The sequence below is a fragment of the Aurantimonas sp. DM33-3 genome (genome assembly GCF_014334315.1).
GTDB classification, from domain to species: domain Bacteria; phylum Pseudomonadota; class Alphaproteobacteria; order Rhizobiales; family Rhizobiaceae; genus Aurantimonas; species Aurantimonas coralicida.
In genome coordinates this window covers 170117-226381 of record NZ_JACSGS010000005.1, presented here as the reverse complement: position 1 = coordinate 226381, position 56265 = coordinate 170117, and the positions used below count along the sequence as shown (strand labels likewise).

54 protein-coding genes and 1 pseudogene (2 of these 55 only partly in view) are annotated in these 56265 nt (G+C 67.7%); 30 read left to right on the top strand and 25 right to left on the bottom strand.

Features of this window, described 5'->3' with window-relative positions; genetic code table 11:
* The 8 genes from H9Q09_RS09535 to H9Q09_RS09500 all read right to left on the bottom strand — a co-directional run.
* On the bottom strand, positions 1 to 282 hold the start of the coding sequence (locus H9Q09_RS09535) for an ABC transporter permease (RefSeq protein ID WP_210315295.1). Its footprint begins 624 nt before the window's first position; 282 of the gene's 906 nt are visible here — the first part of the coding sequence; its start codon is at positions 280 to 282; its stop codon lies off the left edge, out of view.
* A gap of 65 nt (positions 283 to 347) precedes the next feature.
* Entirely contained in the window at positions 348 to 1298 is a 951-nt protein-coding gene (locus tag H9Q09_RS09530; RefSeq protein ID WP_187390831.1) for an ABC transporter permease, read from the bottom strand.
* A gap of 9 nt (positions 1299 to 1307) precedes the next feature.
* Positions 1308 to 2129, bottom strand: coding sequence for an ABC transporter ATP-binding protein (locus tag H9Q09_RS09525; protein ID WP_187390830.1), 822 nt, complete (start codon positions 2127 to 2129; stop codon positions 1308 to 1310).
* Between the two features lie 4 nt (positions 2130 to 2133).
* On the bottom strand, positions 2134 to 3585 hold the full coding sequence (gene hydA, locus H9Q09_RS09520; RefSeq protein WP_187390829.1) for a dihydropyrimidinase: 1452 nt from the start codon (positions 3583 to 3585) through the stop codon (positions 2134 to 2136).
* Positions 3582 to 3980, bottom strand: a complete 399-nt coding sequence (locus H9Q09_RS09515; RefSeq protein ID WP_348646293.1) for a type II toxin-antitoxin system PemK/MazF family toxin — start codon at positions 3978 to 3980, stop codon at positions 3582 to 3584. The genes hydA and H9Q09_RS09515 overlap by 4 nt, the downstream gene beginning before the upstream one ends.
* On the bottom strand, positions 3959 to 4177 hold the full coding sequence (locus tag H9Q09_RS09510) for an antitoxin MazE-like protein (RefSeq protein ID WP_187390828.1): 219 nt from the start codon (positions 4175 to 4177) through the stop codon (positions 3959 to 3961). Before H9Q09_RS09510 ends, H9Q09_RS09515 begins: the two co-directional genes overlap by 22 nt.
* 35 nt (positions 4178 to 4212) lie before the next feature.
* Positions 4213 to 5460 carry a Zn-dependent hydrolase gene (locus H9Q09_RS09505; RefSeq protein ID WP_187390827.1) on the bottom strand — a complete coding sequence of 416 codons (1248 nt, stop codon included), beginning with the start codon at positions 5458 to 5460 and terminating at the stop codon, positions 4213 to 4215.
* Positions 5461 to 5491: 31 nt separating this feature from the next.
* A complete protein-coding gene (locus H9Q09_RS09500) occupies positions 5492 to 6820 on the bottom strand; it encodes an aspartate aminotransferase family protein (protein ID WP_024350291.1) in 1329 nt (442 codons plus the stop codon).
* Positions 6821 to 6997: 177 nt separating this feature from the next.
* Between H9Q09_RS09500 and H9Q09_RS09495 the strand changes: the two genes are divergently transcribed.
* Positions 6998 to 7660, top strand: coding sequence for a TetR family transcriptional regulator C-terminal domain-containing protein (locus tag H9Q09_RS09495; protein WP_024350290.1), 663 nt, complete (start codon positions 6998 to 7000; stop codon positions 7658 to 7660).
* 39 nt (positions 7661 to 7699) lie between these two features.
* Here the strand turns inward: H9Q09_RS09495 and H9Q09_RS09490 are convergent, their stop codons facing one another.
* The 4 genes from H9Q09_RS09490 to H9Q09_RS09475 form a co-directional block, all read right to left on the bottom strand.
* Positions 7700 to 10144: an EAL domain-containing protein gene (locus H9Q09_RS09490; protein ID WP_246716078.1), complete on the bottom strand. Its 2445-nt coding sequence runs from the start codon at positions 10142 to 10144 to the stop codon at positions 7700 to 7702.
* Between the two features lie 141 nt (positions 10145 to 10285).
* Positions 10286 to 11947 carry an FAD-binding dehydrogenase gene (locus tag H9Q09_RS09485; protein ID WP_024350288.1) on the bottom strand — a complete coding sequence of 554 codons (1662 nt, stop codon included), beginning with the start codon at positions 11945 to 11947 and terminating at the stop codon, positions 10286 to 10288.
* Between the two features lie 93 nt (positions 11948 to 12040).
* A complete protein-coding gene (preA, locus tag H9Q09_RS09480; protein ID WP_024350287.1) occupies positions 12041 to 13384 on the bottom strand; it encodes an NAD-dependent dihydropyrimidine dehydrogenase subunit PreA in 1344 nt (447 codons plus the stop codon).
* 12 nt (positions 13385 to 13396) lie between these two features.
* Positions 13397 to 14824, bottom strand: a complete 1428-nt coding sequence (locus tag H9Q09_RS09475) for an NAD(P)-dependent oxidoreductase (protein WP_024350286.1) — start codon at positions 14822 to 14824, stop codon at positions 13397 to 13399.
* On the opposite strand from H9Q09_RS09475, the gene H9Q09_RS09470 reads away from it, so the two are divergent.
* On the top strand, positions 14823 to 15002 hold the full coding sequence (locus H9Q09_RS09470; RefSeq protein ID WP_187390825.1) for a hypothetical protein: 180 nt from the start codon (positions 14823 to 14825) through the stop codon (positions 15000 to 15002). The genes H9Q09_RS09475 and H9Q09_RS09470 overlap by 2 nt on opposite strands.
* Positions 15003 to 15099: 97 nt before the next feature.
* Here the strand turns inward: H9Q09_RS09470 and H9Q09_RS09465 are convergent, their stop codons facing one another.
* Positions 15100 to 16254, bottom strand: coding sequence for an alpha/beta hydrolase (locus tag H9Q09_RS09465; protein WP_246716077.1), 1155 nt, complete (start codon positions 16252 to 16254; stop codon positions 15100 to 15102).
* A 589-nt stretch (positions 16255 to 16843) separates the two neighbouring features.
* Between H9Q09_RS09465 and H9Q09_RS09460 the strand changes: the two are divergent.
* From H9Q09_RS09460 to H9Q09_RS09390, 15 genes and pseudogenes are all read left to right on the top strand, one after another.
* A pseudogene (locus H9Q09_RS09460) lies at positions 16844 to 17197 on the top strand (cell wall hydrolase); the annotation flags it as partial.
* A 282-nt stretch (positions 17198 to 17479) separates the two neighbouring features.
* A complete protein-coding gene (locus H9Q09_RS09455; protein WP_187390824.1) occupies positions 17480 to 18286 on the top strand; it encodes a TIM barrel protein in 807 nt (268 codons plus the stop codon).
* A gap of 148 nt (positions 18287 to 18434) precedes the next feature.
* Positions 18435 to 20252 carry an IlvD/Edd family dehydratase gene (locus H9Q09_RS09450; protein WP_024350281.1) on the top strand — a complete coding sequence of 606 codons (1818 nt, stop codon included), beginning with the start codon at positions 18435 to 18437 and terminating at the stop codon, positions 20250 to 20252.
* A 91-nt stretch (positions 20253 to 20343) separates the two neighbouring features.
* Positions 20344 to 21096 carry an SDR family oxidoreductase gene (locus tag H9Q09_RS09445; RefSeq protein WP_009210382.1) on the top strand — a complete coding sequence of 251 codons (753 nt, stop codon included), beginning with the start codon at positions 20344 to 20346 and terminating at the stop codon, positions 21094 to 21096.
* A 49-nt stretch (positions 21097 to 21145) separates the two neighbouring features.
* Complete coding sequence (gene denD, locus H9Q09_RS09440) at positions 21146 to 22132, top strand: D-erythronate dehydrogenase (RefSeq protein WP_187390823.1); 987 nt, start codon at positions 21146 to 21148, stop codon at positions 22130 to 22132.
* A gap of 39 nt (positions 22133 to 22171) precedes the next feature.
* Positions 22172 to 23077 (top strand): NAD(P)-dependent oxidoreductase, encoded by a 906-nt coding sequence (locus tag H9Q09_RS09435; RefSeq protein WP_187390822.1) that lies wholly within the window; start codon positions 22172 to 22174, stop codon positions 23075 to 23077.
* A gap of 123 nt (positions 23078 to 23200) precedes the next feature.
* On the top strand, positions 23201 to 23869 hold the full coding sequence (locus H9Q09_RS09430; protein WP_009210385.1) for a GntR family transcriptional regulator: 669 nt from the start codon (positions 23201 to 23203) through the stop codon (positions 23867 to 23869).
* Positions 23870 to 24106: 237 nt separating this feature from the next.
* The gene (locus tag H9Q09_RS09425; protein ID WP_187390821.1) at positions 24107 to 24727 is read left to right on the top strand and encodes a 50S ribosomal protein L21; all 621 of its coding nucleotides are present in this window, start codon (positions 24107 to 24109) and stop codon (positions 24725 to 24727) included.
* A gap of 48 nt (positions 24728 to 24775) precedes the next feature.
* The gene (gene rpmA, locus H9Q09_RS09420; protein WP_024350276.1) at positions 24776 to 25045 is read left to right on the top strand and encodes a 50S ribosomal protein L27; all 270 of its coding nucleotides are present in this window, start codon (positions 24776 to 24778) and stop codon (positions 25043 to 25045) included.
* A 128-nt stretch (positions 25046 to 25173) separates the two neighbouring features.
* Positions 25174 to 25740 carry a GNAT family N-acetyltransferase gene (locus tag H9Q09_RS09415; RefSeq protein ID WP_187390820.1) on the top strand — a complete coding sequence of 189 codons (567 nt, stop codon included), beginning with the start codon at positions 25174 to 25176 and terminating at the stop codon, positions 25738 to 25740.
* The gene (locus tag H9Q09_RS09410) at positions 25737 to 26330 is read left to right on the top strand and encodes a DUF3833 family protein (RefSeq protein ID WP_187390819.1); all 594 of its coding nucleotides are present in this window, start codon (positions 25737 to 25739) and stop codon (positions 26328 to 26330) included. The genes H9Q09_RS09415 and H9Q09_RS09410 overlap by 4 nt, the downstream gene beginning before the upstream one ends.
* Before the next feature lie 27 nt (positions 26331 to 26357).
* Complete coding sequence (obgE, locus tag H9Q09_RS09405; RefSeq protein ID WP_348646292.1) at positions 26358 to 27548, top strand: GTPase ObgE; 1191 nt, start codon at positions 26358 to 26360, stop codon at positions 27546 to 27548.
* Positions 27548 to 28702, top strand: coding sequence for a glutamate 5-kinase (gene proB, locus H9Q09_RS09400; protein ID WP_187390817.1), 1155 nt, complete (start codon positions 27548 to 27550; stop codon positions 28700 to 28702). The genes obgE and proB overlap by 1 nt, the downstream gene beginning before the upstream one ends.
* 75 nt (positions 28703 to 28777) lie before the next feature.
* Positions 28778 to 30058, top strand: a complete 1281-nt coding sequence (locus H9Q09_RS09395) for a glutamate-5-semialdehyde dehydrogenase (protein ID WP_187390816.1) — start codon at positions 28778 to 28780, stop codon at positions 30056 to 30058.
* 56 nt (positions 30059 to 30114) lie between these two features.
* Positions 30115 to 30702 carry a nicotinate-nucleotide adenylyltransferase gene (locus H9Q09_RS09390; protein ID WP_187390877.1) on the top strand — a complete coding sequence of 196 codons (588 nt, stop codon included), beginning with the start codon at positions 30115 to 30117 and terminating at the stop codon, positions 30700 to 30702.
* Positions 30703 to 30722: 20 nt separating this feature from the next.
* Here H9Q09_RS09390 and H9Q09_RS09385 read toward each other — a convergent pair whose 3' ends face one another.
* Positions 30723 to 32150: an MATE family efflux transporter gene (locus tag H9Q09_RS09385; protein WP_187390815.1), complete on the bottom strand. Its 1428-nt coding sequence runs from the start codon at positions 32148 to 32150 to the stop codon at positions 30723 to 30725.
* 211 nt (positions 32151 to 32361) lie between these two features.
* Here H9Q09_RS09385 and H9Q09_RS09380 point away from each other — a divergent pair, with 211 nt between their 5' ends.
* The 6 genes from H9Q09_RS09380 (at position 32362) to H9Q09_RS09355 (ending at position 38455) form a co-directional block, all read left to right on the top strand.
* Positions 32362 to 33219 (top strand): DMT family transporter, encoded by an 858-nt coding sequence (locus tag H9Q09_RS09380; RefSeq protein ID WP_187390814.1) that lies wholly within the window; start codon positions 32362 to 32364, stop codon positions 33217 to 33219.
* A gap of 106 nt (positions 33220 to 33325) precedes the next feature.
* Positions 33326 to 34027, top strand: a complete 702-nt coding sequence (locus H9Q09_RS09375) for a GntR family transcriptional regulator (RefSeq protein WP_187390813.1) — start codon at positions 33326 to 33328, stop codon at positions 34025 to 34027.
* A gap of 177 nt (positions 34028 to 34204) precedes the next feature.
* Positions 34205 to 35395: a CaiB/BaiF CoA-transferase family protein gene (locus H9Q09_RS09370; RefSeq protein WP_187390812.1), complete on the top strand. Its 1191-nt coding sequence runs from the start codon at positions 34205 to 34207 to the stop codon at positions 35393 to 35395.
* A 179-nt stretch (positions 35396 to 35574) separates the two neighbouring features.
* Positions 35575 to 36873 carry a TRAP transporter large permease subunit gene (locus H9Q09_RS09365; RefSeq protein ID WP_187390811.1) on the top strand — a complete coding sequence of 433 codons (1299 nt, stop codon included), beginning with the start codon at positions 35575 to 35577 and terminating at the stop codon, positions 36871 to 36873.
* A gap of 23 nt (positions 36874 to 36896) precedes the next feature.
* Entirely contained in the window at positions 36897 to 37937 is a 1041-nt protein-coding gene (gene dctP, locus H9Q09_RS09360) for a TRAP transporter substrate-binding protein DctP (protein ID WP_187390810.1), read from the top strand.
* An 8-nt stretch (positions 37938 to 37945) separates the two neighbouring features.
* Positions 37946 to 38455 carry a TRAP transporter small permease gene (locus tag H9Q09_RS09355; protein ID WP_228239694.1) on the top strand — a complete coding sequence of 170 codons (510 nt, stop codon included), beginning with the start codon at positions 37946 to 37948 and terminating at the stop codon, positions 38453 to 38455.
* A gap of 43 nt (positions 38456 to 38498) precedes the next feature.
* Here H9Q09_RS09355 and H9Q09_RS09350 read toward each other — a convergent pair whose 3' ends face one another.
* From H9Q09_RS09350 to H9Q09_RS09325, 6 genes are all read right to left on the bottom strand, one after another.
* Positions 38499 to 39605, bottom strand: coding sequence for a DSD1 family PLP-dependent enzyme (locus H9Q09_RS09350; protein WP_187390809.1), 1107 nt, complete (start codon positions 39603 to 39605; stop codon positions 38499 to 38501).
* A 70-nt stretch (positions 39606 to 39675) separates the two neighbouring features.
* Positions 39676 to 40731 (bottom strand): L-idonate 5-dehydrogenase, encoded by a 1056-nt coding sequence (locus H9Q09_RS09345; RefSeq protein ID WP_187390808.1) that lies wholly within the window; start codon positions 40729 to 40731, stop codon positions 39676 to 39678.
* 22 nt (positions 40732 to 40753) lie between these two features.
* Complete coding sequence (locus H9Q09_RS09340; RefSeq protein WP_024350260.1) at positions 40754 to 41524, bottom strand: SDR family oxidoreductase; 771 nt, start codon at positions 41522 to 41524, stop codon at positions 40754 to 40756.
* 13 nt (positions 41525 to 41537) lie between these two features.
* Complete coding sequence (locus tag H9Q09_RS09335) at positions 41538 to 42737, bottom strand: mandelate racemase/muconate lactonizing enzyme family protein (protein ID WP_187390807.1); 1200 nt, start codon at positions 42735 to 42737, stop codon at positions 41538 to 41540.
* A 100-nt stretch (positions 42738 to 42837) separates the two neighbouring features.
* Positions 42838 to 43260, bottom strand: coding sequence for a DUF126 domain-containing protein (locus H9Q09_RS09330; protein ID WP_187390806.1), 423 nt, complete (start codon positions 43258 to 43260; stop codon positions 42838 to 42840).
* On the bottom strand, positions 43257 to 44513 hold the full coding sequence (locus H9Q09_RS09325) for an aconitase X (protein WP_187390805.1): 1257 nt from the start codon (positions 44511 to 44513) through the stop codon (positions 43257 to 43259). The genes H9Q09_RS09330 and H9Q09_RS09325 overlap by 4 nt, the downstream gene beginning before the upstream one ends.
* Positions 44514 to 44687: 174 nt before the next feature.
* On the opposite strand from H9Q09_RS09325, the gene H9Q09_RS09320 reads away from it, so the two are divergent.
* Positions 44688 to 44951 carry a DUF2312 domain-containing protein gene (locus tag H9Q09_RS09320; protein ID WP_024350256.1) on the top strand — a complete coding sequence of 88 codons (264 nt, stop codon included), beginning with the start codon at positions 44688 to 44690 and terminating at the stop codon, positions 44949 to 44951.
* Positions 44952 to 45038: 87 nt separating this feature from the next.
* On the opposite strand, the gene H9Q09_RS09315 is transcribed toward H9Q09_RS09320, so the two are convergent.
* On the bottom strand, positions 45039 to 45437 hold the full coding sequence (locus H9Q09_RS09315) for a cupin domain-containing protein (RefSeq protein ID WP_187390804.1): 399 nt from the start codon (positions 45435 to 45437) through the stop codon (positions 45039 to 45041).
* A 257-nt stretch (positions 45438 to 45694) separates the two neighbouring features.
* On the opposite strand from H9Q09_RS09315, the gene H9Q09_RS09310 reads away from it, so the two are divergent.
* Both H9Q09_RS09310 and H9Q09_RS09305 read left to right on the top strand, forming a co-directional pair.
* A complete protein-coding gene (locus H9Q09_RS09310) occupies positions 45695 to 47536 on the top strand; it encodes a VWA domain-containing protein (protein ID WP_024350254.1) in 1842 nt (613 codons plus the stop codon).
* Between the two features lie 151 nt (positions 47537 to 47687).
* Positions 47688 to 48245 carry a hypothetical protein gene (locus H9Q09_RS09305; protein ID WP_024350253.1) on the top strand — a complete coding sequence of 186 codons (558 nt, stop codon included), beginning with the start codon at positions 47688 to 47690 and terminating at the stop codon, positions 48243 to 48245.
* An 18-nt stretch (positions 48246 to 48263) separates the two neighbouring features.
* Here the strand turns inward: H9Q09_RS09305 and mobB are convergent, their stop codons facing one another.
* Complete coding sequence (gene mobB, locus H9Q09_RS09300; RefSeq protein WP_029702986.1) at positions 48264 to 48812, bottom strand: molybdopterin-guanine dinucleotide biosynthesis protein B; 549 nt, start codon at positions 48810 to 48812, stop codon at positions 48264 to 48266.
* A gap of 140 nt (positions 48813 to 48952) precedes the next feature.
* On the opposite strand from mobB, the gene H9Q09_RS09295 reads away from it, so the two are divergent.
* The gene (locus H9Q09_RS09295) at positions 48953 to 49843 is read left to right on the top strand and encodes a helix-turn-helix transcriptional regulator (protein WP_187390803.1); all 891 of its coding nucleotides are present in this window, start codon (positions 48953 to 48955) and stop codon (positions 49841 to 49843) included.
* Between the two features lie 26 nt (positions 49844 to 49869).
* Here H9Q09_RS09295 and H9Q09_RS09290 read toward each other — a convergent pair whose 3' ends face one another.
* The 3 genes from H9Q09_RS09290 to H9Q09_RS09280 are packed head-to-tail and all read right to left on the bottom strand — an operon-like array spanning position 49870 to position 52238.
* A complete protein-coding gene (locus H9Q09_RS09290; protein ID WP_024350250.1) occupies positions 49870 to 50712 on the bottom strand; it encodes a substrate-binding domain-containing protein in 843 nt (280 codons plus the stop codon).
* A gap of 28 nt (positions 50713 to 50740) precedes the next feature.
* Positions 50741 to 51538, bottom strand: a complete 798-nt coding sequence (locus H9Q09_RS09285; protein WP_210315285.1) for an ATP-binding cassette domain-containing protein — start codon at positions 51536 to 51538, stop codon at positions 50741 to 50743.
* Positions 51531 to 52238 (bottom strand): ABC transporter permease, encoded by a 708-nt coding sequence (locus H9Q09_RS09280; protein ID WP_187390802.1) that lies wholly within the window; start codon positions 52236 to 52238, stop codon positions 51531 to 51533. Before H9Q09_RS09280 ends, H9Q09_RS09285 begins: the two co-directional genes overlap by 8 nt.
* A gap of 269 nt (positions 52239 to 52507) precedes the next feature.
* Here H9Q09_RS09280 and H9Q09_RS09275 point away from each other — a divergent pair, with 269 nt between their 5' ends.
* From H9Q09_RS09275 to H9Q09_RS09265, 3 genes are all read left to right on the top strand, one after another.
* The gene (locus H9Q09_RS09275) at positions 52508 to 53113 is read left to right on the top strand and encodes a molecular chaperone TorD family protein (protein WP_029702982.1); all 606 of its coding nucleotides are present in this window, start codon (positions 52508 to 52510) and stop codon (positions 53111 to 53113) included.
* Positions 53114 to 53192: 79 nt separating this feature from the next.
* Positions 53193 to 53402, top strand: a complete 210-nt coding sequence (locus tag H9Q09_RS09270; protein ID WP_024350246.1) for a twin-arginine translocation signal domain-containing protein — start codon at positions 53193 to 53195, stop codon at positions 53400 to 53402.
* A gap of 99 nt (positions 53403 to 53501) precedes the next feature.
* A protein-coding gene (locus H9Q09_RS09265) for a formate dehydrogenase subunit alpha (protein ID WP_244495409.1) crosses the window boundary here: on the top strand, positions 53502 to 56265 show its 5' portion. Its footprint extends 185 nt past the window's final position; only the first 2764 of its 2949 coding nucleotides appear in the window; the start codon lies at positions 53502 to 53504; the stop codon falls past the right edge of the window.

The window sequence follows — 56265 nt, the reverse complement described above, 5'->3', positions numbered from 1 at the left end:
CGAGTTGGCGATCCTGACACCGATGTCGGACGGGGCCGGCAGGAGCACGATCGGCACCTGCAGCGCCCGCACCACGAACTCCCAGAGGAACAGCAGCGAGACGCCGAAGACGACCGGGATGAGTACCTGGAGCGCGACGTGCCCCGCCCGCCCCCGCGGCTCGATCGCGGCGAGACTGACGGTCAGCCGCCAGGAGGCGGCCCAGAAGGCGAGGATCGCCAGGATCAGAAGCGGGCCACGCTGGTTCACGCCGAGCAGCGTCAGGGCGGCGATCGCCGCCATTGCCGCAAGGCCGCCGGTCAGGGCGATCGCGCCGGGACCGGGGCCGGCGCCGTTCCGCGCGGCGCTCATGGCCGGGCCCCCATGCGCTTGAGCGACGCCTTTTCGCCGAGCCCGATCAGCCAGACGAGGACGCCCGCCATGATCGCAGCGGCGACGAGCGCCGACCAGATCTGGATGGTCTGGCCATAATAGGAGCCGGCCAGAAGCCGCGCGCCGAGACCGGCGACCGCGCCGGTCGGCAGTTCGCCGACAATGGCCCCGACGAGAGCCGCTGCCACGGCCACCTTCATGGAGGTGAACAGGAACGGCATGGACGCCGGCCAGCGCAGCTTGACCAGCGTCTGGCGGCGGGTCGCCGAATAGGTGTGCATCAGATCGATCAGCATCGCGTCGGGCGAGCGCAGCCCCTTCACCATGCCGACCGCGACCGGGAAGAAGGACAGGTAGGTTGAAATGATCGCCTTGGGCAGAAGGCCGGTCACGCCGACCGAATTGAGGACGACGATCACCATCGGCGCGATGGCGAGGATCGGGATGGTCTGCGAGGCGATGATCCAGGGCATCAGGCTCTTGTCGAGCGTGCGCGAATTGAGGATGCCGACGGCCAGGAGCACGCCCAGCGCGGTGCCGATGAGGAAGCCGAGCAGCGTCGAGGAGAGCGTCACCCAGGCGTGGTAGAGCAGCGAACGCGGCGAGGACGGTTTCACCCCCACCGTCGAGTTCCAGATTTCCACGACGATCTGGTGCGGCGCCGGCAACACCGGCCGCTCCGCCGACCAGGTGGCGGCGACCGTGTCGAGGGCGCCATAGGCCTCGCCGGCGCGCTCCAGCTTCACCGTCTCGGTCGCCCAGTTCATCCCGATGGCGGCGAGATACCAGATGGCGAGGATCGCCAGGACGACGGTGAGAACCGGCACGGTCCGCCCGTCGCGCATGCGCCGGCCCAGCCGCCGCAGCGGACCAGCATAGCCGATGGCCGCGCCCGGCTCGGCGATGGGGGTCGACGGCGGCGTCATCGGCACCGCTCAGTCATAGCCGTGCCCTGCCCGCAGTCCCTCGCGCACCTGGTGGGCGATGGCGAGGAATTCCGGCGTGTCGCGGATGTCGAGGGGACGGTCCGGCCCGAGATCGCAGTCGATGATCTCGTGAATGCGACCCGGCCGCGGGCTCATCACCACGATCCGTGTCGACAGGAACACTGCCTCGGGGATCGAGTGCGTCACGAAGACGACAGTCTTCCGGGTCTTGGCCCAAAGCTTCAGCAGTTCCTCGTTGAGATGGTCGCGGACGATCTCGTCGAGCGCGCCGAAGGGTTCGTCCATCAGGAGGAGGTCCGGGTCGAAGCACAGGGCGCGGGCGATCGAGGCCCGCTGCTGCATGCCGCCGGACAATTGCCAGGGATATTTGCGGCCGAAGCCGGCAAGGCCGACCAGTTCGAGATTGGCGTCGATCCGGCGTTTCCGCTCGGCCCGGTCGAAGCCCATGATTTCCAGCGGCAGTGCGACGTTCTTCTCGATGGTGCGCCAGGGATAGAGCGCCGCGGCCTGGAAGACATAGCCATAGGCCCGCGCCTGGCGCGCCTGGTCGGGCGTCATGCCGTTGACCGAGATCGATCCGCCGGTCGGCTGCTCCAGGTCGGCGATGACCCTGAGCAGCGTGGTCTTGCCGCAGCCGGACGGCCCGATGAAGGAGACGAACTCGCCGCTGTTCACGGTGAGGTCGATGCCCTTCAGCGCATGGACCGGCGTGTCGGCGGTCTCGAAGACGAGGTCGAGATTGCGGGCTTCGATGACCGGCGCGGCGGCCGCGGCAGACGGCTCGGTCGATCGGGACGTGGTCTGGCTCAAACTGTCAGACCCCGCTCGCCGGAATGCCGGTGCGCTCGATCTTGCGCGGCGCGGTGAGTTCCTTCCAGGTCGACAGCGCCTTGGCGGCGGGCGCGCTGGCCGGACGCTCGACGAAGCGGCCATTGCCCTTTTCGGCCCGCACGTCGCCCTCCTTGAAGGCGAGGCGGCCGCGCGAGAGCGTCATCACCGGCAGGCCGGTCAGTTCGATGCCCTCGAAGACGTTGTATTCGATCACCGATTTCTGGGTCTTGGCCGAGATGGTCTTGGTGGCGGCCGGGTCGAAGATCACCAGATCGGCGTCGGCCCCGACGAGAATCGCGCCCTTCTTCGGATAGATGTTGAGGATCTTGGCGATGTTGGTGGACGTGACGGCGACGAACTCGTTCATCGTTAGCCGGCCGGTGCCGACGCCCTTTGTCCACAGGACCGCCAGCCGGTCTTCGAGGCCCCCGGTGCCGTTGGGGATCTTGGTGAAGTCGCCGAGCCCCATGCGCTTCTGCTCGTCGGTGAAGGCGCAATGGTCGGTGGCGACGACCTGCAAGGAGCCGGCCGCGAGGCCCGCCCAAAGCGAATCCTGGTTCTTCTTGTCGCGGAAGGGCGGCGACATCACCCGGCGGGCGGCGTGCTGCCAGTCGGGATGGAAATACTCGCTCTCGTCCAGCACCAGATGCTGGATCAGCGGCTCGCCATAGACCCGCATGCCCTTCTGGCGGGCCCGGCGGATCGCTTCATGGGCCTGTTCGCAGGAGGTGTGGACCACGTAGAGCGGGACGCCCGCCTGATCGGCGATCATGATGGCGCGGTTGACCGCCTCGCCCTCGACCTCGGGCGGGCGCGAATAGGCGTGGCCCTCCGGCCCGTTATTGCCCTCGGCGAGCAATTTCTGCTGCAGGAAGGCGACGACGTCGCCGTTCTCGGCATGGACCAGCGGCATGGCGCCGAGCTCGGCGCAGCGGGTGAAGGACGCGAACATCTCGTCGTCATTCACCATCAGCGCGCCCTTGTAGGCCATGAAGTGCTTGAAGGTGTTAATGCCGGCCTCGACCACCTTGGGCATCTCGTCGAAATATTTCTGGCCCCACCAGGTCACGCCCATGTGGAAGGAATAGTCGGTGCGGGCCGGACCGGCCTTCTGGAACCAGGTCTGCAGCGCGTCCAGCGGCCCCTGGTCGGGGGCAGGCAGGCAGAAATCGACGGTCATGGTGGTGCCGCCGGCCAGCGCCGCCGCCGAGCCGGAATCGAAATCGTCCGCCGAATGGGTGCCCATGAAGGGCATTTCCATATGGGTGTGGGGGTCGATGCCGCCGGGCATGACATAGGTGCCGGAGGCGTCGATCACCTCGTCGCCCGACAGGTCGGGACCGATCGCCGCGATGGTGTCGCCATCGATCAGGATGTCGGCCTTGTAGGTGAGATCGGCGGTTACGATCGTGCCGCCCTTGATGACGATGGTCATGGTGACTCCTGGCTGGACGATGGAAGATTGGAAGGCGCCGCGCCGACGACGCCTGCCAGTTGCAGGAAGATCATCAGGGCCCGGTCGACCTCAAGCATGCGGTCCGGGTCGACACTGCCGATCGGCGCATAGACCTTTTCGCGCGGATAGGTCTGGAGCTTGTCGACCATCAGCTGCGAACGCTCCCGCAATCCGTTCGACGGCGCCGGCTCTACGGGAATGCGGATAGAGATGTCCTTGCCAAGATCGGTGGTGAAGGGAACGACCGTGACGCTGCCAAGATGCTCGGCGAAATGGTCGGCGTGCACGACAACGGCCGGCCTGGCCTTGCCGTAGTCTCCGTTCCCCGAGACGAGCACGACATCCCCTCTCCTCATTGAGGAAGATCGTCCCACAGATCGGCGACCTCGTCCGACAGGCGATCGATCTCTCCCGACCGGCGATCCGCCGCATTGATCGCCCGGCAGTCCTTGTCCAACTGCGCCTGAAAGGCCGGATCGTTCCAGTTCGGCACCCACATTTCGACAGGCTGAAATCCGCGAGCCAGAAGATCGGCCCGTTCCGCTTCGGTCAGTTCCTTCGGCCTGCCCATGACGACCTCCTGGCGTTGCGCGATCCCGGTCCAGCCTACTCCACGATGCCCGCAGTCTCCACGACCGCGCGCATCAGGACGTTGGCGCCGGCCGTCGCCCATTCCTTGGAAATCTCTTCCGCCTCGTTGTGGGACAGGCCGTCGACACAGGGGCACATGACCATGGCGGTCGGCGCAACGCGGTTGATCCAGCAGGCGTCGTGGCCGGCCCCCGAGACGATGTTACGGTGGGAATAGCCGAGCGCCTCGGCGGCGTCGCGGATGGCCGTCACGCAGGTTTCGTCGAAGGTCACCGGATCGAAATGGCCGACCTCGTCGACGGACACGTCGATGTCGAGCGCGTCGGCGATCAGGTCGATGCCGTCCTCGATGCGCTCGCGCATCGTGTCGAGGGTGTCCTTGGACGGCGAGCGGATGTCGACGGTGAAGACGCAGCGGCCGGGAATGATGTTGCGGGAGTTCGGATGGACGTCGATCTGGCCGATCGTGCCGACGGCGTTCGGCTGGTAATCCATCGCCACCTCATGGACGAGCTCGATGACCCGCGCCATGCCGAGGCCGGCATTGCGCCGCTTGTACATCGGCGTCGAGCCGGTGTGGCTCTCCTTGCCGGTCAGGGTGACCTCCAGCCAGTAGAGCCCCTGTCCGTGGGTGACGACGCCAATGTCGATCCCCTCGTCCTCCAGAATCGGCCCCTGCTCGATGTGCAACTCGAAGAACGCCTTCATCTTGCGGCTGCCGACCGGCTCGTCGCCCTGCCACCCGATCCGCTCGAGTTCGGCGCCGAAGCTCTTGCCGACGGCGTCCTTGCGGTCCTTGGCCCAGCTCTCTTCCAGAACGCCGGCGAAGACACCCGAGGCCAGCATGGCCGGGGCAAAGCGGGTGCCCTCCTCGTTCGTCCAGTTGGTGACGACGATCGGATGCCGAGTGCGGATATTGAGGTCGTTGAGGGTGCGCACCAGTTCGAGGCCGGCCAGCACGCCGAGGACGCCGTCGTACTTGCCGCCGGTCGGCTGGGTATCGAGATGACTGCCGACATAGACCGGCAGCGCCTCGGGATCGGTGCCTTCGCGGCGGGCGAACATGTTGCCCATCGTGTCGAGGCCCATGGTCAGTCCGGCCGCCTCGCACCATGCCTTGAAGAGCGACCGCCCCTCGGCGTCCTCGTCGGTCAGGGTCTGGCGGTTGTTTCCGCCGGCGATGCCCGGGCCGATCTTCGCCATCTCCATCAGCGAATCCCAGAGGCGGTCGCCGTCGATCTGGAGATTGGTGGCTGGGCTCATGGGGTCACTCTCTCGATCTGTTGCGGTGCCGTCAGGCGAGGGTCTTCAGAATGCCGCGCAGCGTCTCGACGATCTCGCCGATCTGGTCCTCGGAGATCATCAGCGGCGGCGACAGGGCGATGATATCGCCGGTCGTGCGGATCAGCAGCCCCTTTTCGTAGGCTTCCAGGAAGGCCGAGAAGGCCCGCTTGGTCGGCTCCCCGGCGATCGGCTCCAGCTCGATGGCGCCGATCAGGCCGATGGTGCGGATGTCGATCACATGGGGCTCGCCCTTCAGCGAATGGATCGCCTCGGCCCAGACCGGCTCCAGCGCCTTCGCCCGCTCGAACAGCCCGTCTTCCTTGTAGGTCTCCAGCGTTGCGAGACCCGCCGCCGCGGCGATCGGGTTGCCGGAATAGGTATAGCCGTGAGCGAACTCGATCAGATGCTCGGCGCCGCCCATGAAGGCGTCGTAGATCTCGTCCTTCACATAGACTGCGCCCATCGGGATGACGCCGTTGGTCAGGCCCTTGGCGGTGACCATGATGTCCGGTGTCACGCCGAAATAATCGGCGGCGAAGGCCGTGCCCATGCGCCCGTAGCCGGTGATCACCTCGTCGAAGATGAGCAGGATACCGTGCTGGTCGCAGATCTCGCGCAGCCGCTTCAGATAGCCCTTCGGCGGCGGCAGGACGCCGGTCGAACCGGCCACCGGCTCGACGATCACCGCCGCGATGGTGGAGGGATCGTGCAGGGTGGCGATGCGCAGGAGGTCGTCGGCCAGTTCGGCGCCATGCTCGGTCTCGCCGCTGGAATAGCCGTTGCGGACCGGATCGTGGGTGTGGCGCATGTGGTCGACGCCGGTCAGGAGCGTGCCGAACATCTTGCGGTTGCCGACAATGCCGCCGACCGAGATGCCGCCGAAATTGACCCCGTGATAGCCGCGCTCACGCCCGATCAGGCGGAAGCGGGCTCCATCGCCCTTCGCCCGGTGATAGGCGAGCGCGATCTTCAGCGCGGTCTCGACCGACTCGGAGCCGGAATTGGTGAAGAACACGTGGTCGAGGCCGGACGGCGCGATCGCGGCAAGGCGCGAGGCCAGTTCGAAGGCCTTCGGATGTCCCATCTGGAAGGCCGGCGCGTAGTCGAGCTCGGCCGCCTGCTTCTGGATCGCCTCGACGATCCGCGGCCGGCAATGGCCGGCATTGACGCACCACAGGCCGGCGGTGCCATCCAGTACCTGGCGCCCGTCGGACGTGGTGTAGTGCATGTCCTTGGCCGCGACGAACATGCGCGGCGTCTGCTTGAACTGCCGGTTCGCGGTGAACGGCATCCAGAAGGCTTCGAGATTGTTGGGCGCGATCGGTGCGTTCTCGTTCATCGGCTGCCGCCTCAATGGGACGGTTCCGAAGCCCGGATCGTCCGAAATCTTGACTAATTGGTCAAAAGCGAGGCTAGAAGGTCGTCAGGAATCGGTCAAGCGTCCTGCTGAAGATCTGCGCAGAATATCGCAGTGCAAAATAGGCGGGCAGACTCCGGTTTGGAGAGGGCGGAACGCGTGGACCAGACAGTCGAGCATTCCGGCACAGAGTTGCCGCATGGCGACCGCCAGCCGACCCGCATCCAGGCGATCAACCGCGAGATCATCCTGGACGCCGCGCTCGAAGTGTTTTCGGTCAACGGCTTCCGGGGATCGACCGTCGACCAGATCGCCGTGCGGGCGAAGATGTCGAAGCCGAATCTCCTCTATTATTTCCGCCGCAAGCAGGACATCTACCGGGCGGTGCTGGAGCACACGCTGGACGACTGGCTGGCGCCGCTGGAAGCGATGAACGCCGACGGCGACCCGATCGAGGAGCTGCGCCGCTACATCACCGCCAAGCTCGCCATGTCGGAAGACAATCCGGCCGCCTCGCGCCTGTTCGCCAACGAGGTCCTGGCCGGGGCCCCGGTGGTCGGCGACTTTCTCGCCACCCGGCTCAAGCAGCTCGTCGACGTGAAGGCGCGGGTCATTCGGGACTGGGTCGATCGTGGCCAGCTCGCACCGGTCGATCCGTACCATCTGATCTTCATGATCTGGGCGACGACCCAGCACTATGCCGATTTCGACGTGCAGATCCGCGCGATCGTCGGCCGTCAGGTCGATGCGCCCGGCTTCCGCGAGCAGACCGCGCAGGCCGTGCTGTCGGTCGTCCTCAACGGCATCCGGCCACGGGATTGACGTTCACTCGCGGTCGGACGGATTGCGCTCGCCCACCGCTCAGGCGGCGGTGGCCGCGGTGCTGCGCGGCTCGATCGCGTCCTGGGTCAGCGCCTCGAATTCATGCGGCCAGCGGTCGGCGATCTCGACCAGCATCTTCGGCAGGTCCGAAGCCGGGCGCGGCCGCGAGAAATAATAGCCCTGCATCTCGCGGCATCCCTCGGCGTAGAGAATGCGCATCTGCTCCGGCGTCTCGATACCCTCGGCGATGACCCGCATGTCGAGGGCGTTGGACAGGCCGATGACCGAACGCACGATGGCGATGTTCTCCGGCCGCGACATGTCGCGCACGAAGGACTGGTCGATCTTGATCTTGTCGAAGGGGAAGCGGTTCAGATAGCCGAGCGAGGAATAGCCGGTGCCGAAATCGTCCATCGAGATGGTCAGGCCCATCCGGCGGAATTCCGTCAGGATCGAGAGCACCTTGTCGCCCTCGTCGAGGAACAGGGATTCGGTGACCTCGATCTGCAGTCGCGACGGCTGCAGCCCGGACTTGGCCAGAACGCGCCGCACATCGGCGACGAGGGTCGGGCTCTTGAACTGCACCGCCGAGAGGTTGACCGAGATGGCGAGATCGCTGACCCAGCTCGACGCCTGCTCGCAGGCGGTTTCCAGCGCCCACAGGCCGATCTGGGTAATCAGCCCGGTTTCCTCGGCCAGCGGGATGAAGGTGGAGGGGCTGACGCGGCCGCGTTCCGGGTGGTTCCAGCGCAGCAGGGCCTCGAAGCCGCTGATCGCGCGGCGCCCGGTATCGACGAAGGGCTGGTAGAACAGCTCGAACTGGCCCTCTTCGATCGCCTTCTGCAGGTCGATCTCCAGTTCGCGGCGCTGCTGCAGCTTCTGGCGCATGCTCGGCTGGAACATGCGGTAGCTGCTGCCGGCCGACTGCTTGGCCTGGTAGAGCGCGAGGTCGCAATTTTGCAGCGCGATCGCGGCGTCGAGATCCACGGGCCGCTTGCCGCCTGCAACATAAAGGGCGCCGACGCTGCCGGCGGCGCTGATGTTGCGCCCCTCGACCTCGAAGGGCTCGTCGAAGCTGGCGACCATCGAACGAGCGAGATCCTCGGCATCGGCGGCGGAGCGGCCGCCGAGGAGGATGACGGCGAATTCGTTGCCGCCGAGGCGCGCAACCGTCGCCTTCGTGCCGGCCTTCTCGATCAGCCGCGCACCGCACTGGCGCAGGATGGCGTCGCCGACGGGATGGCCATAGGTGTCGTTGATGGTCTTGAAGCCGCGAATGTCGATGACCGCGATGGTCAGCGCCTTGCGGCCCTTGCCGAGCGCCTCGTCGAGGATTTCGGCGAAGACGCCGCGATTGGGCAGTTCGGTCAGGGCGTCGTGGCCGGAGAGATGCTGCAGGCGCCGGGCGATGGCCTCGCGCTCGGTGATGTCCTCGAAGGTGATCAGAAGGCCGTCGCCGGACATGCCGCGACGCTTCACTTCCATGATCTGACCCTCGCCGACTTCCTGGACATGCGACGCCGTGTCGTTCGGGGCGACACGGCCGGTCAGCCGCGCATCGGTGAAGAAGTCGCGGGCGTTGGTGCCCGCCGGATGATCGCCGAAGAGTTCGGTGAAGGTCTCGTTGCACAGGATCATGCGCTTCTGGCCGTCCAGCATGCAGAGCGCCTGGGTCATGTTGTTCAGGGCCGCGGTCAGCTGGTCCTGCTGCGTGTTGAGCCGGCCGGCCATCAGGTCGACCTTGTCGAGCATCATCGTCTCGAGCTTCTCGCAATGCTCCTGCATCTGGCGAAGGGCATTCAGAACATCGCGCACCTCGCTCGGGCCGCGGGCCTCGATCATGTCGCACTCGATGCCGCTGGCCAGGTTGCGGGCAAGGCCCGACACCCGCCGCAGCGAGGCGCCGACGGAGCGCGACAGGAAGACGGCAAAGCCCGCCATGCCGATGAGGATCGCAGCCAGGCCGGCGAAATTGCGCAACCGCGCGCTTTCGATGGCGCCGACCGCCTCGGCCTTGGTCTGCACCAGGTCGGCGTTCATCGCCGTGACCGCGCGGTCGAGAACCAGCGCGGTGCTGGCGATCTCGCGGGCCGCCATGCGGGCCGACATGTTGCCGCCGGAGGCTTCCAGCCGGCTCAACGGATACAGGAGCTCGGACAGGATGGCCTGAACCTCGGCGGAGCCGGACTGGGCGAGGGCTGTCTGCACGTCGGCCTTGATCGAGGAGATGGTGCGCATCGCCGGTTCCAGCCGGACCTGCGCGTCGCTGCCGCTGGCTGTCTCCTGGGCGCCGAGGCTCTCGGCCAATGCGACCGTCTTGCCCTTGGCGACCTGAAGCCGCCCCAGCGGATCGATCCCGCCGTCGTAGAAATTCTGCGCGAAACCGAGGGAGACGGACTGGGAATGATAGGAAAAGGCCGCGAACAGGAGCGCCAGCACCGCGAAGATCGAACTGCCGATAATGAGACGCAAATGGATCGACATACAGCTCATTTCCCAATCGGCTGCCATTTCAGGCAACCGCATTCTCGACGCGCACGCAGCAGTTCTGACAGAAGAATGCTTCGGCTAGGTTACTTCACGGTTACGTGACGACGGGTCGCGCGAATTATTTTCGCCGGTTTTTCAACCTGTGGCTTTGGCTGCATACCGGCCGGCGCGGCGTCCGGAGAACAGGCAGCCGCCAAGAAAGCCGCCTTCGAGCGCATTGTATCCGTGGTAGCCGCCGCCGCCGAAGCCGGCGATCTCGCCAGCGGCATACAATCCCGGGATGGGCCGATCGTCCGCCGCGAGCACCCGGCCGTCCAGATCCGCATGAAGACCGCCGAGAGTCTTGCGCGTCAGGACGTTCAGGCGGACAGCGATCAGCGGTCCATGGGCGGGATCGAGGATCGCATGGGGCCTGGCGGTCCGGATCAGCCGGTCGCCCAGATACCGGCGGGCGCCGCGCAGCGCGATGATCTGCGCATCCTTGGAGAAGGGGTTGGCGATCTCGCGATCGCGCGCGACGATCTGCGCTTCCAGATGCGCCCGGTCGAGCCTCGGCTCGCCGGCAATCGCGTTCATGCCGTCGACCAGTTCGCCCAATGTGTCGGCAACGACGAAATCCTCGCCATGCCGCTTGAACGCCTCGACCGGTGGCGGTGCATTGCGGCCGCGCCGGTTGCGCAGCACGGCGCGCCAGTCCTTGCCGGTCATGTCCGGGTTCTGTTCGGACCCGGACAGCGCGAATTCCTTCTTGATGATCGACTGGGTCAGCACGAACCAGGAATGGCAATGGCCGGTCGACAGGATCCGCTTGAGGGTCGCCAGCGTGTCGAAACCCGGCAGTGCCGGCGGCTCCATGCGATTGCCGAGCGCATCGAACCACAGGGACGACGGGCCGGGCAGGATGCGGATGCCGTGCATCGGCCAGATCGGGTCGTGATTGGTGACACCCTCGGTATAGTGCCACATGCGGTCGCGGTTGATGACGCGGCCGCCGGCCGCCTCGGCGATCTCCAGCATGCGACCGTCGACATGGGCTGGAACGCCCGAGATCATCTTCTGCGGCGCCGGTCCGAGCCGCGCGACCGGCCAGTTGCACCGTACCATCTCGTGATTGCCGCCGACCCCGCCGGCCGTCAGCAGGATCGCGCCGGCCTCGATCTCGAAATCGCCGATCACCGCGCGGGACGAGGTTTCTCCGCGGGCCGTCGTGGCCGGGGCGAGGATTTCGCCCGCAACGCCCGTCGCCGTGCCATCGACGATCCGCAATTCGCTGACCCGGTGGCGGCCTTTCAGGATGATGCGCCCGGCCGCCATGTGCGCGCGCACGCGCCGCTCGAAGGGCGCGAGCACACCGGGACCGGTACCCCAGGTGATGTGAAAGCGCGGCACGGAATTGCCATGGCCGGTGGCCAGGCTGCCGCCGCGCTCGGCCCAGCCGACGACCGGAAACCAGCGCAGGCCCATCGCATGCAGCCAGGACCGCATCTCGCCGGCGGCGAAGTCCACATAGGCCTCGGCGACGATGCGCGGCCAGTGATCCTCCTCGCGGTCGAAGCCGGCCGAGCCCAGCCAATCCTGCAGCGCCAGTTCGCGGCTGTCGCGAATGCCCAGGCGGCGCTGTTCGGGGGTGTCCACCATGAACAGGCCACCGAGCGACCAGAAGGCCTGCCCGCCGAGATGATCGGCGCTCTCCTGATCAACGATGACGACGCGGCGTCCGGCGTCGGCCAGTTCGCTCGCCGCCACCAGTCCGGCCAGGCCAGCGCCCACGACGACCGCATCGGTGCGTTCGCTCAAATCGGTCCCCTCCCCCCGATGCTTGTCCCGATGCCGCCCTCCGTCAGCCAGGAGATGCCTACGGCCGTCGCCTCCGCGCGACGCCGTGTCGCGTCACTCGGCGGCGTCGGGCAGCACCACCGGCTCGGCGGCGTGCTGCTGGCGCTCCTTCGCCATCGGATTGTTCGGATGGCTCGTCCAGTTGCCGTAGGTGTCGGGGATCGGCCGCTTGGTGCGCGGATCGAAGCCGGTGATCCGCTCCATGGTGATGCAGTCCTCGACCGGGCAGACGTCGACGCACAGATTGCAGCCGACGCATTCCTCGTCGATCACCTCGAACTTGCGGATGCCGTCGACCATGCTGGTGATCGCCTGATGCGAGGTGTCCTCGCAGGCGATGTGGCAGCGCCCGCAGGAGATGCACTTGTCCTGGTCGATCCGCGCCTTGGTGACGTAGTTGAGGTTGAGATACTGCCAGTCGGTGACGTTGGGTGCGGCGCGGCCGCGGAAATCCTCGATCGAGGCATAGCCCTTCTCGTCCATCCAGTCGGACAGGCCGGAGCTCATCTCCTTCACCACCTTGAAGCCGTAGGTCATCGCCGCCGTGCAGACCTGCACGGTGCCGCAGCCAAGCGCGATGAACTCCGCCGCGTCGCGCCAGGTGGTGATGCCGCCAATGCCCGACATGGGCATTCCGGCCGTCTCGGGATCGCGGGCGATCTCCGCCACCATGTTGAGCGCGATCGGCTTGACCGCCGGGCCGCAATAGCCGCCATGGCTGCCCTTGCCGTCGATGGACGGGGTCGGGGCGAAATTGTCGAGGTCGATGGAGACGATCGACGAGATGGTGTTGATCAGCGACACCGCGTCGGCGCCGCCCTTCCTGGCCGCCCGGGCCGGAAAGCGGATGTCGGTGATGTTCGGGGTCAGCTTGACGATGACCGGCAGCTTCGAGTGCTGCTTGCACCAGCGCGCGACCATCTCGATATATTCGGGCACCTGACCGACCGCCGCGCCCATGCCGCGCTCGCTCATGCCGTGCGGGCAGCCGAAATTCAGTTCCACACCGTCGGCGCCGGTCTCCTCGACGAGGGCGAGGATCTTCTGCCAGGGCGCCTCCTCGCAGGGCACCATCAGCGACACGATCATCGCCCGATCGGGCCAGTTGCGCTTGACCCGCGCGATTTCCTCGAGGTTCGTATCGAGCGCCCTGTCGGTGATCAGCTCGATATTGTTCAGACCCAGCAGCCGCCGGTCCGGGCCATAGATCGCGCCGTAGCGCGGGCCGTTGACATTGACCACCGGCGGGTCCTCGCCGAGGGTCTTCCAGACGACCCCGCCCCAGCCCTGCTCGAAGGCGCGCTGGACATTGTATTCCTTGTCGGTCGGCGGCGCCGAGGCGAGCCAGAACGGATTCGGCGAGGAGATGCCGAGAAAGTTCGTCGCGAGATTGGCCATGGCTCGTTCTCCCTAGATCCGACCGGGGGTCAGTGCTTCGACCGCATCGGACATGACACCAGCGATCCGGGCGCCGAGCCCCTTCTCCGCCGCCAGCTCCGCATGGATGCTTTCGGCTGCGACCTTGCCGTCCTCGACGGCCACGACGGTGAGGTCCTCGCCCTCGAAAATGCAGTCGCCGCCGGCCCACACGCCCTTGAGCGACGTGCGTCGCTCGGCATCGACGCGGATGCGCCCGCGCTCCAGCGCGATGCCGTCGCTCTCGTCGTCGAGGCCATCGGGCAGGAAGCTCTGGCCGATCGCCTTGAAGATCTGGTCGGCCTCGATGGTCACCGTCTCGCCGGTGCCCGTCAGCCGGCCGTTCTCGATGGTCGTGCGCTCCAGTTCGATGCCGCGGACATGGCCCCCCTCGGCGAGAATGCGCTTTGGCTGCAGATGGCAGCGGATCTGCACGCCGCGGGTCTGGGCGATCTCCTGCTCGTAGGCCGAGGCGTTCATGGCGTCCTGGCCCCGGCGATAGGCAATGGTCACCTCCTCCGCGCCGAGCGCCTTGGCCTGCACGGCCGCGTCGACGGCGGTCATGCCGCCGCCGATGACGACGACGCGGCGGCCGACCGGCAGGTTGGTGAGATCGGTGGTCTGGCGGAGATCCGCGATCCAAGCGACGGCGTCGGCCGAACCGCTGCTCGTCTCGCCCTCGGCGCCGAGGGCGTTGACGCCGGCCAGACCGAGCCCGAGGAAGACCGCGTCGTAGTCGCGGCGCAGATCGGCGAGATGGATGTCGCGACCGAGCGCCTTGCCGGTCTCCAGCGTGATGCCGCCGATGGAGAGGATGAAGTCCACTTCGCGCTGGGCGAACTGTTCCGTCGCCTTGTAGGCGGCGATGCCATATTCGTTGAGGCCGCCGGGCTTGGGCCGTGCGTCATAGAGCGTGACGTCGTGACCGTGCAGGGCGAGCCGATGGGCGCAGGAGAGGCCGGCGGGCCCGGCGCCGACCACGGCGATCGTCTTGCCGGTCGGCTCGGCGCGGGTGAAGGGATGCTCCCCCGCCTCCATCAGATGGTCGGTCGCATAGCGCTGCAGGAGGCCGATCTTCACCGGCTTGCCCTCGCCCACTTCGCGGACACAGACCTCCTCGCACAAGGTCTCGGTCGGGCAGACCCGGGCGCACATACCGCCGAGTATGTTCGACGAGAGGATGGTCTTCGCCGCGCCGGTCGGGTTGCCGGCCTGGATCTCGCGGATGAACAGCGGGATGTCGATCGACGTCGGACAGGCCGTCATGCACGGCGCGTCGTAGCAGAAATAGCAACGATCGGCCTCGACCAGCGCCTCGTGCTGCTCGAGCGGCGGATGGATGTCAGAGAAATTGCCCGCCAGCTTGTCGGAAGCGAGGCGCCCTGCGCCGATATCGGGCCGGAACGGTCGGGTTTCGTTCATGCGTCGCATCCCCCTCGAAACCTTCCAGGGAGCCGGCGACGGCGATCTTCCGGCCTTCGACGGCTCGTGGAAGATTAGAATGATGCCAGTTTTTCAAAAGGTCAAATTTTTTATCGTCTGGTCAAAAATTGACCCGATTGCCTCTCGGGCAACAGCGATTATTGCCGCCCCTGCCTAGGCGATGACCGCGATCCGATGCGCGCACCGAACGACACGCCGGTCCCACCGCGTGTCAGCGCTGCGCCTGGAAAGCCGAAGAGGATTGTGGCCAGGCCCTACTGGCCGGTGGCCGTCTGCAGCGTGCCGCCGAGATTGCGGCCCATATTGCCGACCTGCCGGCCGAACTCTTCGCGGCCGCGCTGGCTGATGAGCGCACCGGGGGCGGTGACCACCGCACCGGCCGCCGAGCCGACGGTCTGGGCCGTGCCGAGGGCCGCCGCGCCCAGGGTCTCGCCAAGAGAGATGCCCTCTTCGCCGATCGCCTGCCCGGCGATCAGCCGCTGGCCGATGAGCCGCACGATCTGCGGGCTCTCGGCGAATTTCGAATGATTGAGGGCCGAGCCCGACTGCAGCGCGGACAGGTCGATCACGTCGACGCCCTTGGCCTCGATGCCGCTGCGATACGGTTCCTGCGACACGTCGATGGCACCGAGGCGCTGGACGCCGCCGGCCAGCCGCCGCGACACCTGCAGGGCGCGGTCGTCGGTCGAGGCGAAGATGGTCAGCTGCGTGCGCTCGGTGTCGATCTCGTCGAGCTGGTGGGAGAAGACATCGACGTCGAGATCGGGCGAGGCGAGGATCACGTTGCGGACCTTGGCCGGCAGCTTGCCGCGGCGGATCGACAGCTGCCGCAGCGCCTCCATGGTCAGCCAGCTTCCCATCGAATGGGCCATCACCGTGACATTGCGCACGCGCGGATCGTCGGCGGCCTTCTCGATGATCTCTTCCAGCGCGTTGCGCGAGAAATTGGCGCTCTCGCGGTCGTAGAGATAGTCGAAGACGCTGCCGTGGGACGGCCAGGAAAACAGGATCGGCGCCGCCGAGGCCGCCGTGTCATGGGCGATCTGGGCGAAGCGGAAGACCGATTCCTCATAGGTCGTGTTGAAGCCGTGGACGAAGATCAGGACGTCGCCCTGCTTGGTGCCGGCCACCCGGTGGAACCAGCGCTGCGCCGCCGCATCGTCCATCGGCGCCAGCTTCAGCACCGCGAATTCGGTCTGCGGATTGGCCGCGGTGGCGGTGGGATAGGTCAGTTCGCCTGCATTGCGATTGGCGGAGGGCGGGACCGAGACGACGATGTTGTCCACCGACAGGGTGCTGCCGCGATTGCCTGTATAGACGACGCCGGCGACCGGCGACGGCGCGCGCGTGGTGGCGACCAGCATGTCGACCGTGCTGGCGCCGGCGACGGTTCCGGCGATCGGCACCATCGTGCCCAGGGGCCGGCCCGCGCAGCCCGCCAATGCGATGAGCAGGCAGACAAGGAACGACAGGCCGGGGCGAGGAAGGCTGCAGGTCAGGATCGAAGCCTCCGATGGGCGCGGAACGGGACAGGCCGGCGGGCAATCCGCCTCGCTTAACATCACGGCGGCACGGCGGCCGACGGCCGGCATCGAAAAGCCGACGTTGCGTTGCCAGTGAACCGCGCCTTCGGCATAGCCGCTCCGGAGGCGAATCTCCAGTCCGTGTGGGACGTCCGGCATGCCCCCGCACCGCCGCTCGCGGAGCCGGCAAGTCCGCTGCAACCAGCACCGCCCCGTCAAACCCGCCGGAATTTCAGATAATTTTAACGATGCCGGCCGATGGGCCGCCGTGCGTCGCGCCATCTGAACGCGCGATTAAGAAATTTCGGCGATTTGTCGGGTTTGGGCGCAGGCGATGCTGGCTGTGCCCCGACACCCTGCCGAGGCTTGCCGCATGGCATTTCGACCCACCATCACGCGCACCCGGGCGACACTGGCGCTTCTTGCCCTGGTCACGGTGCTGGGCGCCTGCGCCGGCGGGCCGCGCCTGCGTCCGATGACGGCGCATGAATGCATGACGCGGGTGATGTATTTCGAATCCAACCGCAGCAGCGAAGAGGGCATGATCGCGGTCGGCACCGTGGTGATGAACCGTCTGGAGAGCGGCCGCTACCCCAAGACCGTCTGCGGCGTCGTCGGCCAGAAGAACCAGTTCGCGCCGGGCGTCCTCACGCGCTCGATGGAAAAGGGCAAGGATCTCGCGTCGCGGACCGCCACCAAGGTGCTGAACGGCGCCCGCCACCGCAATGTCGAGAAGGCGATGTTCTTCCACACCGCCGGCATGACCTTCCCCTACACCAACATGCATTACCTCGTCGAAGCGGGCGGCAACGTCTTCTACGAGAAACGCAAGAATGCCCGCCGGCTGAGCGACCCGCCGTTCCGCAATCCCGAGCCCTACGATCCCAGGCGCCCCGCTGCCCAGCCGTCCGCCATGGCAACCATGGCCGCGTCCCGGTCGGCGGGTTCCACCAGCGCCGCGCTGGAGCCGATCAGCATCGACGATCTGATCCGCGCCGACCGCTACTGATCGCCGCCTCGCTCGCCTTACCATGGCGCGCCTTTTCCGCGACGGCCCCTTTGCGTACGGATCGCGCATGGGCCATAGCGGGGCCTTGCGTATCCACAGGGGATGCGCAGCGCCTTCTGGAGATCAGCCGTGCCGACGATCCGCTTTTCCGCCAATCTCGGATTCCTGTGGCAGGAGCTTGCCCTGCCCGACGCCATCCGGCGCGCCAGAGACGCCGGCTTCGACGCGGTCGAGTGCCACTTCCCCTATGCGGTCGATCCGGCTGCCGTGAAGGCCGCCCTCGACGAGACCGGCCTGAAGATGCTCGGCCTCAATACCAGCCGCGGCGACCGCGAGGGTGATTTCGGCCTCGCCGCCCTGCCCGACCGCGTCGAGGAAGCCCGCGCCGCCATCGACCAGGCCGTCGATTATGCCAGGGCGATCGGCGCCGGCGCGGTGCACGTGATGGCCGGCAAGTCGCACGGTGTGGACGGCGCGCAGGCGACGTTCGAGGCCAATCTCGCCTATGCCTGCGAGGCCGCCGGCGACATGACGATCCTCATCGAGCCGATCAACCAGCGCGATGCGCCGGGCTATTTCCTGTCCTATCAGGCGCAGGCCGCCGAGATCATCGCGCGGGTCGGCAAGCCCAATCTGAAGATCATGTTCGACTGCTATCACGCGCAGATCATGGAGGGTGACCTCCTCAAGCGCTTCGAGCAGCATCTGCCGGTGATCGGCCATCTGCAGATCGCCGCCGTTCCCTCGCGCGGCGAGCCGGACGAGGGCGAAATCGCCTATGACCGCCTGCTGCCGGCCATGGCCGACCTCGGCTGGGACGGCCATGTCGGCGCGGAATACCGCCCGCGCACGACAACCGACGCCGGTCTCGGCTGGATGACCGCCTACAAGTCGCCGGCGCGCAGCTGACACCAAGAACCCAAATCACCCGGCTGCCGATTCATTCACCGCGTGACACCGCGTCACGGGTTGGAACCGGCGCCGGGTTAATGTATACATTGCGTCAGAGGCTGCCCGCGCTGCGGATGCAACCAGAGATCGACGTTCCGGAGACCCCATGACCAACGACATCAAAGCCGGCCCGCTGCGCTCGCGCGCGTGGTTCGACAATCCTTCCAATCCGGACATGACCGCGCTGTATCTCGAGCGCTATCTGAATTTCGGCCTCAGCCAGGAAGAGCTGCAGTCGGGCAAGCCGATCATCGGCATCGCCCAGACCGGCTCCGATCTCAGCCCCTGCAACCGCCATCATCTCGAACTCGCCAAGCGGGTGCGCGAGGGCATTCGCGAGGCCGGCGGCATCGCGCTGGAGTTTCCGGTCCATCCGATCCAGGAGACCGGCAAGCGCCCGACCGCGGGCCTCGACCGTAACCTCGCCTATCTCGGCCTCGTGGAGGTGCTCTACGGCTACCCGCTCGACGGCGTCGTACTGACCATCGGCTGCGACAAGACCACCCCCGCCATGCTGATGGGCGCGGCCACCGTCAACCTGCCGTCGATCGCGCTGTCGGTCGGCCCGATGCTGAACGGCTGGTTCCGCGGCGAGCGCACCGGTTCGGGCACGATCGTCTGGAAGGCCCGCGAGATGATGGCCGCCGGCGAGATCGACTATGCCGGCTTCGTCAAGCTGGTCGCCTCCTCGGCGCCGTCGACGGGCTACTGCAACACCATGGGCACGGCCTCGACGATGAACTCGCTGGCTGAGGCGCTGGGCATGCAGCTGCCGGGCTCGGCGGCGATCCCCGCCCCCTACCGCGATCGCCAGGAGGTCGCCTATCTGACCGGCAAGCGTATCGTCGAGATGGTCCACGAAGACCTGAAGCCGACCGACATCATGACCAAGGACGCGTTCATCAACGCGATCCGCGTCAATTCAGCCATCGGCGGCTCGACCAACGCGCCGATCCACCTCAACGGCCTCGCCCGTCACCTCGGCGTCGAGCTGACCATCGACGACTGGCAGACCTATGGCGAGGAAGTGCCGCTGCTGGTCAATCTGCAGCCGGCCGGCGAGTATCTCGCCGAGGACTATTACCATGCCGGCGGCGTGCCGGCGGTGGTCAACCAGCTGATGGAAAGGGGCCTGATCCACGAGGACGCGCCGACCGCCAACGGCAAGACCATCGGCGACAATTGCCGCGGCGCGATCATCGAGGACGAGAACGTCATCCGGCCGATCGACCGGCCGCTGATCGACCATGCCGGCTTCCGCGTCCTGAAGGGCAATCTCTTCGATTCCGCCATCATGAAGCTGTCGGTGATCTCCAAGGAGTTCCGCGACCGCTATCTCTCCAACGCCGACGACCCGATGGCCTTCGAGGGCAAGGCGATCGTCTTCGACGGCCCGGAGGACTACCACCACCGGATCGACGATCCGGCGACGGCGGTGGACGAGCGCTCGGTCCTGTTCATGCGCGGCGCCGGCCCGATCGGCTATCCGGGCGCGGCGGAAGTCGTGAACATGCGGGCCCCCGACTATCTCCTGAAGCGCGGTATCCACTCCCTGCCTTGCATCGGTGATGGCCGGCAGTCCGGCACGTCGGGCAGCCCGTCGATCCTCAACGCCTCGCCCGAGGCGGCGGCCGGCGGCGGTCTCGCCATTCTGAAGACCGGCGACATGGTCCGCATCGATCTGGGCCGCGGCACCGCCAACATCCTGATCTCCGACGAGGAGCTCGCCGCGCGCCACAAGGCGCTCGAGGAAGCCGGCGGCTACGCCTATCCGGCGCACCAGACGCCCTGGCAGGAAATCCAGCGCGGCATCGTCTCGCAGCTCTCCACCGGTGCGGTGCTGGAGCCGGCGATCTCGTATCAGCGCCTCGCCCAGGGCGGCATCGACGGCAAGTCCGCCCCGGTGCCGCGCGACAACCACTGATCTGACGGGGCGGACCGCGCATGACGCGGCCCGCCCTTTTCACACCATCGCCGCGCAATGCTTCGCGCACCGAGAGGAACGGGACAGAGCCATGACGAAACGCCTGGACGGCAAGACCGCCGTCTGCACCGCGGCCGGCCAGGGGATCGGCCGTCAGGTGGTCGAGACCTTCCTGAAGGAAGGCGCCACCGTCTATGCGAGTGATCGCGACGCGGAGAAGCTGGAAGGCCTCGACGCCTTCGGTCCGGTCCATACCGCCGCGCTGGACGTCACCGACAGTGAGGCGGTGAAGGCGTATCTTGCCGGCGTGCCGACCCCGGATATCCTGTTCAACTGCGCCGGCTACGTTCACCACGGCACCATTCTCGACTGCGACGACGCGGCCTGGGACTTCTCCTTCGATCTCAATGTTCGCTCGATGCACCGGATGATCGCGGGCCTTCTGCCGCGCATGCTCGAGGCGGGCGGCGGCTCGATCGTCAACATCTGCTCGGCCGCCGGTCCGGTCAAAGCCGCCCAGAACCGCTATGTCTACATGGCGACCAAGGCCGCGGTGGCGGGCCTCACGCGCTCGGTCGCGGTCGACTTCGTCGGCAAGGGCATCCGCTGCAACGCCATCTGCCCCGGCACGATCGAATCCCCCTCGCTGGAGGAGCGGATAGCCGATCTCGGCAAGACGATCGGCGGCACCGACAAGGCCAAGGCGATGTTCATCGAGCGCCAGCCCATGGGCCGTCTCGGCAAGCCGTCGGAGATCGCCATGCTGGCGGTCTATCTCGCCTCGGACGAGAGCGCCTTCACGACAGGAACAATGCAGGTGATCGACGGCGGCTGGACGCTCTAGGAGCGCAGCACACGCGACGACACCGAACGACAACAGGGAAGAGGACACGATGCGGATTCTGGTACTGGGCGCCGCCGGCATGGTCGGCCGGCAGCTGATCGAGGCAATCATCGCCGACGACACGCGCCTCGGCGACAAGGTCACGGAGATCGACGCCTTCGACGTCGTCAAGCCGGCCTTCGACAGCCAGGCCGGCGGCATCACCATCGAGTGCAGCGCCGGCAACATCGCCGACGAGGCGACGGTGCGCGCCCTGGTCGACAAGCGGCCGGACATGATCTTCCATCTCGCCGCGATCGTTTCCGGCGAGGCCGAGGCCGAGTTCGAGAAGGGCTACGCCATCAATCTCGACGGCACGCGCTATCTGCTCGAGGCGATCCGCCAGCAGGACGGCGTCTACCGGCCGCGTCTCGTCTTCACCTCCTCCATCGCCGTCTTCGGCGCGCCGTTCGAGGACCCGATCACCGACACCTTCCTGTCGGCCCCGCTGACCAGCTACGGCGCCCAGAAGGCGATCGGCGAGCTGCTGCTGTCGGATTACAGCCGCAAGGGCTTCGTCGACGGCGTCGGCATCCGCCTGCCGACCATCGTCGTGCGCCCGGGCAAGCCGAACAAGGCCGCGTCTGGGTTCTTCTCCGGCATCATCCGCGAGCCGCTGGCCGGCCACGAGGCGATCCTGCCGGTCGATGACAGCGTGCGCCACTGGGTTGCCAGCCCCGCCGCCGCGGTCGGCTTCCTGCTGCATGCCGCGACGATGGACACCGAGACGCTGGGCGCCCGCCGCTGCCTGACCATGCCGGGCCTGTCGATCACCATCGGCGAGATGATCGAGGCGCTGCGCGAGGTCGCCGGCGACGAGGCCGTCGCCCTGATCCGCCGCGAGCCGGACGCCACCATCGAGAAGATCGTCGCCGGCTGGCCGCGTGATTTCGACGCCTCGCGGGCGTCCGAGGTCGGCTTCGTCGCCGACGACAATTTCGCGGACATCATCCGCGCCCATATCGCCGACGAAGCGGCACGCAAAGCTGCAGCCTGACCGCCGCGCAGCGTCCCAGGCATTCGAGCAGGAGTGTACATGACGAACCGTCCCAGCATCGGTTTCATCGGCGTCGGCCTGATGGGCCACGGCATGGCCAAGAACATCGTCGAGGCCGGCTACACGCTGACCGTCCTCGCCCATCGCAACCGCGAGCCGATCGAGGATCTGAAGTCCCGCGGCGCCAGTGAGGCCGACAGCGTCGTCGGCGTTGCGAAGGCCGCCGAGATCATCTTCCTCTGCCTGCCCGGCAGTCCGCAGGTGGAAGCCGTCGTCGGCGAGATCCTCGCCGCGAACGGCGCCTGCAGGACGATCATCGATTGCTCGACCGCCAATCCGGTCTCGACGCGGGCGCTGGCCGAACGCTGCAGCGAGGCCGGCGTGACGCTGATCGACGCGCCGCTGTCGCGCACGCCGAAGGAAGCCTGGGAGGGCACGCTCGACACCATGGTCGGCGCGTCCGAGGCGGATTTCGAGCGGGTGAAGCCGCTTCTGGAGACCTGGGCCGGCAAGATCGTGCGGGTCGGCGACATCGGCGCCGGGCACACGATGAAGCTGCTCAACAACTTCGTCTCGCTCGGCTATGCGGCGCTCTATTCCGAAGCGCTGGCGATCGGCGCCAAGAACGGCATCGACGCCAAGACCTTCCACGGCGTGATCAGCGGCGGCCGGATGGATTCGGGCTTCTACCAGACTTTCATGAAATACGTGGTCGACCGCGATCGCGACGCCCACAAGTTCACGATCCGCAACGCCCACAAGGACATGCGCTACGTGGTGTCGATGGCCGACCAGAGCGGTATTGCCACGCATGTTTCGGCGTCGGTAAAGAACGGCCTCGCCACGGCCGAGGCGATCGGACGCGGCAGCGACTATCTGCCGATGCTGTCCGACATCGTCTTCGAGCTGAACGGGGTCGCAACGCCCGACGGCTCGAAGAGCTGACGAAGACGACCGGGAGAAGGATCCCCGGCAGATGAACAAGGGAGGCCGGCACTGACGAAACAGGATGCGACGAACGCACCCCATCGCCGTCCTCCCGCCAGCGGCTCGCGGCCCCGACCGAGCATGCAGGGCGTCGCCAAGATGGCGGCACGCGAGCGGGCCTATCACGAGCTGAAGTACCGGATCCTGGAGGGTCGGCTGCCGCCCGGCACGACGCTCCTGGAGACGGAGGTTGCCAATCTTCTGTCGCTCAGCCGCACGCCGATCCGCGAGGCGCTGATCCGCCTGGAGGAGGAAGGGCTGGTCGAGGTGAAGCCCCGGCACGGGGTCACCGTGCGCGCCCAGTCGCTCGACGATCTGGCGGAAATCTACGAGGTCTTCTCGGCGCTGGAGGTGCAGGCCGCGCGCCTTGCCGCCGTGCGCGGGCTCGAGCCGAGCGAGAGCGAGCGGCTGAAATCGCTGATGGACCAGATGGAGAAGGCGACGCGCAGCGACGACATCGAGCGCTGGTCGCAGTTCGACGACGCCTTCCATTCGGATATCGTCTCGCTGTGCGGCAATTCCCGCCTGCAGGCGACCCTGCGGCAATATTGGGAGCAGCAGTACCGGGCCCGCATGGCGATCATTCCGCTGCGCATCAAGCCGGTCCAGTCCGACCAGGAACACCGGCAGATCGTCCAGGCGATTCTCGACCGCGACAGCGAGGAAGCCGGGCGCCTACACCAGCTGCACCGCGACCGCACCGACCGGCAGGCGCTGGAACTGCTGCGCCGGCAGGCCGGCAAGCTCTAGCCCGCCGGGGCCCGCCCCGCAGCGCTTGCACTCGACGCTGGGGAAACCTCCAGGGCTCCGGACCCGGTTTGACGGCCGGAAGGCTTGACCTTGCGCGGCCTTGCCGCTAGTCACAAATCGCAATTCTGGGCGTGGCACTGCCGCGCCTGTTTGTTTTCGCCCATTCAGTAACCGACTGACAAGAAGACGGTCCGGGTCCTGCGGGACACGAGAACCGATCGAACGAACGGAGCTAAAATGTTCGCAGTCATTAAGACCGGTGGCAAGCAGTACCGCGTTGTCCCCAACGACAAGTTCACCATCGAGCGTCTCCCGGGCGCCGCCGGTGATCTCGTGACCTTCAACGAGGTCCTGATGGTCGGTTCGACCATCGGTGCGCCGTTCGTTCAGGGCGCTGCCGTCACGGCCGAGATCGTCGAGCAGACCCGCGGCAAGAAGGTGATCTCCTTCAAGAAGCGTCGTCGCCAGAACTCCAAGCGTACCCGTGGCCACCGTCAGGACCTGACGATGATCCGCATCGCCGAGATCCTGACCGACGGCAAGGCCCCGTCGCAGACCGCCGCCGCGCCGAAGCCGGCCAAGGTCGCTGCGCCCAAGCCGTCCGCCGAGACGACCGACGCCACGCCGGACGTGCCGATGTTCATCGCCCCGACCGGCGGCGAGCAGGACAAGCTGACCAAGATCAAGGGCATCGGCCCGGTCGCCGAGAAGCAGCTCAACGAGCAGGGCATCACCACCTATGCCCAGATCGCGGCCCTGTCCGACGAGGACGTTGCCCGCATCGACGCGAACATGCCGTTCAGCGCCGCGCAGATCGAAGACTGGCGCGCCCAGGCCGGCGAACTGGCGAAGCAGTAATTCCGGGGCCATATCCCCCGCGAGCCCTGACAGGCAAGGAGACCTACGATGGCACATAAGAAAGCAGGCGGCTCTTCGCGCAACGGTCGCGATTCGGAGTCCAAGCGCCTTGGCGTGAAGAAGTTCGGTGGCGAGTCCGTCATTCCGGGCAACATCCTGATCCGTCAGCGCGGCACGCGCTGGCATCCGGGTGCCAATGTCGGCATGGGCAAGGACCATACCCTCTTCGCGAAGGCCGAAGGCAACGTGGCGTTCCAGCACAAGGCGAACGGTCGCACCTACGTGGCCGTCATGCCGAAAGCCGAAGCCGCCGAGTGACCGGAGCTTCAGAGCGCCGGCGTTCCACCGACCCGGCACTCTGAACCCTCCGAACGATCGGACCTTCAGAGCACAACAGGGGAGATGGACCGCCATCTCCCCTTTTCGCGTCTGGAAGGAACGATGCGATGCTTGAGGACACGACCGTCGAACGGGACGGCGAGACGATCGAGACCCGCAGGCTGCTGTTGCGGCCGCTGACGATGGACGATGCCGGCGCGCTGGCGAAGCTGATCAACGACCGCGAGATCGCCCGGATGCTGGCCCGCGTGCCGCATCCCTACGGTCTGGCCGATGCCCGCGCCTTCATCAGCGACCATGCACCGGAAACGGTCTTTGCGCTCTGCCTGAAGGACGTCGGCGACCTCGTCGGCTGCTGCAGCCTGAAACCGGAGAGCGTGCCCGGCCGGTTCGACATCGGTTACTGGGTCGGCCGCCGGTTCTGGGGCAAGGGTCTTGCCACCGAGGCAGCGCAGGCCGTGATCGATTACGGGTTCGTCGCGCTGAAGGCCGACGCCATCGCCGTCGATTGCCGCGTCCTCAACGAGGCGTCGCGCCGGGTGATCCGCAAATGCGGCTTCCACTTCACCGGCAGCGGCCTCATCGACACGATCAGTTCCGGGCGCGTGGCCAGCGAGCATTTCGTCATGGACCGGCGGTGCTGGACGTCGCTCAAGGCATGGGGTCGGGCATGAGCCGCCGGATGGTCGTCGCGCGCAGGATCGGCGGCGCCCTCACCGGGGCGCTGCTGCTGGCCGGGCTTGCGGCCTGCGGCGACGATCCTGCCGACGTGCCGCCCGCCTCCGTCGCCGACGGCCTGGCACTGGAGGAGTTCTTCGCGGGGGCGTCCTATTCGAAGGGATCGGTCACCACGGCGCTGTTCTTCACCGAGGACTTCACCGCGCGCTTTTCCGGCACGCGCCAGGATGGGCGGCTGCTTCTCGACGAGCAGTTCAGCTTTCCCGACGGCGACCGGCTGCAGCGCTGGGACCTCGGCATGACCAGCCCCGGCCTCTATACCGGCACGGTGCGGACCGAGGGCGACGACGGCGAATTGTTACCACCGGTGGCCGTTTCCGGCAGGCTGGCGCCGAACGGTGTCGTTCTCGACTATGACGGCTACCCGCCGGGCGGCGGCGATACGCTGCTGCACTTTCGCCACCGCATGACGCGACAGTCGGACGGGACGGTCGCCAACCATGTCAGCGTGTCGAAATTCGGCGTGCCGCTGGCCACGTCCGACGTGGTCTTCGCCAAGGACAAGGCTGCGCTCGACGCCCACTGACGCCGCGGGCCGACCGGGTCCGCGCATATGATCCTCTGGATCGCCCGCCTCTTGGCCGGCGATCCGTTCACAAGTCCCGACCGGCCCGCTAGAAGGGGCCGTCCGCCATACCGACCGCATGCTCAGGAGAGCACAGAGATGAAATTCCTCGACCAGGCCAAGGTCTATGTCCGATCCGGTGACGGCGGTGCCGGCTCGGTGTCGTTCCGCCGCGAGAAATACATCGAGTTCGGCGGGCCGGACGGCGGCGATGGCGGCCGCGGCGGCGACGTCTGGGTGGAGGCGGTTGCCGGCCTCAACACGCTGATCGACTATCGCTACCAGCAGCATTTCAAGGCCAAGACCGGCGGCCACGGCATGGGCCGCAACCGCAATGGCGGCAAGGGCTCGGACATCACGCTGAAGGTGCCGGCCGGCACCCAGATCTTTGCCGAGGACAACGAGACGCTGCTGTTCGACCTGACCGATATCGGCGAGCGTCACTGCATAGCCGCCGGCGGCAATGGCGGCTTCGGCAACGCCTATTTCAAGACCTCGGTGAACCAGGCGCCGCGGCGCGCCAATCCCGGCCAGGAGGGCGAGGAGCTGACGATCTGGCTGCGGCTGAAGCTGATCGCCGATGTCGGCCTCGTCGGCCTGCCCAATGCCGGCAAGTCGACCTTCCTCGCCTCGGTGACGCGGGCCCGCCCGAAGATCGCCGACTATCCCTTCACCACGCTGCATCCCGGTCTCGGTGTCGCCAAGGTCGACGAGGCGGAATTCGTCATCGCCGACATTCCGGGCCTGATCGAGGGCGCCCATGAGGGCGTCGGCATCGGCGATCGCTTCCTCGGCCATGTCGAGCGCACCAGCGTGCTGCTTCATCTGGTCTCGTCCAGCGAGGACGACGTCGCCGGCGCCTATCGCACGGTGCGGCGCGAGCTCGAAGCCTATGAGCACGGCCTGGCCGACAAGCCCGAGCTCGTCGCCCTGTCGCAGGTCGACACGCTGACGCCGGAGGTCCGCGAGGAAAAGCTGGCGGAGCTGCAGGTGGCCGTCGGCTACGCGCCGCTCGCCCTTTCGGCGGTCAGCCGCGAGGGCATGACCGAGGCTTTGCGCGAGCTGAAGAGCCGCATCAGCCGCCTCGCCCCCACGGAAGAGGAAGAGCCCGACCGCTTCGCCGTGGCCGCGGCCGAACGCGCCGAGGCGGAAGAGGCCGAGAAGAAGGACGCGGAGTGATGAGCAATCCCCTCCACGGCTACCGGCGGATCGTCATCAAGATCGGTTCGTCGCTGCTCGTGGACCGCGAACGCGGACTGAAGCGGACCTGGCTGGAATCGCTGGGCGAGGACATTGCGCGCCTCGTCGGCGAGGGCCGGGAGATTCTCGTCGTGTCGTCGGGCGCCATCGCGCTCGGCCGCAAGATCCTGAAGATGCCGCGCGGTCCGCTGCGGCTGGAGGAAAGCCAGGCGGCCGCCTCGGTGGGCCAGATCGCCCTATCGCGCACCTATCTGGAGATCCTCGGCCGCCACGGCATCGAGACCGGGCAGATCCTCTTGACCCTCGGGGACACCGAAGAGCGCCGGCGCTATCTGAATGCACGCGCCACCATCGCGACGCTGCTGGCGCTCAAGGCCGTGCCGGTCATCAACGAGAACGACACGGTCGCCACCTCCGAGATCCGCTACGGCGACAATGACCGGCTGGCCGCCCGGGTCGCCACGATGATCGACGCCGACATGCTGGTCCTGTTGTCGGATGTCGACGGGCTCTACACTGCGCCGCCGCATCTCGACCCGAACGCCGAGCACATTCCCCTGGTCGATCAGATCACGCCGCAGATCGAGGCGATGGCGGGCTCGGCCGGTTCGGAACTGTCGCGCGGCGGCATGAAGACCAAGATCGACGCGGCGCGGATCGCGACCGGTTCCGGCACCGCCATGATCATCACGGCGGGCAACCGGCTCTATCCTCTCTCCGCCATCGAGACCGGCGAGCGCGCCACGCTGTTTCGCGCCGTCGACACGCCGGTCGGCGCCCGCAAGCGCTGGATCGCCGGCCAGCTCCATGCCACCGGTCGCCTGTTCGTGGATGCCGGCGCCGTCAAGGCGCTGGCCGCCGGCCGCAGCCTGCTGCCGGCGGGGGTCAGCAAGGTCGAGGGCGAGTTTCGCAGGGGCGACACGGTGGCGGTGTACGACAACGCCCGCCGCGAGATCGCCCGTGGGTTGATCGCCTATGATTCCGACGAGGCGCGGCTGGTCGCCGGCCTGCGCTCCTCCGAGATCGGCGCGGCCCTGGGCTATGAGGGCCGCGCGGCGATGATCCATCGCGACGACCTCGCCGTCGATCCGGGCGCGGCGGAGACGCCGGGCCAGCAGCTCACCTCGGCCTGAAACAGACGGCGCGAAGGCACGGCGACAGGCCCTGCCCGTTGCCGCGACGCAGTACAGATTTCGGAGACCACACCCATGCGTGACAGCACCGAGACCGGATCGATCGACACGCTGATGGACGCCATCGGCAAGCGGGCCCGCGCCGCGGCGCGCCGCCTCGCCCTGGCGCCGACGGAGACGAAGAACGCAGCGCTTCTGGCGATGGCCGACGCGCTGGCCGCTTCCACCGACACCATCCTCGCCGAGAATGCCGCGGATCTCGACCGCGCGGCGGAGGCCGGCATGGCCGCCTCCTTCGTCGACCGGCTGACGCTGACGCCCGACCGCATCACCGCGATGGCCGACGGCCTGCGCGCCATCGCCGCCCTGCCCGACCCGGTCGGCGCGACCGTCGCCGCCTGGGACCGGCCGAACGGCCTGTCGATCGAGCGCGTGCGCACGCCGCTCGGCGTCATCGGCGTCATCTACGAGAGCCGGCCGAACGTGACCGCCGATGCCGGGGCGCTCTGCCTGAAATCCGGCAATGCGGTGATCCTGCGCGGCGGCTCGGATTCGGTCCGCTCCTCGGCCGCGATCCACGCCGCGATGGTCGCGGGGCTGACTGCCGCCGGCCTGCCCGAGGACGCCATCCAGATCGTGCCGTCCACTGACCGCGCGGCCGTCGGCGCCATGCTGCGCGGCCTCGACGGTGCGATCGACGTCATCGTGCCGCGCGGCGGCCGTTCGTTGGTCGCCCGCGTGCAGGATGAGGCGCGGGTGCCGGTCTTCGCCCATCTCGAAGGGCTCTGCCACGTCTATGTCGACCGGGCCGCCAATCTCGACATGGCGCGGGACATCGTCGTCAATTCCAAGATGCGCCGCACCGGCATCTGCGGGTCTGCGGAAACCCTGCTGATCGACCGCGCCGCCGCGGACACGCATCTGCTGCCGCTGATGGAAGCGCTGCGCGAGGCCGGTTGCGAGATTCGCGCCACCGACGAGGTGCGCGAGCGCTACCCGACCGCCGAGCCGGCCGCCGACGCGGACTTCGTCACCGAATATCTCGACGCGATCATCTCCGTCGCGCTGGTCGACGGCGTCGCTGGCGCGATCGACCATATCGAGAGCCATTCCTCGCACCACACCGAAGCGATCGTGACCGACGACGCGGTTACGGCGGAGACCTTCTTCGCCGGCATCGATTCGGCGATCCTCCTCCACAACGCCTCGACCCAGTTTGCCGACGGCGGCGAGTTCGGCATGGGCGCGGAGATCGGCATCGCCACCGGCAAGATGCATGCGCGCGGCCCGGTCGGCGTCGAGCAGTTGACCAGCTTCAACTATCGCGTCCGCGGCAACGGTCAGACCCGCCCGTGAGGCTGGGCGATACCGCCGCCGCCGCCCTCAAGGGCGTCGATGCGGCGGCGCTGGCCATGCCACCGGCGCAGCCCGGCATGCGGATCGGCCTGTTCGGCGGCTCGTTCAACCCGCCGCATGAAGGCCATCTGCTGGTCGCCGAGACGGCCCGCCGGCGGCTCGGGCTCGATAAGGTCTGGTGGATGGTGACGCCGGGCAATCCGCTGAAGGATCACGGCAAGCTGCGGCCGATCGGCGAACGCCTGGCCGCGGTCCGGGCGCTGGCGCCGGGCCCCCATTCGGTGCCCACCGCCTTCGAGGCGCGCCATCGCATCCGCTATTCGGCCGATACGGTCGCCTTGCTGCGGCGGCGCCATCCGCGCGTGCATTTCGTCTGGATCATGGGCGCAGACAGCCTCGCCAGCTTCCATCGCTGGCAGGACTGGCGGGAGATCGCGACCAGCCTGCCGATCGCCGTGGTCGACCGGCCCGGCTCGACCCTCTCCGTCCTCTCGGCGGTCACGCCGCAGGTGCTGGCGCGCTTCCGCCTGCCGGAGACGGCGGCCAGGGCCCTGCCCCTGCGTCGGCCGCCGGCCTGGGTGTTCCTGCACGGGCCGCGCTCGACCGTCTCCTCCACCCTGCTGCGGCGACAGAACGGCGACTGAGGCCCCCTTGCCGCGTCCGGTCAGGCGTCGAGCAGGCCGTAGCGCTCGCGCAGCAGGAAGCGGGCGTTGAGCAGCAGCGCCGCGGTGGACAGGCCGAAGGCCAGCCCCCACCACAGGCCGACGCCGCCCCACCCCACGATGAAGGCGAGGACATAGGCCACCGGCATGCCGACCAGCCAATAGCTGAACAGCGCGATCAGCATCGGCGTGCGGGTATCCTTCACGCCGCGCAGGATGCCGGCAGCCACGACCTGCAGCGCATCGGCGATCTGGAAGAGCGCGGCGACCACCAGCAGCGGCACGCCATAGGCCAGCACCGCCTCGGCATTGGCGTTGCCCCGATCGAGATAGAGCCCGATCAGCTCCTGCGGCCAGAACCAGAACAGGCATGCGCCGCCGATCGAGATCAGCGTGCCGATGCCCAGCGCCACCGCCGATGCCCGGTCGAGATCGCGGCGGTCGCCGCGACCAAAGGCGAGCCCGACCCGCACCGTGGCGGCGCTCGACAGGCCAAGCGGCACCATGAAGGCGATGGAGGCGATCTGCAGCGCGATGCCATGGGCGGCCAGCGGAATGGTGCCGAGCCAGCCCATCATGATCGAGGAGGCGACGAACAGCCCGACCTCGGCGATGATCGTCGCGCCAATCGGCCAGCCGAGCCGCAGCACCTCGAAGAAGTCCGGCCAGTCCGCCCGCCAGAAGCGGGCGTAGAGCTCGTAGCGCCTGAGGCTCGGCGCCAGCGCCGTATAGGCGACCAGCAGGCCGGTCATCAGGAGGTTGCTGCCGAGCGTCGCCACCGCCGCCCCGACAATGCCCAGCGCCGGCGCGCCGAAATGGCCGAAGATCAGGAGATAGTTCAGCCCGGCATTGACCACGGCGCCGACGAGGATCACCGCCAGGACGAGATAGGCGCGGTTGACGACGGTCAGGTAGGAGCGCAGTCCCAGGACCAGCAGCGCCGGAAACATCGACCATTGGGCGACGCGCATATAGGCCCCGGCGAGGGCCGAGATTTCCGGGTCCTGGCCGAGCGCCACCAGGATCGCCTCGGTGTACCAGAGCAGCAGCATGACGAGCGCGCTGTAGAGCATCAGCACCCACAGCCCCATGCGGATCGAGCGGCGCACGTCGCGCACGTCGCCGCGGCCCTCGGCGCCGGCCGCCAGCGGCAGCACGGCCTGGGCGAAGCCGGCCCCGAAGATGAAGACGATGAAGAAGGTCTGGGTGGCCAGGACGCCGGCCGCCAGTTCGGTGGCGCCGAGCCAGCCGATCATCACAGTGTCGGTGACGTTCATGGTCATTTGCGCCAGCTGCGCGCCGATCAGCGGCACCGCCAGAACGATGGTCGCGATGGCGTGGCGCAGCCACGACTGCACCGGCCCACGGCCATCGGCCCCGGGCAGCGGCGGCGTTTGGGCGCCGGACCGTTCTGAAACATTCGTCTGCATGACATCACCGCCTGATGCCGGTGGCCTAGAAGGGCGCGACGGGGAAGTCCAGCGACGCCGTCGCCGCTCGCCGGCCTCCGGCGACATGGCTGCCACGAGGGTGGCGCAGGGCTGGACCGTTTATCCCGGATGTCGACCTTCCAGCCGAGCCGTTCGGCTTTTCAGCGCCGCGGCTTTCCAGTAAGCAACGCTTAGCAAAGGCGTCGATCCCGTGAAATCCTTCAGTTCTCTCCTGACCGGCATCCTGTTGACGGTCCTTGCCGGCAGCGTCTTCGCGGGTATGGATTCCCTCGGCAAGCATCTGACGACGCTCGTGCCGGTGCTGCAGGTCATCTGGGGCCGCTATTTCTTCCAGACGCTGATCCTCGGCAGCTATCTCGGCGCCACCACCGGCACCGGCTTCCTGAAGGCCCGCCACCCCTATCTGCAGCTCGTACGCGGCATGCTGCTCCTGGCCGCCACGATCTGCATGTACAACGCCCTTGCCCGCGTGCCGCTGGCCGATGCGACGGCCGTCCTGTTCTTCACCCCGATCGTCGTGACCATCCTCTCGGTCATCGTCCTGAAGGAGAGCATCGGCATCCACCGGATCGGCGCGATCATCGCCGGCTTTTGCGGCATGCTGCTGATCCTGCGGCCGGGCTTCGCCGGCATCGAACCGGCGCTGGGCTTCGCCTTGGCGGCCTCGGGCTTCAACGCCTGCTACCTCTTGATGACCCGACGCCTCGCCGGCACCGAGGACGCCGCCTCGACGCAGTTCAACACCACGGCGGCCGGCGCGGTCATCCTGACCCTCGTCATCATCCCCTTCTGGGAGACGCCGGCCCCGGCGACGCTGGCGCTGCTCGTCCTCAGCGGCGTTGCCGGATCGATCGGCCATTTCACCCTCGTCACGGCCTTCTCCCACGCGCCGGCCTCGCTGCTGTCGCCCTTTCTCTATTCGCAGGTTCTGGTCGCCAGCATTCTCAGCGTGGTTCTGTTCGGCGACCCGTTGCAACCGCCGATGATCCTCGGCACCGTGATCCTGGTCGCCAGCGGTCTCTACATCTGGTGGCGCGAGAACCGCTGAACCGGCACGGTTCCGACGCCCGCCAGTGTCGCGCGCGATCGGCAGTTGCTTTTCGCAACCCGTTTCGATTGTATCCAATCACGCCCATGGAGCCTCGGGACCGGCCATGACCGGAAGTCGCCATCGCAATGCCAAGCAGCGGACCGTCGACCGCGTCTACGAGGACGTGCGGGCCGACATCATCCGCGGCCAGCACCCGCCCGGATCGCGGCTGACGGAGGAAATGCTGGCCGAGCGCTACGAGGTGAGCCGCACCCCCGTCCGGGCCGCCCTGCACAAGCTCGCCAGCGACGGCTTCGTCGACATGATCCCGCGGATCGGGGCGCTGATCAAAACCCGCTCGCAGGCCGAACTCGCCGAGATCTACGGCGTCCGCGCCTTGCTCGAAGGCACGGCCGCCGGGCTTGCTGCGACCCGGCGCAGCGAGGCCGACCTTGCCCGGCTGACGCATCTCGCCGAGGAAATGGAACAGATCGTCGCCGATCGCGGCCAGATCGAGCGGCTTTCCCGGCTCAACCAGGAGTTCCACCAGGTGATCGCTGCGGCAAGCGGCAACAGCACGTTGGAGGAAGCGGCCCTCCGCCTGATGGGGATCGGCCTCCTGATCCACACCTATGGCAGTTTCCGCAGCCCCGACATCCGACGCTCCCTCGCCGAGCACCGCGTCCTCATCGACGCATTGACCGCCGGCGACAGCGACTGGGCCACCGCGGTGATGCGCTCGCATATGCTGGCAACGCGCACGGCCCTGACGACAGCCCGCGATACGGCGCCGGAAGCCCCCGAGACATCGCCGCCGTCGCGCTAGCCGATCCCGGCCGAACGGGTCCACCTCCGGCTCGTCGGGCCGCGCCGGCTCCGTTCTGGGTGCAGTGCAAGATTGACGCATTGGATACAATAGCGATAGCGTGCCGGCGCAGCCCCGGTTCGGGCTGGCGACGGCCGCGGTGGGACGCGGCCGTGGAGGACATGCCCGGGAGGATCGATGAAAGCGCTAGACGGAATCCGTGTGCTCGAAATGGGCCAGCTCATCGCCGGTCCCTTCTGCGGGCAGCTCTTGGCGGATTTCGGCGCCGAGGTCGTGAAGATCGAGCCGCCGCGCGTCGGCGACGCCATGCGCCAGTGGGGCCGCACCGATGCCGAGGGCCATCCGCTGTGGTGGCCGGTGATCGCCCGCAACAAGAAGTCGTTGACGCTCGACCTGCGCAAGCCGGAAGCGCAGGAACTGGTCCGCGAACTCGTCGCGTCGACCGACATCATCGTCGAGAATTTCCGTGCCGGACGCATGGAGGCCTGGGGCCTCGACTACGAGACGCTGAAGGCGATCAATCCGCGCCTGATCATGGTCCGCATCACCGGCTTCGGCCAGACCGGCCCCTACAGCAACCGCGCCGGCTTCGCCGCCGTCTGCGAGGCGATGGGCGGCATGCGCTACATCGGCGGCTACCCCGACCGCCCGCCGGTGCGCATCGGCCTGTCGATCGGCGACACGCTGGCCGGCCAGAGCGGCTTCCAGGGCGCGCTCCTGGCGCTGCAGCACCGCAATGTCACCGGTGAAGGCCAGATGGTCGACGCCTCGATCTACGAGGCCGTCCTGTCGGTGATGGAGAGCGTCGTCACCGAATACGACCGCGGCGGCCATGTGCGCGAGCGCTCCGGCAGCTTCCTGCCGGGCATCGCGCCGTCCAACGCCTATCCCACCAAGGACGGCGACACGATCATCATCGGCGCCAATCAGGACAGCCTGTTCCGCCGGCTGACGGCCCTGATGGGCCAGCCGGAGCTCGCCGACGACTCGCGTTTCTCCAATCACCAGGCGCGCGGCCGCAACCAGGCGGAAATCGACGCGATCATCGGCGAATGGACGCAGACGCAGGAGGCGCATCCGCTGGTCGAGCTCCTCGCCGAGGCCGGCGTCCCGGCCGGCCTGACCTATCGCGCCCACGACATGCTGGAGGACCCGCACTTCATCGCGCGGGAATCGATCGTGCGGGTCGAGGACGAGACGCTGGGATCGACCGCCATGCAGAACGTCTTCCCGCGCCTTTCCGCCTCGCCCGGCGCCGTCGAGCGGACCGGGCCGAAGCTCGGCGAACACACCCGGCCGGTGCTGCGCGAATGGCTGGACTACGACGACGCGCGGATCGACGCGCTGGAAGCTGCCGAGATCATCTAGGGAACGCGACCGGACGGGCGGCGCGCCAGGGAGCGGCGCCGCGCGAGCCGGCCATTGGGAGGAACGTCATTGCCACTCGAATTGCGGATGCGCGCGACGAAGGCTGATGCCGGCCGCCGGTCGGCCCCTGGTGCAGAACGCACGCGGCGGCCCGCCGCCCATGGCGTGGTGGCGCCGCGATGATCGAGCCCATCATCGTCGTCGTCATCCTTCTGGCGATGATCGCCATCGGGGCGCCGATCTTCCTCGCGCTGGGCGCTGCCGGCCTCACTGGCCTCTACATGGCGCGTGGGTCGATGGCCTTCTTCTTCGGCCCGACCTCGCTGTTCGGCCAGCTCAACAGCTTCGAATTGCTGGCGCTGCCGCTCTTCGTGCTGATGGGCAATTTCCTTGCGGCGACGCCCGTCGGCAAGAACCTCTTCCACGCCGCCGTCGTCTGGCTGCAATGGCTGCGCGGCGGACTGGCGATTTCCACCGTCGGCGCCTCGGCGGTCTTCGGTGCGGTCTCCGGCGTCTCGATCGCCGGCGTCGCGGCGGTCGGCTCCATCGCCGTGCCGGAAATGCTGGCGCGCGGCTACAGCCGCTCGATCGCCGCCGGCAGCGTCGTCAGCGCCGGGGCGCTGGCCATGCTGATCCCGCCCAGCGTGCCGCTGATCATCTACGGCGCGGTCTCAGGCGTCTCGGTGGCCGACCTGTTCATCGGCGGCATCGTGCCGGGCATCGCCCTCGCCCTGGCGCTGTCGGTCTATCTCTACTTCCGGGTGCTGCTCAATCCGGCAGAGGCACCGCGCCAGGCCCATGTCGAATACAGCTGGGGCGACCGCCTGCGCGCCATCGGCGGCATCTGGCACGCCATCCTGCTGATCGCCGTCGTCCTCGGCACGATCTACACGGGCGTCGCCACCCCATCGGAGGCCGCGGCCTTCGGCGCCGTCGGCGCCTTCCTGATCGCCGCCGTCATCTTCCGCAGTGTCGACGTCCGCGGCACGATGAAGGTGCTGGGCTCCAGCGCCCGCATCTCCGGCGCGATCCTGCTGATCATGGGCTGCGCCCGGATCTTCGGCGACTATCTCAATCTCGTGCGGGTACCCGACGCGATCACCGGCCTTCTGATCGGCACCGAGTTGCCGCCGGAGGTCATCCTCGTCCTGATCATGCTGGCCCTTGTCGGCCTCGGCATGCTGGTCGATGCGGTGTCGCTGATCGTCGTCACCACGCCGATCCTGCTGCCGCTGATCACGACGCTCGGCTACGACCCTTTGTGGTTCGGCATCATCCTGGTGATGAATTTGGAGATCGCGGTTGTCACGCCGCCGGTCGGCCTCAACCTCTACACGCTCAAGGCGGTGGCCCCGATGCTGAAGATCGAGGAGATCGTCCGCAGCGTGGTGCCCTTCGTCATGGTGCAGTTCGTGATGCTCATCATCTTCGTGCTGTTCCCCGCCATCAGCCTCTGGCTGCCCAATCTCATGCGTTGAGTTTCATCAAGGGAGGAAAAGACATGACCATAGACAGACGCAGGCTCATCACCACCACGGGCGCCGTCGCGCTGGCTTCGGCCCTGGGCCTTGGCACCACAAGGCAGGCCGCCGCCGCCCAGAAGCTGACGGGCGTCACCTACCTGCCGCCGTCCTACGCGGATCTCGCCTATGGCTCGCAGGGCCTGGTCGACCGGATCAACGAGAAGGCCGGCGAAACCGTCGCCATCGACTTCTACGATTCCGGCCGCCTGCTGTCGGCCGACGAGCAGCTGCCGGCGCTGCGGTCGGGCACCATCGACTTCATGTTCCACACCACGTCCTACGTCACCCGTTCGCTGCCGATCCTCGGCATCACCGGGCTGCCGGGCGTCGTCGGCGACCTCGCCCGCAATCCCGACCGGCTGAAGCGTGGTTCGCCGCTGTTCCAGCTCATCCAGGACGAGTTGAAGAAGAACGGCCTCACCGTCCTCAGCCTCGGCGGCGGCATCATGGAGCCGGAATACATCTGGAGCACCAAGGACGCGCCGATCCGCAATCTCGACGACATCGAGGGCAAGAAGATCCGCGTCGTCTCCTTCGAGGCGACCAAGGCGATCGAGGATCTGGGCGGCGCTTCGGTGCGTATCCCCTCTTCCGAGCTCTATCTCGCCCTGCAACGCGGCACGGTCGACGCGGCGGTCGCCAATATCTCGACGATCAACGGCCGCAGCATCCAGGAGCAGGTCGGCCACGTCTACCGCATGCCGCTCACCGGCTTCGCCATCGGCGTGTTCGTCCAGACCGATCGCTGGGAAGCGATGGACCAGGCGGTGCGCGACGCCTTCATGGACGGCGTCGAATGGTTCGACACCCACAGTGCCAAGGTCGCCAACACCGACTATTTCGAGCAGAAGTACTGGCCGGCCTTCCGCGAGCTCGGCATCGAGGAAATCGAGCCCGACGAGGCCGCCGTGGAGCGCTTCAACGAGATCAGCGCCAATGTCCGCGAGAGCTGGGTCTCCGAGGTCGGTGAAGAGGTCGGCCGCCGCGCCATTGCGCTCGCCCACGGCGAAGACGCGTAAGGGGAACCATGATGCTCGCCGTTCCGGTCAGGCTGTTCGAACATTTCGCCAGGCTTCTGCAGGTCCTGGGCCAGGTCGTGCTCGCCTTCATGGCGCTGACGATCACCTATGACGCGACGATGCGCTACATCTTCGCGGCGCCGACCTCCTGGAGCCTGGAGATCAACGCCTTCCTGGTCGTCTATCTGGCGGTCATGACGGCGGCGGACGTGCAGCGGCGCGGCGAGCATATCGGCATCACGCTCCTGCCCGACAGCATGGGCGACAACGGACGGCGCGTGCTGTCCGCCATCGTCGGCATCGTCGGCTGCGTGTTCTGCGCGATCATCACCTGGCGCGGCGGCCTCATGGCCTACGACGCCTGGGCCTATGGCGAACGCGTCTCGAGCGGCTTCGGCACGCCGATGTGGCTGCCCTACGGCATGCTGCCGATCGGCTTCGGCGCGCTCGGCCTGCAGTTCCTGATCAATACCCTGCAGGGCCCACCGCCCCGCTCGGACGTGATCCACCACGTCTGAGCCCGAAATGCCTGAGCGGCGGCGGTCTTCGGGCTGTCGCCGCTCAGGCCATCATGCCACGCGCGGCGACCGGCCAGACGGCCTCGACCCAGCCGTCCCGCACCCCGACATACCAGTCGTAGCGATCGACCGTCGGGTCGCAATGCCCCGGCACCAGCCGCAGGCGCTCGCCCACCGACAGCTTGGTGCCCGCGGAACAGGCCAGCTGGCCGTGCTCGTCGGACGCGCCGGCATAGGTCACACCGGGCCGTTCGTGGACCAGCGGCAGCCCGCTCTCGATGGCGATGCCCTTGTGGCCGCAATCCACCACCGCGACACCCTCGCGCGCCGAGCTCATCACGGTCGCCGCGACGAACAGCGACTGGCGAAAGTCCGGCGCCGGGCGATTGCGGCCGTAATCGGCATCCATGAAGGCATAGGAGCCGGCCTGCAATTCGGTGAAGACGCCGCTTGCCGCCTCCAGCTCGAAGGTGCCGGTGCCCGCGCCGGTCACCGCCGGGCAGGCGATCCCCTTCGCCGCAAGACCGTCGACGACCGCCCGGGCGGTATCGGCCACCGAAGCGATGGCGGCGCGGCGCGCATCGAGGTCGCGCAGATGCTGGGCGCCGCCGTGATAGGCCTGCAGGCCGCCGAAGATCAGCGCGTGACTGCTTGCGATACGTTCGGCCAGGGCGATAGCGGCGGCCGGCGAGCCGACCCCGGCGCGGTTGGCGCCGACATGGATCTCGACCAGCACGGTCAGCCGGCAACTGGCCGCTTCGGCGGCGGCCTCGATGAGGTCCACCACGCCCGCGTCGTCGGCGCAGAGCGCGATGTTCGTCATCTTCGACAGCGCCGCGACGCGCGCCAGCTTGCGCGGCGCGACGATCTCGTTGGTAATGAGGATGTCAGGAACGCCTGCCCAGGCGAGGATCTCGGCCTCGCCGACCTTCTGCACGCATTGCCCGACGGCGCCGCGCTGGGCCTGCCAATGGGCGATGACCGGTGACTTGTGGGTCTTGGCGTGGGGCCGCAGGCGGATGCCGGCCCTGGCCGCGAAGGCCGCCATGCGGTCGAGATTGTGTTCCAGCGCGTCGAGGTCGACGAGGAGCGCCGGGGTGTCGACATCCTCCTCGGCCATGCCCGGCTCGGCCGGCGGATTCTGCAGCATGCGCGGCGGTCCGTTCCTGTCATCGTCAGACGCCGGAAAGGCCGGCGTGCCTTTCCGGTATTGTCGACGCTCAGGTCGCGGCGGTCCAGTCCGTCAGGTCGAGCTGCACCTTCATCGCCCGGCTGCGGTCGCTGGCCAGATCGAAGGCTTCCACCGCCCGGCCCGCCGGCATCCGGTGGGTGATCAGCGGCGCCAGATCGACGAGCTGGCGCGAGACGAGATCTGCGGCCAGCGCGAATTCCGTGTCGAAGCGGAAGGAGCCGACCATCTCGATCTCCTTGGCGACCAGCGAGGCGAGCGGGAACTCGACCGGGCCGCCATTGCCGACGGCGACCAGCCGGCCGCGCGGCCGGACGCATTCGACGGCGGTGGTGACGGCCGCCGGGTTGCCCGAACATTCGAAGACCACGTCGATGCGGCCCTTGTCCGCCTTCAGCGCGTCGAGCCCGCTGCGGTCGCTGCCGAGATCGATCACCGTGTCGGCACCGAGCTTGCGGGCGGTCTCCAGCGGTTCGCCGACGACGTCGCATGCGGTGATGTGCGCCGCCCCGGCGCGGCGGGCCGCGGCCACCGCAAGGCAGCCGATCGGCCCGCAGCCGGAGACAAGCACGCCGGCGCCGAGCAGCGGACCGGCCTGACGCGCGGCGTGCAGGCAGACGGCGAAGGGCTCGGCCAGGGCGGCCAGGCCCGTATCGGTCGCCGCGCCCACCGGCACGGCCTGCGCCGCCGGCACCACCAGCACTTCGCGGAACATGCCCTCGACATGCGGGAAGCGCATGGCGCTGCCGCTGAACACCATGTCGAGACAGTGATTGCGCATGTCCCGGCGGCAGTATTCGCAGTTCTCGCAGGGCCGCGACGGATTGATCGCGATCCGGTCGCCGATGGCGAGGCCGGAGACGCCGGCGCCCAGTTCCTCGACGATGCCCGAGGCCTCGTGCCCGAGGATCATCGGCTCCTTGATGCGGATCGTGCCGAAGCCGCCATGGTGGTAGTAATGCAGGTCGGAACCGCAGATGCCGCCCGACTGGACGCGCAGCCGCACCTCGCCCGCCCCCGGCGCGCCCGGATCGGGGCGCTCCTCGATGCGGAGGTCGTGGGGGCCGTGTGCAACGATCGCTTTCATGGTGTCTCCAGCTTTCGCGGTCTTAGAGGACCGACAGCATGCCGCCGTCGACATAGATGATCTGGCCGTTGACGTAGTCGGAGGCCGAAGACGCCAGGAAGATCGCCGTTCCGACGAGTTCCTCAGGCTGGCCCCAGCGCCCGGCCGGCGTGCGGCTCTTCACCCAGTTGTCGAAATCCTTGTTGGCGACCAGCGCCTCGTTCATGTCGGTCAGCATGTAGCCGGGTCCGATGGCATTGGCCTGGATGCCGGACGCGGCCCATTCGGCGGCCATTCCCTGGGTCAGGAGCTTGATGCCGCCCTTGGCGACCGTATACGGGATCACCGTCGCACGGGCGAGCGCGCTGGTCAGCGAACCGATATTGATGATCTTGCCGCGGCCGCGCGGGACCATGCGGCGGGCGGCCTCGCGGCCGATCAGGAAGGCGCTGGTGAGATTGGTGTCGATCACCCGCTGCCAGTCGGCCAGGGCCAGTTCGAGCATCGGCTGGCGATGCTGGATGCCGGCATTGTTGATGACGATGTCGATCTCCAGGCCCTCGGCGTCGAACTTCTCGAAGGCGGCGACCACGGCGGCTTCGCCAGTGACGTCGAAGATCGCTTCATGGACGGTGTGGCCGGCGTCGCGCAGTTCCTTGGCGGCGGCAGCGACCGTCTCCGCGTTGCGCCCGTTCAGGATCACGACCGCGCCGGCCTCGGCCAGTCCCTGCGCCATCGCCTTGCCGAGGCCCCGCGAGGAGCCGGTGATCAGCGCCGTGCGGCCTGTCAGGTCGAAGGATGCGGTTTCGGTCATGGTGTCTTCCCCTCTAGATTTCACTGATGCGGCGCAGGAGATCGGTGCGCTCGAACACGTCGGATTTCAGCTCGACGCCGAGGCCCGGCCCCTCCATTGGGTAGACGTAGCCACCCTCGATTCTCGGCACCGCGGTCACGAGTTGCGTATACCAGCCGCGATAGAACGCCCTAACGGATTCCTGGATCAGCGTGTTGGGCTGGCTGAATGACATGTGGACGGCGGCGGCGAAGCCGACCGGGCCGATGCAGTCATGCGGCGCGAAAGGCCGGTGCCAGGTTTCGGCGAGCGCCGCGATCTTGCGGCCCTCGGTGAGGCCGCCGGACCAGCACAGATCGACCATTGCCACCGACAGCGCATCGCGGTCGAGCATGTCCTTGTAGGGCCAGCGCGAGCCGAGGGTCTCGGAGGCGCAGACCCAGACGTCGGTCGAGCGGGCATATTCGGCGAGCGCCTGCGGCGAGTTCATGCGGATCGGATCCTCGAACCACATCGGCTTGTAGGGCTCGAGTTCCCTCGCGATCATCTTGGCGGCCGGCAGGTTCCACAGCGAGTGGAACTCCACCATGATGTCGATCCTGTCGCCGACGGCCTTGCGGATCTTCTCGAAGGGTTCGAGCCCGCGCCGCATCTGCTCGGCGGTCAAATAGAGGCCGCCGGTCTCGTTGGCGATCGGGTCGAAGGGCCAGATCTTCATGGCGTCGATGCCGTTGTCGAGGAGGTCCTCGGCCAGCGCCCCGGCATCGGTCATGAAGGCGTCGAGGTCCTCGTAGGGACCGGACGTCTCGCCGAGATTCCAGTTCGAGACGGGTCGGATGTTGCTCGAGCTGACATAGCGGGTGCCGGCGCAGGTGTTGTAGATGCGCAGACGTTCGCGGCACAGGCCGCCCAGCATCTGGTGCACCGGCTGGTCGCAGAGCTTGCCGAAGATGTCCCACAGCGCGATGTCGATCGCCGAGGCGGCGCGATACTCGACGCCGGTCGAGGATTGCGCCATCGGCAGATTGACCATCTCCTTCGACAGCGCCTCGATATGCAGCGGATTGCGGCCGATCAGGCGCCCGGCCAGCGTGTCGTGGATGTGGGCCGCGACGGCGCCGGCGCCGTAGAAGGTCTCGCCGAGCCCGATGATCCCCGCATCGGTGTGGACGCGCACCCAGAGGACATTGGCGAATTCCTCGGTCCGCAGCGTCTCGATGGCGGTGATCTTCATGCCGGCAGGTTCCCCCTTTGCGAATCCCCTCGCAAATCCCCGGCTCTTCTTCGGCGGGATGGACGGCCGCGGTCAAGGCATGCGCCTGTTGCGAAGCGTGTCACGCCGGGCGGATCGCGACGGTGCCATCACCGGCATCGGCGCTGGCGTCGATCGCCACGCCAGCACCGTCAGCGATGCAGGCGATGTCGCAGACGACGATGGGGCAGTCCCGCCCGTAAAGGGAGGCGGCGACCATCGCGCCGACGGTGAGGATCGGATCGGCGCGCGCCAGAAGCACGCCAAGCGGCCCGGTGCCACGCCGGATGGATTCGGCGAAGACGGAGGCGGAGGACGATGAGCCGCGACCGCTGGGCATGACCAGGATGCGCCCGGTGACGCTGGCACCGAGCGAGGGATGCGAATGATCGATGATGGCGCCAGTCTCCACGTCGATCCCGCCCCAGAAGCTGAGCGGTTCGGCAAGAACCAGTGCCGTCCCTTCCGCGCGGCCCGCGACGACGATCGCTCCCGTGCGCGTCATGTCCGCGTCCTCACGACCCTGCCGCTGGCGGCGGAGAGGATGCAGTCCTCCAGCGAGCCGAAGCCCACCGAGACGCCGATATTGCCGGGTGCGTAATGCGCCCATTTGCCGGAATTGGTCATCACCGCCCCGTCCATGTCGCGCAGGATCGCGGTGACATAGGTGCAGGTGTCGACGACCGGAACGAGGCCGGTGCCCTCCAGTCCCGCCAGCGCCGCGTCGCGGCGCAGCCCGTCCAGGGTCGCGCGGCTGGTGTTGACGTAGATCGGCAGGCCGCGGTCCGGCCGGATTCCGCGCAAGAGCGGCAGCAGCCGGTCCCATTCGCCGCGCGAGAAATGCGGCGTGCCGAGGCAGATCGCGTCGATCGGCGCGCCTTCCGGCACGGTGGACAGGCGGGCGAGAACGGCATCGACGGAGGCTGGGGTGATCGCAACGATGCGGTCCGGCTCGTGGCCACCGAAGGCGTCCGCCAGCGTCGGGGCTTCCGGCGTGATGGCGACCGCGTGGAACATGCCGACCGCACCGGCGGAGGCGGCGGCGGCGCCGAGCGCCTTCAGCTGGTCCTCGTCGCGCGGCGGCGGCAGGCCCTCGATCACCGGCACAAGCTCGCCGGAGGCCGCACCGATGATCAGCCCGACCGCAACATAGAGGGCATCGTCGGGCACCTGCGACGGAGCGAACCCCTTGAGGCGAAACAGCACCCGTCCGCGGCGTTGCTCTTCCAGATGCAGGCCATAGGCCGGGGCCCGGCCAGTGATCGCGCAGCACAAATCGATGAAGTCGCCATAGCGGTTGGTGCGCGCGCCGATCACCGAATTGGCGAAGACGATGGCATTGGATTCGCCCCAGGCCACCTGCTCGCCGAAGCGCGGCCGGAACAGGGTCTGATAGGGCGCGCAGGTGAAGGAGGCCTGGCAGCCCAGCGCCTCATGGGCCTGCATGAGCCGGCGCCGGGGCTGCCGCTCGCCGGCATCGAGGCGCACGAGCTCGGGATGGATGAGATCGAGCGAGCCGACATTGAGGGTGGTCGGCACTCTCACGCGGCCGCCCCCGGCCAGCAGCCTTTCGACGAAATCGAGGCTGACGGCGCCGTGATAAAGGCAGCCATCGACATGGGCGCCGGCAATGTCGAGCAGTGCCTCGGCGCCCACAGACCGGGCGAAGCCGGTGAGGATCTGCATGGCGAAGGCCGCGGCGGCGTCCGCCTCGCCGTTCAGCAGTGCGCGGTCATGGTCGGTGAGGTGCAGGGTCATCGCCCACCGTCTTCAGGAGCGTGGACCGCCGTGGCGGCGCGGCCGACCCGCCGGCGGTCGCGGACATATCCCTTCGCCCGTCGTCCACAGGTCAGTTGCGCCGGAGCGCCAGAGTTAAGGATCCGGTTACCGACCCCGTCGATATTGCGGCTCCGGATTCGCGAAGGAGAAACCATGAGTGACACGGCCATGATTGCGGGCGGACAGATCCGTTCGTTCGTCGAGCGCATCGAGCAGATCGAGAGCGAGATCCAGGACCTCAACGACGGCAAGAAGGAAGTCTTCGCCGAGGCCAAGGGCGAGGGTTTCGACGTCAAGGTGATCCGCGAGATCATCAAGCTGCGCAAGCAGGACAAGGACGAGCGGGACGAGCACGAGACGCTGCTCGACCTCTACATGCGGGCGATGGAAGAAGCCCCGTCCGCCGTCGCCGCCTGAGGCGACAAGATCCGATCATCGCAGACGGCGCCGCATCTGGGGCGCCGTCTTGCGTTTCAGGACCGGCGCGTGGCACCGGCGCCGCCCTCACGCCGCGGCATAATCCAGGTCGCTGACATGCTCGAGCCAGTCGATGGCGACGCCGTCGAGCGCCTCCTGGATCGACACATGGGTCATCATCGTGTCGGGACCGGCGCCGTGCCAGTGCTTTTCGCCCGGCGGGATCCAGACAACGTCGCCGGCGCGGATCGTCTCGATCGGCCCGCCCTCGGTCTGGAACCGCCCGGCCCCCGCCGTCACATAGAGGGTCTGGCCGAGCGGATGGGTGTGCCAGGCGGTGCGGGCACCCGGCTCGAAGGTCACCAGGTTGGAGCGCACGCGTGCCGGCTCCGGCGCCTCGATGATGGGGTCCTGCCAGACCGTACCGGTGAAATAGCTGGCCGGCCCGCGCCGTGTCGGGATCGATCCCCCGCGCTTGATGTCCATGGTCGTCTCCTCCTCGCAGGATCGTCCGGTGCCCCGCGCCGAACGCACCATGGCATCGCCCGCGGCCCGATGCCAGCCACCCGGCGCACCGCGAAGGCCGGGCGCCGGCACGCGGCGAAACCCCATCGCAGCACGGCAATCCCGGACGCTGCATATGCGAACGATACCGGCAACCTTATCGCAACTGTATGTCCCTATGCTGGGTGTTTTCGTCGTGGCGACACATGGGAGACCCGGTGCAGATATTTACGAGGATCATGCGGTTTCGTCGCGAGGAGACCGGCAATGTCGCCGTGGTCTTCGGACTGACGCTGCCGGTCCTCGCGCTCTGCTTTGCGACCGCGGTGGACCTGTCGGGCATCTACGGCGCCAATCGCAGCCTGCAGCAGGCGGCCGACGTCGCCGCCCTCGCCGCCGGCCGGGAGTACGGCCGAACCCAGGACGCGGATTATCTCAAGAGCGTCTCGGAAGCCTTCTTCTTCCACAATGCCGGCGAGGAGACGCGCGGCACCACCCAGTTCAGCTATGACGGCGTGTTTCGCGAGGACGGCCTGACGATCCTCAAGGTCACCGCCCGGCGGCAATTGCCGACCTTCTTCGGCGATGCGCTGATGTGGGTCACCGGCGGCACGCTCGACTGGCGGCAGTTCCCGCTCTACGCCAAGAGCGAGATCGTCGTGCAGAACCGCTCGATCGAGCTGGCGCTGGTGCTCGACAATTCCGGCTCGATGCAGGACCGGCCACGCTCGGGCGGCACCAAGAGCAAGATCGACATCATCAAGGACGCCGCCGAGGACCTCGCCGAGCAGTTCCTGTCGGCCGACAAGGGCTCGACCGAAGAGTTTCCCGTCCAGTTCGCGGTCGTCCCGTTCTCCAGTTCGGTGAATGTCGGCCCGCAATACAAGAATGCCGACTGGATGGACACGCAGGGCCGCTCGCCGATCCATCACGAGAATCTCGACTGGGGCGGCTGGCTGTCCGGCGCGACCAGCGGCGGCTGGGAGTGGATACGGGACAGGGGCTGGGTCTACACCTCGCCCTCCAGTGGCACGCCCCTGGCGCGGTACAACGGGTCCTACTGGACGCGGATCACCACCGGCGAGCCGCTGACCCGGTTCTATGTCTACGACAATGCGCGCTACAAGAGCCAGTTCGGCACATGGCGGGGCTGCGTCGAGGCGCGGCCGAACGGGCTCGCCGCCACCGACACCGAGCCGGTCAGTTCCAAGCCGGAGACGCTGTTCGTGCCGACCTTCGCGCCGGACGAATACGACGATTCCGCCTATGGCTGGAACGACTATCTCGACAGCGGCAGCGGATCGCCCGACTCGGCCAAGGAGGCGATGGCCGAGCAGGCCAAGGTCGCCAAGTATTTCGACAGCGGCTACTCGATCACGACGCCGAGCAGCAATCGCAGCGACTGGGGCCCGAACTCCACCTGCGCGACGACGCCGATCACGCCGCTGACCAAGACGCTCAAGACAGTGACCGACGCCATCGACGTGATGGACGCCCAGGGCGCCACCAACATTCCGCACGGCCTGGCTTGGGGCTGGCGGCTGCTGACGGCGCGGCCGCCCTTCACCGAGGGCCGCAGCCACGACGAGCCCGACAATCTGAAGGTGCTGGTGCTGATGACCGACGGCAACAACACCTACAATCTGAACTCCGGCGGACGGCCGCTGGAGATCCGCGACTACAACCGCTCCACCTATGGCTCCTACGGCTATGGCGCGGCCTATTCCCATGGCAGCAGCACCCGCAAGCCCGGCCGCATCTACGACGGCACCACCGGCAACGCGAAGGACTACAGCGTCGACAGCTATGTCGCCGCCATGGACCAGAACGTCGCCAAGGTCTGCGAGAACGTGAAGGCCGATGGCCGCAAGCCCGGCGGCACGGACGGCATCCTGATCTTCACCATCGCCTTCGACCTGCGCGACGGCGAACCGGTGAAGAAGCTGATGGAGGACTGCGCCTCGAACGGCCTGATCGATGCCAGCGAGAAGCTCTATTACGACGCCCAGAGCCAGGAAGAGCTGGCCGCCGCCTTCCAGTCGATCACCGAACAGATTTCCAGCCTGCGCATCGCCCGCTGACGCGCGGGCACCACATGGATGCCGTGGCCCGGCCGTCCGGCAGTCGGACGATCCGCGTTCCAGCTGATCCAGCGCCGCGCGGATCGGCACCTCATCCGGCCCGCGCCATGATCGCGGACCTCATCGTTCCTCGCCCCGGAGGCATCGGCACATGCTCGCAACGTCCCTCGTCCTCCTGAGCTTCGGGCTCGCCCAGCCGGTTGTCGCGCCCGGACCGGTTCCGCTCGCGTCCGGCATCGCGACCAGCGTCGCCCCCGCCAGCGCGGCCCCGGCGGGCGAACCGGCCGGAGCATTCCGCCTCGTGCAGCATCGCGGCGACGGGCGTCGTCACCGGCGCGGTGGCGACCGAGGCGGCCGTGACGGGATCGACCGCGGCAGTCTCGACGCCGACCGGTATCTCTACGATTTCCGCGACGCGCCGCGCTGGCGCGCCGAGGAGCGCGCACGCCACGACGGCCGCGGACGCGATGGCCGGCGCGACGACAGGCGCCGGGATGGCGACCGGCATGATCGCGATCATCGCGATCGCGACGACCGGCATCGTGCGGACCATCGCGACCGGGACGAGGATCGGCGGGATTGGGGCTCGGACGGCGACTGGGACTATGGCCGCGGCTTCGACAATGACCGGACCCGCGACGACCAGCGCGGCGACAGCCGCTTTCGCGAACGGCGCGAGCGCTTCGAGGAACGCCGCAAGCGCTGGTAGCCTTTCGCCCGGCCGGCGTCAGTCCGGCCCCGACGCTCCGGCGAGACCGGTCTCGGCCAGGACAAAATCCGCCATGGCCGCGATGTCATCGAGGCCGAAGACCGGCAGCGCGCTGTCGGTCACCGGATGATCGGCGGCGATCGCCGCGATGCCTGGTGCGTGGTCCTGCATCGGCCGGCGATCGCGTGCCTCCTGTCGCCGGCACTCGATCTTGGGGTGCGGCTCGCGCTTGTAGCCCTCCACGAGAACCAGGTCACAGGGCGACAGCCGGGCGACGATGTCGGCAAGGCTCGGCTCTTGCGCGCCGCGCAATTCGTGCATCAGCGCCCAGCGTGTTCCCGAGACGATCGCCACCTCGCCGGCGCCGGCGCTGCGATGGCGGAAGGAATCGGTGCCCTCCCGATCGATCTCGAAGGCATGGTGGGCGTGCTTGACCGTCGCGACCCGGTAGCCGCGGGCGGTGATCTCGGTCACCAGCCGCTCCGTCAGGGTCGTCTTGCCGGAGTTCTTCCAGCCGGTGATGCCGAATATGCGCTGTTCCACCTGGCACCCGTCCCTTCGCTGCATCCTGCCCGCCCGGCGGGGTCCCTGCCCTTCTATGCGAGGAAGGAAAGCCCGGTCGAGATGCCATGCGTCCTGCCGGTTCGCAGCGCGTGCGACGGCGAAGAGACGTTGCCGCCGCTGGACGCTTGGCGATAGATGGAGCGATGTCCGATACCGCGCCCACCTATCTGACCACCCGCGAACTCGCCGATCTCATGCGCATCAAGGAGCGCAAGGTCTACGACCTGGCGGCCAGCGGCGAGGTGCCCTGCATCCGCGTGGTCGGCAAGCTGCTGTTTCCGCGCGAGGAGGTCGCCGCCTGGATGGCCGCCGCGCGCTCCGGGCCGGTGGCGACCGAAACCCGACTGCCGATGATCCTCGCCGGCAGTCACGATCCGCTGCTGGAATGGGCGCTGCGCCAGTCGGGCAGCGGACTGGCCGCCTTCTTCGACGGCAGCTCCGACGGCATCGGCCGGGTCGCGCGGCGCGAGGCGGCGGCCTGTGCCACCCATATTCGCGAAGCCGGTGGCGACTGGAATGTCGCCACGGTGCGCGACATGCTGGGCGACGCCCCGGTGGTGCTGATCGAATTCGCCCGCCGCCAATGCGGCCTGATCGTCGTCCCCGGCAATCCGCATGCGATCGAGGCGGTCACCGATCTGGCGCCGCTGCGCTTTGCGCGGCGGCAGCCCGGCGCCGGCGGCCAGAAGCTATTCGAGGCGCTGGCGATGGAAGCCGGGCTCGACCCGGCGGCGCTCGCCGGCCCGCCGGGCGTCGCCAAGACCGAGGACGACGTCGCCCGGCTGGTGCTGGACGGCAAGGCGGATGCGGGCTTCGGGCTGGCGGCGATGGCGGCCCAGTACCGACTCGGTTTCGTGCCGCTGGCCGAGGACCGCACCGATCTGCTGGTCTGGCGGCAGGCCTTCTTCGAGCCGCCGCTGCAGGCGCTGATGCGGTTCCTGCACACGCCCGAATTCCACGACAGGGCGGCCGAGATGAGCGGCTACGATGTCCGCGCGGCAGGCACGGTACATTACAACGCGCCCGGCCCCTGACCGGCAGCCGTGAAAGCGCGCCGGTGTCAGCTTCGATCGCCGGTCATGTCGGCATTCGGAAAGAACAGCTGCTGGCCATCGACCCTGTAGTTCGCGATGGCCGCCTGCCCCTCGTCTCCGGTCAGCCAGTCGATGAAGGCCTGCCCTGCTTCGGCCTTCACCGCCGGATGCCTGTCCGGGTTCACCAGGATCACGCCATACTGGTTGAACAGTTCCGGGTCGCCCTCGACGACGACCGTGTGATCGCCCTTGTTGCCGAAGGAAATCCAGGTCGCCCGGTCGGTCAGGACGTAGGCGCCCATGCCGATTCCGGTGTTAAGGGTGGCGCCCATGCCCGATCCGGTTTCGCGGTACCAGCTGCCGGAGGCGGCGGCGAGGTCGATCCCGGCGTCCTTCCAGAGGCGCAATTCGGCCTTGTGGGTGCCGCTGTCGTCGCCGCGCGAGGCGAAGGGCGCCTTGGCGGCCGCGATCTTCCCGAGCGCGGCCTCGGCGTCCTTCATGCCCGCGACACCGGCGGGATCGGCGGCGGGGCCGACGACGACGAAATCGTTGTACATGACGTCGAAGCGCTCGACACCGCCGCCGGCCGCGACGAACTTCTCCTCGGCGGGCCTGGCGTGAACGAGCAGCACGTCGCCGTCGCCATTCTCGGCGTTCTTGATCGCCTGGCCGGTGCCTACCGCGACAACGCGAACCTCGATGCCGGATTTTTCGATGAAGGCCGGCAGGATGGCGTCCAGCAGTCCGGAATTCTGGGTGGAGGTCGTCGACTGGACGACGATGAAGTTCTCCTCGGCCGTCGCCGGAGCGACCATGGCGCCCAGCGCCAGCGTGGCGGCGGCGATGGCCCCGATCAGTTGCGTCTTCATGCTTTCCCCTCCTTCGCCGCGAACGGCGTTACAGAACCAGCCCACCGGCGAGAAACTGCCGCGCCGGCTGTGAAACAGGCTCATCGAAAAACCGGTCGACCGGCGTCTGCTCGACGATGCGGCCGCCGTGAACGAACACGATCTCGGCGGCCAGACGCCGCGCCTGGCCGATGTCGTGGGTGACCATGACGATCTTGGTGCCGGCCGCCGCGACGCGGCGCAGCAGGCTCTCGATCGCCTGGGTCGCCCCCGGATCGAGGCTCGATGTCGGCTCGTCCATGAACAGGATGTCGGGCGCGGTCGAGATCGCACGGACCACCGCCAGACGCTGCTGCTCGCCGCCCGAAAGGGTGCGCGCCGGCTGGTTTGCGCGGGCCGCCAGATCGCCCATGGCCAGGAGCGCGGCGACGCGTTCGAGGCGCGCGATGCGTGGCATGCCATGGACCTTCAGCGCGTAGTCGACATTGGCGGCGACGGAGCGGCGCAGCAGCACCGGCCGCTGGAACACCATGGCCTGACGCCGGCGCACGGCCTTGTCGAGACCCTGGCCATTGTAGCGCAACTGCCCGGAGGCCGGCGTGATCAGCCCGTGCAGCAACCGCAGGAGCAGGCTCTTGCCGGCGCCGTTCGGCCCGAGAATCAGGGTCGGACCGCCGGCAGCAATGGTCAGTCCGGCAACGTCCAAGAGTGTCCGCCCGCCGGCCCGGAACACAAGGTTCTCGGCCTGCAGCGGCAGGACCGAGGCCTGGGTCGTGCCGGCGGCCGGGAGCGCTTGGACCGGTGACAGGTCGGCGTCGCTCCGCTCAAGGGCGATATCGTCACGCATGGGCGGCCTGCGGGCGGCCGGCGCCGATGAGCCCGACCGACGCGTTGATGGCGATGGCGATGATCAGCAGGATCGCGCCGAGGGCGAGGGCCAGCGAGAGATTGCCCTTCGAGGTTTCCAGCGCCACCGCCGTCGTCATCACCCGGGTCACGTGGTTGATGTTGCCGCCGACGATGATCACCGCGCCGACTTCCGCGATGGCCCGGCCGAAACCGGCCAGCAGCGCGGTGACGAGGCTGTGCCGCCCGTCCCAGAGCAGCGTCGGCACCGCCGCGAGACGCGAGACGCCGAAGGAGCGGAGCTGCTCGGAATATTCGGCGTCGAGATCCTCGACCACCTGGCGGGTCAAAGCGGCGATGATCGGCACCACCAGGACAACCTGCGCGATGATCATCGCGGTGGGCGTGTAGAGCAGCTGCAGCACGCCCAGCGGTCCGGCATTGGACAGCATCAGATAGACCAGCAGGCCGACCACGACCGGCGGCAGCCCCATCAGGGCGTTCAACAGCACGATGGCGACGCGTCGGAGCGGGAAACGGCCGACGGCGAGGAGCGCACCGAGCGGCATTCCGACCGCCGCGGCGATCAGAACAGCGGTCAGGGACACCCTGAGCGAGAGCAGGACGATGGCCAGCAATTCCGGATCACCGGACAGGATCAGATGACCTGCCAGTGCAAATGGGTACGCGAAATCCTGCATTTTCTCCTGTTTCGTCCGCCTGCTTGCGTCGTCGTGGGAGATTATGCCCGGGAACGCCCTTTTCGTCCAGCTTAAGCAATCGTTACCGCATCTGCGTTGTATTCGAACGCAGTTGCGAGACGTGCCCCGGGAAGTCGTACGCAACGCAGAGTATATAAACATGAGTGAAACAGTCATGTTTAAGCAAGCCGCTCGGCGACATTGCCGCAGGGCCAGAAAACCGTTGTGAATCGGACGATTTGTTGCTCTACTGGAGTGGGAGAACAGCCTTGCAGAACCACAATCTCGCTGTAACGACGGAACCGGCCGAGGCCGAGGCCTTGCGCGCCAACCTCTACAGGTTGCTTGCGCGCCTTCTGGCGCGTCCGGCCGACGAGGCGTTGCTGGCGATGCTGCAGGGCCTGTCCGGCGATGACAGCCCGCTCGGCCGGGGCATCGGCGATCTCGCCGGCGAGGCGCGCGCGATTTCGCTCGCCGCGGCCCGCGAGGAATATCAGGAGCTGTTCATCGGTGTCGGGCGCGGCGAGCTCGTGCCCTACGGCTCCTACTACCTGACCGGATTTCTCAACGAAAAGCCGCTGGCGCGGCTGCGCTCCGACATGGTGCCGCTGGGCATCGCCCGCTCCGAGGACAGCCGCGATCCCGAGGATCACGCCGGCGCGCTGATGGAGATGATGGCCGGGCTGATCGAGGGCAGCTTCGGGCAGATCCAGCCGCTTGCCGTCCAGAAGGATTTCTTCCGCAAGCATGTCGGCTCCTGGGCCGGGCATTTCTTTGCGGATCTGGAGACCAACCGCACGGCGCGGCTCTACCGCCCGGTCGGCACGATCGGCCGGCAGTTCATGGCCATCGAGGAATCGGGCTTCGACATGTAGCCGCCCAACCCGCGGGGACGGCGGCACCCCGCAAAAGGAACGAGACCAGGGCACGGCCCTTCGACCACGGAGAAACGAGATGAGCGACAAGAGCACGGGAACGAAGGGCGGCACCCAGGCCGATCGCCGGGCTTTCCTGAAGTTCGCAGGGCTGGGCGGCGTTGCCGGCGGCGCCGCGCTGGTCACCGGCGCGCCCGCCGAAGCGGCGATCACCGAGGACGACACGACGGGCGCGGGCTACCGCGAAACCGATCATGTCAGGACATTCTACAAGTCGGCACGGTTCTAACCCACCCGCCAGTCAAACGGATCGCGGGCGGCCGCACATCAAGGATCGGAGGCAGATATGCTCAGGAAAAAGGCAAACGGCGCGGCGCGGAGCAACCGGATGGCGTCGGCGCTGTCGGAGCTGGGGACGGCCGCGGTTGATCGCCGGACCTTCCTGAAGCGCTCGGGCCTGACCATCGGCGGCGCCGCCGCCGTGGCGACGCTGTCCGGCGGCATGGTGCGCCGCGCCGAGGCCGCGGGCGAGACCGCGACTGGCGAGATGGAAATTCGCAAGTCGGTCTGCACCCATTGCTCGGTCGGCTGCACGGTGCTGGCGGAAGTGTCGAACGGCGTCTGGGTCGGCCAGGAGCCGGGCTTCGATTCCCCGTTCAATCTCGGTGCCCACTGCGCCAAGGGCGCCTCGGTGCGCGAGCACGCCCATGGCGAACGCCGCCTGAAATACCCGATGAAGCTCGTCGGCGGAAAATGGCAGCGCATCAGCTGGGACGAGGCGATCAACGAGATCGGCGACAAGATGCTGGAGGTCCGCGAGGCCGCCGGTCCCGATTCCGTCTACTGGCTCGGCTCGGCCAAGCATTCCAACGAGCAGTCCTATCTGATCCGCAAGTTCGCCGCCTATTGGGGCACGAACAACATCGACCATCAGGCCCGAATCTGTCACTCCACCACGGTCGCAGGTGTTGCCAACACCTGGGGCTACGGCGCGATGACCAACTCCTACAACGACATCCACAATTCCCGGGCGATCTTCCTGATCGGCGGCAACCCGGCCGAGGCGCATCCGGTCTCGCTGCTGCATCTCCTGAAGGCCAAGGAAGAGAACAACGCCCCGCTGATCGTCTGCGACCCGCGCTTCACGCGCACCGCGGCCCATGCCGACGAGTATGTGCGGTTCCGGCCGGGCACCGACGTCGCGCTGATCTGGGGCATTCTCTACCACATCTTCGAGAATGGCTGGGAGGACAAGGAATTCATCAACAGCCGCGTCTGGGGCATGGACCAGATCCGTACCGAGGTCGCGCGCTGGACGCCCGAGGAGGTCGAGCGGGTCACCGGCGTTCCGGGCTCGCAGCTCCAGCGCGTCGCACGGACCATGGCCGAGAGCCGTCCGGCGACGCTGATCTGGTGCATGGGCGGCACCCAGCACACCAACGGCAACAACAACACCCGCGCCTACTGCATCCTGCAGCTCGCCCTCGGCAACATGGGCAAGGCCGGCGGCGGCACCAACATCTTCCGCGGCCATGACAACGTGCAGGGCGCGACCGATCTGGGCGTCCTCGCCGACACGCTGCCGGGCTATTACGGCCTGACCGCCGGCTCCTGGGCGCACTGGGCCCGGGTCTGGGAAGAGGAACTCGACTGGCTCAAGGGCCGCTTCGCCGTGATGCCGGGCGCCGGCGACGAGGGCAAGGACCGCCTGATGATGAACGAGACCGGTATCCCGGTCTCGCGCTGGATCGACGGCGTTCTCGAGGCGAGGGAAAACCTCGAGCAGCCGGACAACACCAAGGTCATGGTGTTCTGGGGCCATGCGCCGAACTCGCAGACCCGCTTGCCGGAAATGCAGAAGGCGATGGGCATGCTGGAGATGCTGGTCGTCATCGACCCGTATCCGACCATGACCGCCGTCCTGCAGGACCGCACCGACGGCGTCTATCTGCTGCCGGCCTCCACGCAGTTCGAGACCTCCGGCTCGGTGACCGCATCGAACCGGTCGCTGCAGTGGCGCGAGAAGGTGGTCGAGCCGCTGTTCGAGTCCCTGCCCGACCACACGATCATGCACAAATTCGCCGAGAAGTTCGGCTTCGCGGACCGCATGTTCCGCAACATCGAGGTCAAGGACGGCGAGCCGGTCGTCGAGGACATCACCCGCGAGTTCAACCGCGGCATGTGGACGATCGGCTATACCGGCCAGTCGCCGGAGCGCCTGAAGTCCCACATGCAGAACCAGCACACGTTTGACCGCACCACGCTTCGCGGCGTCGGCGGCGCGCATGACGGCGAGTTCTACGGCATGCCCTGGCCGTGCTGGGGCACCGCCGAGATGAAGCACAGCGGCTCGGCCAATCTCTACGACACCTCGATCCCGGTGGCGCAGGGCGGCATGGGCTTCCGCGCCCGCTTCGGCGTCGAGCGTGACGGCGACAACCTCCTGGCCGAAGGCTCCTGGCCGGTCGGCTCGGAGATCGAGGACGGCTATCCCGAGTTCACCTTCGCCATGCTCAAGGAGCTCGGCTGGGACAAGGACCTGACGCCCTACGAGCGCCGCTACATCGATTATGTGGCCGGCTTTGCCGACCAGCGTCCGAGCCAGGGCGACGATGTCGGCGAGCAGTCGCAGACCGGCGAGATCGATTCCGACTACGACGAGAAGGTCGGCGGCGTGAACTGGAAGACCGACCTGTCGGGCGGCATCCAGCGCGTGGCGATCGCCCATGGCTGCGCTCCCTACGGCAACGCCAAGGCACGCGCCGTGGTCTGGACCTTCCCCGATCCGGTGCCGATCCATCGCGAGCCGCTCTACACGCCGCGCCGCGATCTGGTGACGGATTATCCGACCTATGAGGACAAGACCTTCTGGCGCGTGCCGACGGCCTACGCCTCGATCCAGAAGAACGACTATTCCAAGGACTTCCCGATGATCATGACGTCGGGGCGTCTGGTGGAATACGAGGGCGGCGGCGACGAGACCCGCTCCAATCCGTGGCTCGCCGAGCTGCAGCAGGACATGTTCGTCGAGATCAACCCGTCGGACGCCAACGATCTCGGTCTTCGCGACCGCGACACGGTGTGGCTGCACAGCCCGGAAGGCGGCAAGATCCGGATCATGGCGATGGTCACCGAACGCGTCGGTCGCGGCG

Bases quoted from the DNA above. Each gene is read 5' to 3' on its own strand.
- H9Q09_RS09530 (WP_187390831.1), bottom strand. From the start codon at position 1,298: ATGACGCCGCCGTCGACCCCCATCGCCGAGCCGGGCGCGGCCATCGGC.
- hydA (WP_187390829.1), bottom strand. From the start codon at position 3,585: ATGACCATCGTCATCAAGGGCGGCACGATCGTAACCGCCGATCTCACC.
- H9Q09_RS09510 (WP_187390828.1), bottom strand. From the start codon at position 4,177: ATGGGCAGGCCGAAGGAACTGACCGAAGCGGAACGGGCCGATCTTCTG.
- H9Q09_RS09505 (WP_187390827.1), bottom strand. From the start codon at position 5,460: ATGAGCCCAGCCACCAATCTCCAGATCGACGGCGACCGCCTCTGGGAT.
- H9Q09_RS09500 (WP_024350291.1), bottom strand. From the start codon at position 6,820: ATGAACGAGAACGCACCGATCGCGCCCAACAATCTCGAAGCCTTCTGG.
- H9Q09_RS09490 (WP_246716078.1), bottom strand. From the start codon at position 10,144: ATGTCGATCCATTTGCGTCTCATTATCGGCAGTTCGATCTTCGCGGTG.
- preA (WP_024350287.1), bottom strand. From the start codon at position 13,384: ATGGCCAATCTCGCGACGAACTTTCTCGGCATCTCCTCGCCGAATCCG.
- H9Q09_RS09470 (WP_187390825.1), top strand. From the start codon at position 14,823: ATGCGTCGCATCCCCCTCGAAACCTTCCAGGGAGCCGGCGACGGCGAT.
- H9Q09_RS09475 (WP_024350286.1), bottom strand. From the start codon at position 14,824: ATGAACGAAACCCGACCGTTCCGGCCCGATATCGGCGCAGGGCGCCTC.
- H9Q09_RS09465 (WP_246716077.1), bottom strand. From the start codon at position 16,254: ATGGTGCCGATCGCCGGAACCGTCGCCGGCGCCAGCACGGTCGACATG.
- H9Q09_RS09455 (WP_187390824.1), top strand. From the start codon at position 17,480: ATGCGCAGCGCCTTCTGGAGATCAGCCGTGCCGACGATCCGCTTTTCC.
- H9Q09_RS09450 (WP_024350281.1), top strand. From the start codon at position 18,435: ATGACCAACGACATCAAAGCCGGCCCGCTGCGCTCGCGCGCGTGGTTC.
- H9Q09_RS09445 (WP_009210382.1), top strand. From the start codon at position 20,344: ATGACGAAACGCCTGGACGGCAAGACCGCCGTCTGCACCGCGGCCGGC.
- denD (WP_187390823.1), top strand. From the start codon at position 21,146: ATGCGGATTCTGGTACTGGGCGCCGCCGGCATGGTCGGCCGGCAGCTG.
- H9Q09_RS09435 (WP_187390822.1), top strand. From the start codon at position 22,172: ATGACGAACCGTCCCAGCATCGGTTTCATCGGCGTCGGCCTGATGGGC.
- H9Q09_RS09430 (WP_009210385.1), top strand. From the start codon at position 23,201: ATGCAGGGCGTCGCCAAGATGGCGGCACGCGAGCGGGCCTATCACGAG.
- H9Q09_RS09425 (WP_187390821.1), top strand. From the start codon at position 24,107: ATGTTCGCAGTCATTAAGACCGGTGGCAAGCAGTACCGCGTTGTCCCC.
- rpmA (WP_024350276.1), top strand. From the start codon at position 24,776: ATGGCACATAAGAAAGCAGGCGGCTCTTCGCGCAACGGTCGCGATTCG.
- H9Q09_RS09415 (WP_187390820.1), top strand. From the start codon at position 25,174: ATGCTTGAGGACACGACCGTCGAACGGGACGGCGAGACGATCGAGACC.
- H9Q09_RS09410 (WP_187390819.1), top strand. From the start codon at position 25,737: ATGAGCCGCCGGATGGTCGTCGCGCGCAGGATCGGCGGCGCCCTCACC.
- obgE (WP_348646292.1), top strand. From the start codon at position 26,358: ATGATCCTCTGGATCGCCCGCCTCTTGGCCGGCGATCCGTTCACAAGT.
- proB (WP_187390817.1), top strand. From the start codon at position 27,548: ATGAGCAATCCCCTCCACGGCTACCGGCGGATCGTCATCAAGATCGGT.
- H9Q09_RS09395 (WP_187390816.1), top strand. From the start codon at position 28,778: ATGCGTGACAGCACCGAGACCGGATCGATCGACACGCTGATGGACGCC.
- H9Q09_RS09390 (WP_187390877.1), top strand. From the start codon at position 30,115: ATGCCACCGGCGCAGCCCGGCATGCGGATCGGCCTGTTCGGCGGCTCG.
- H9Q09_RS09385 (WP_187390815.1), bottom strand. From the start codon at position 32,150: ATGCAGACGAATGTTTCAGAACGGTCCGGCGCCCAAACGCCGCCGCTG.
- H9Q09_RS09375 (WP_187390813.1), top strand. From the start codon at position 33,326: ATGACCGGAAGTCGCCATCGCAATGCCAAGCAGCGGACCGTCGACCGC.
- H9Q09_RS09370 (WP_187390812.1), top strand. From the start codon at position 34,205: ATGAAAGCGCTAGACGGAATCCGTGTGCTCGAAATGGGCCAGCTCATC.
- H9Q09_RS09365 (WP_187390811.1), top strand. From the start codon at position 35,575: ATGATCGAGCCCATCATCGTCGTCGTCATCCTTCTGGCGATGATCGCC.
- dctP (WP_187390810.1), top strand. From the start codon at position 36,897: ATGACCATAGACAGACGCAGGCTCATCACCACCACGGGCGCCGTCGCG.
- H9Q09_RS09355 (WP_228239694.1), top strand. From the start codon at position 37,946: ATGATGCTCGCCGTTCCGGTCAGGCTGTTCGAACATTTCGCCAGGCTT.
- H9Q09_RS09350 (WP_187390809.1), bottom strand. From the start codon at position 39,605: ATGCTGCAGAATCCGCCGGCCGAGCCGGGCATGGCCGAGGAGGATGTC.
- H9Q09_RS09345 (WP_187390808.1), bottom strand. From the start codon at position 40,731: ATGAAAGCGATCGTTGCACACGGCCCCCACGACCTCCGCATCGAGGAG.
- H9Q09_RS09340 (WP_024350260.1), bottom strand. From the start codon at position 41,524: ATGACCGAAACCGCATCCTTCGACCTGACAGGCCGCACGGCGCTGATC.
- H9Q09_RS09335 (WP_187390807.1), bottom strand. From the start codon at position 42,737: ATGAAGATCACCGCCATCGAGACGCTGCGGACCGAGGAATTCGCCAAT.
- H9Q09_RS09330 (WP_187390806.1), bottom strand. From the start codon at position 43,260: ATGACGCGCACGGGAGCGATCGTCGTCGCGGGCCGCGCGGAAGGGACG.
- H9Q09_RS09325 (WP_187390805.1), bottom strand. From the start codon at position 44,513: ATGACCCTGCACCTCACCGACCATGACCGCGCACTGCTGAACGGCGAG.
- H9Q09_RS09320 (WP_024350256.1), top strand. From the start codon at position 44,688: ATGAGTGACACGGCCATGATTGCGGGCGGACAGATCCGTTCGTTCGTC.
- H9Q09_RS09315 (WP_187390804.1), bottom strand. From the start codon at position 45,437: ATGGACATCAAGCGCGGGGGATCGATCCCGACACGGCGCGGGCCGGCC.
- H9Q09_RS09310 (WP_024350254.1), top strand. From the start codon at position 45,695: ATGCGGTTTCGTCGCGAGGAGACCGGCAATGTCGCCGTGGTCTTCGGA.
- H9Q09_RS09305 (WP_024350253.1), top strand. From the start codon at position 47,688: ATGCTCGCAACGTCCCTCGTCCTCCTGAGCTTCGGGCTCGCCCAGCCG.
- mobB (WP_029702986.1), bottom strand. From the start codon at position 48,812: ATGCAGCGAAGGGACGGGTGCCAGGTGGAACAGCGCATATTCGGCATC.
- H9Q09_RS09295 (WP_187390803.1), top strand. From the start codon at position 48,953: ATGTCCGATACCGCGCCCACCTATCTGACCACCCGCGAACTCGCCGAT.
- H9Q09_RS09290 (WP_024350250.1), bottom strand. From the start codon at position 50,712: ATGAAGACGCAACTGATCGGGGCCATCGCCGCCGCCACGCTGGCGCTG.
- H9Q09_RS09285 (WP_210315285.1), bottom strand. From the start codon at position 51,538: ATGCGTGACGATATCGCCCTTGAGCGGAGCGACGCCGACCTGTCACCG.
- H9Q09_RS09280 (WP_187390802.1), bottom strand. From the start codon at position 52,238: ATGCAGGATTTCGCGTACCCATTTGCACTGGCAGGTCATCTGATCCTG.
- H9Q09_RS09270 (WP_024350246.1), top strand. From the start codon at position 53,193: ATGAGCGACAAGAGCACGGGAACGAAGGGCGGCACCCAGGCCGATCGC.